A 56,769-nucleotide genomic window follows, 5' to 3' on the forward strand; every position below is an offset into this window, starting at 1 on the left:
GCCGATGGCGGCGCTGTACGGTTCGGACGCGATCGGCGGCGTCATCAACATCATCACCAAGATCCCGACCAAAGATTGGCGCGGCACGGTGTCGGCCGAGTACCGCACCATCGCCAGCGGCGACCAGGGCGAGCAGTACCGCCTCGGCGCCTCGGCGGCAGGCGCCCTCAACGACGTGCTCAGCCTGTCGATTTCCGCCGAGGACTATGACCGCAAGCCGTGGTACAGCACCAGCGCGGCCGACCCCACCCGTCCGCCGCGACTGGAACAGAAGCAGTCGCAGAACCTGGTGTCCACGCTGACGTGGAAACTGTCGGAAACCCAGAGCCTGGATATCGACTTTGGCCACAACAAGGACCAGCGCCCGCTGGGCCTGTACTACTACGCCTACAATCCGACGTGGAACTTCACGTCCAAGGATTTCCGCGCCCAGACCATCACCCGCAACACCTACGGCGTGACCCACAAGGCGCTGTGGGGCTGGGGCAGCACCACGGCCTACCTGAGCCACGAAGACGCCAAGGTCGACGACTTCAACAGCCGCTACAACAAGCCGCAGCAGCGTGTGCTGAAGGAAAACAATACCTACGCCAAGGTCTATGGCTCCACCGAGTTCGGCAGCCATGCGCTGACGGCCGGCGTCGATCTGCGCCGCCAGGTCGTCAAGGATCCCTTGTCCTACCTGAAGACCGGCCAGTCGACCACCAACACCTCGGCGCTGTTCGTGGAAGATGAAATCACGCTGACCAAACAGCTGAGCCTGACGCTGGCCGGGCGCGTCGACCATACCGACTTCGGCCATCACTTCACGCCCAAGTCCTACCTGGTCTACCAGGCGACGCCGGAGTGGACCGTCAAGGGCGGCGTGAACCAGGCCTTCAAGGCGCCGGACGCGTATCAGCTGGTCAAGGACTACAGCATCATCAGCTGCGGCGGCGGCTGCTACCTGAACGGCAACCCCAACCTGACGCCGGAAAAGAGCACCAACTACGAGCTCGGCGCCGAGTTCCACCGCAAGGGCTTGAACGCCAGCGCGGTCGTGTTCAGGAACGACGTCAAGGACCTCATCGTTGCGCTGTACCATCCGGCCGGCCCGTCGCGCAGCTGGGCCAACGTGGCCAAGGCCAAGACCAGCGGCGTCGAGCTGCAGGCGGACGCCGTTCTCAATGCGGACTTCTCGGTCAGCGCCAACTACACCCACCTGAACGCCGACTACACCGATGAAAACGGCAAGGACACCAAGCTGGACAACCGTCCCCGCCAGATGGCCAGCGTCGGCCTGAATTGGAACGCCGCCCCGTGGCTGCAATCGTCGCTGACCGCGCACTACACCGGCGAGCAGTCCTATCAGGGCGCGATGCTGCCTGGCTACACCCGGGTCGATTTGTCGGCCTCGGCCAAGGCCAGCCGCAACATCACGCTGCGTTTCGGCGCGAAGAACCTGACCGACGTCAACCTGGAGAGCAAGGACAAGAACTTCGCGACGTTCGAGCTGGGCCGCAACTACTATGTCAGCGCAGCGTATGCGTTCTAAGCCATGCTGATGCCGCTGCTGGCGTTGCTGCTGACGTCGGCGGCCTGCGTGCTGCTGTACCTGAGCCACCGCCACCAGGGTTGGCTGCGCCAGCCCTTGCCGGCGTGGCCGGCGCGGGCGGCCGGCGTCGGCTTGCTGTTGCTGGCGCTGGCCATCGGTCTCAGCTGCTACAGCCCGCTGACCGCGGTCTGCGCGTGGCTGATGGTGCAGATGCTGGCGTTCGGCACGCTGCCTTTTCTTTCCCTGCTCAAGCGTGGCCATGAATAAAATTTCTCCCGACTGGTGGACCAAGACCCTGGCCGGCGCCGTGCTCGGCCTGTCGCTGGCGTTCGCGCTGTCCGGCTTGCTGGCGTGGTACGGTCCCGGCGGCGTCAGCGCGCCGAACAAGACGCAAGCCGTCATGTGGAGCCTGACCGTGTTCTGGATGCCGGTGTTTGCCTTCGTCTATCTGTTCCGCACCGGCCTGCGCGCGGTGCTGTGGCTGTCCGCCGCCAACGCGCTGGCCTATGCCGCGCTGCTGCATGCACGGGGGATGTTATGAAGATCCGCAGCGATATCCTGCGCGTCTACCAGGCGCTGCATACCTGGGTTGGGATAGGCGCGGGCCTGCTGTTGTTCATCGGCTTTTTCGCCGGCGCGCTGACCATGTTCAAGCAGCCGCTGGACCGCTGGATCAGCGCGCCGGCGCACGCGCTGCCCGCCATGCCGGCGGCGCAAACCGACCAGCTGGTGCGCGAGTTGCTGGCGCAGCGGCCGGCGGCGCGCAAGGAGTTCACGCTGCATCTGCAACAGCGGGAAAACATCGCGGCGCCGGTCAGCTGGAGCGAAGGCGAGGGCGGCCGCGAGATCGACCTGTCCGCCAAGCGCTGGCACGCGACACTGGATCCGTCCGGCCGACTGCTGGCGCAGCAGGAACTGCCCTCGCTGCTGGCGGAGCTGATCGACATGTTGCACCGGACCGGCGGCATCCCCGGCAAGCTGGGCGACGAGTATGCGGGGGCCTATCTGATGGGCATCGCCGGCATCATGTATTTCCTGGCGCTGGTGTCGGGCGTGATCCTGTTGCTGCCGACGCTGGTGAAGGACTTCTTTGCGCTGCGGCCGGGCAAGAACCGCAAGCGCTTCTGGCTCGATGCGCACAACATCGTCGGCATCGCCAGCCTGCCGTACCACATCGTCATCAGCGTGACGGTGATCGTGTTTGCTTTCCACGACCAGTTCTATGGCGGCATCGCCCAGGTGGTGTACGGCGAACAGCCGATGTTCGCGCGCCGCGCCGCCGACGCCGCACCGCACGCCATCGGCGAGCTGCAAGCGGCCAGCGCGCTGGTCGAGACGGTGCGGCGCGCGGCGCCGGAGTTCGAGGTGACCGAGTTGCTGTACATGGGCCTGGAAACGCCGCAGCCGATAGTGCGGGCGGCGGTGGCCAGCCCGCGTTACCTGGTGCGCGGGGCGGAGACCGGTTTCGTGATGATCCATCCCTACAGCGGCAAGGTGGTCGACACCAGCATGTTGCCGAGCAAGGGCGACACCTGGAGCGATGTGGTGGCGCCGATGTTCGCGCTGCACTTCGGCAGTTACGGCGGCAGTTTGATGCGCTGGGTGTATTTCCTGTTCGGCGTCAGCGGCGCGTTCCTGTTCTACTCGGGCAATCTGCTGTGGGTGGAGAAGCGGCGCAAGAACCAACTGCGCAACGGTCCGGTGCCGCGGCAGTCGCGCACCACGCGGGTGATGGCGGCGGCGACCGTGGGCGTGTGCCTGGGGTCGATCGCGGGCGTGTGCTTCAGCATGGTCGCCGGCAAGTGGCTGTTCGCGGCGGCGGCCAATATCAACTCGGCCTATCTGGCGGTGTACTACGGCGTGTTCCTGGCGGCGCTGGGCTGGGCGTTCTGGCGCGGCGCGGCGCGCGCGGCGGTGCAGCTGCTGGCCTTGTGCGCGCTGGGTGCGTCGGCGATTCCGTTGACGTCGCTGGCGGCGTGGCTGCTGCCGTCATTGGGCTGGTGGGCGCACGGCAGTCTGGCGGCCATCGGCGTTGATGTGACGGCGTTGGTGTTTGCGCTGTTGTTTGCGTATGCGGCGCGGCTGACTGCGCGCCGCGCTGTTCATGGGCCGATGGACAGTGTGTGGGCGAAGCAGGCGTAGAGAATTTCAAATAGCAGCCGAGCCGTCATTCCCGCGCAGGCGGGAATCTATACTGAGCGTCCGCAGATGTTCAACATGGGTTCCCGCCTGCGCGGGAACGACGCAGCCTAATCTCCGCTCATGGCTTGTCGTTGCCTCTCCATGAACTCTTGCAGCGTATCGATGCCGCGCAGTTGCAGGATGGTGTTGCGCACGGCCGCTTCCAGCAGCACCGCGATGTTGCGGCCGGCCGCCACCGGGATCACCACCTTGCGGATCGGCAGGCCCAGCACGTCCTCGGTCGGGAACTGGAACGGCAGGCGCTCCACTTCCTCGTCGGCCGCGCCGCGCCGCACCAGGTGCACGATCAGTTTCAAGCGCATCTTGCGGCGCACCGCGGTCTCGCCGAAGATGGCCTTGATGTCCAGCAGCCCCAGCCCGCGCACTTCGAGCAGGTTTTGCAGCAGCGCCGGGCAGCGGCCTTCGATCATGTTCGGCGCGATGCGCGAAAACTCCACCGCGTCATCGGCCACCAGGCCGTGCGAACGCGAAATCAACTCCAGGCCCAACTCGCTCTTGCCCAGGCCGGAATCGCCGGTGATCAGCACGCCAACGCCCAGCACGTCCATGAACACGCCGTGCATGATGATGCGCTGCGCCAGCTTCTTCGACAGGTAGACGCGCAGGAAGTCGATCACCTGCGCGGCCGGCAGCGGCGTGGAAAACAGCGGAATGTTTTTCTCGTCGCAGATGGCGAGGATGTCGGGCGGCGTTTCCAGCCCCTGGGCGATGATCAGCGCCGGCGGGCCGCCGGCGATCAGCTCGCCGATGACGTGGGCGCGCGTCAGCGACTTCAGGCGCTGGTAGTAGTTGATTTCCTGGTGCCCGAAGACCTGGATGCGGCCCGGGTGGATGGTGTTCAGGTGGCCGACCTGGTCGGCGGCCGAGGCGACGTCGCCGGAGATCAGGCGTTCGCCGCCGGGGAAGCCGGCGAACCAGCCTAGCTGCAAACTTTCGCGATTGTCGTCGTAGAGGCGTTGTATCGTCAGCGGAGTTTGCAGCATGGGTCGTCTTTACATGAGGATGAACTGAAGCTTAGTTTAACCTATTGTATGACGACCAAGAAATCTCAACCCGCCGCCTGCAGGCTCGGCATCCAGTTGATGATGCGCGAGTGCACCGATTTCGGATCCGCGTCCGTGCTCAGCGCGGTGCGGAAGGCGTCGTCGGAGAACATCTCGGCGATCTCGGACAGGATCTCCAGATGCTGCTGGGTGACGTGGTCCGGGATCAGCAGGAAGAACAGCAGGTTGACCGGCTTGCCGTCCGGCGACTCGAACGGGATCGGTTCGGCCAGGCGCACAAAGGCCGCCAGCGGCGATTTCAGGCTTTTCATGCCCTTGATGCGGCCATGCGGGACGGCGACGCCATGCCCCAGTCCGGTCGAACCCAGGCGCTCGCGCGCGAACAGGTTGTCCGACACGGTGGAGCGGGCGATGCCGCAGTTGTTCTCGAAGATCAGGCCGGCTTGCTCGAAAGCGCGCTTCTTGCTGGAGACTTCCAGATCCAACAGCACGTTTTCCAGTGAAAGTATTTTGCTCAGGTTATTCATAACGCGACATAGAATGTTGCAACGCACAAAGGTGGCATGCGAGCAGAATTATAGGCTTGTTTCTGCGCCATGTAACAGGAAATCGCTCGCGCCCGTTGTTACGGTTGTGTTGGCCAGCCGGCGCGCGGGCTGGATAGCTGTGCTGCAAAGAAAGGAATCGCTATTTCTGAGTAGAAATCACGGAAAACGCCGGTTTTTCGCCAGGGTCTGGGGCGAATTTCCGATTATTTGTGCGTTTTCAGGCCGGTGGGGCCGTATGGCGCGCGGTGCTCAACAACCGCGCGCCATCTGCATATCATACGCCTGATTTTTCCGGTTTGATTGGAAAAAGCGCCAGATTCATTGACGTGCGCCACGAAGATTGGGCGGCTTTTGAGCGGTGCTGAAGTTGCTGCGCCAGGGATTGATGTCCAGCCCGCCGCGCCGGGTGTAGCGGGCGTACACCGATAATTGCTGAGGCTGGCACTCGCGCAGGATGTCGGTGAAGATGCGCTCGACGCATTGCTCGTGGAACTCGTTGTGCTCGCGGAAACCGATCAGGTAGCGCAGCAGGCTTTCCTGGTCGATCTGCGGACCGGAATAATGGATCTGCACGCTGGCCCAGTCCGGCTGTCCGGTGACCAGGCAGTTCGACTTGAGCAGGTGCGAGATCAGTTTTTCCTCCACCGGCTCCTCGTCCAGCGCCGCCTTGAGCAGCTCCGGCGCCGGGTGGTAGTGGTCGACCTCGATGTCGAGGCGGTCCAGCAGCAGGCCGTCGAGCTCGCCCATTTCCACCATGCCGAATTCCTCCGGCTGGGTCAGCGAGATGTGCACGGTGGCGCCGAAGCCGTTCGACAGGTCCTGTTGCAGCAGGTTCTTCAGCGCGACCACGCTGTCGAGGCGGGTCTGGTTGAAGGAGTTCAGGTACAGCTTGAAGGACTTCGATTCGATGATGTTAGGCGTATCGGCCGGCACGGTGATGCGGGCGATCGCCACCTGCGGCTTGCCGCGCGCGTTCAGCCACGAGATTTCGTAGGCGTTCCAGATGTCGACGCCGAAGAAGGGCAGGGTGCCGGTCAGGCCCAGTTCGTCGCGCTTGCCCTGGCGCGCTATCGGAAACAGCAGTTCCGGTGCGTAGTCGGTGCGGTAGGCTGAGGTTTTTCCCAGTGGGGACAAGTCGACGGTATTGGTCATGGCGGTGTGTGGTGTTTCAGTGAAGGACGGCATGGTAGCGCAAACCATGCCGTCGTGCTGCGGTTAGCCCAGGAACAGCTTGTACACCGGGTTGGCGCTCTCATCCCAGTAGCGGTAGCCCAGCGTGGTCAGGAATTGCGCGAACTGGTCCATTTCCTCGGCCGGCACTTGCAGGCCGATCAGGATGCGGCCGACGTCGCCGCCCTGGCTGCGGTAGTGGCACAGCGAGATGTTCCAGTTCGGCGCCATCGAGTTCAGGAAGCGCATCAGCGCGCCCGGACGCTCGGGGAATTCGAAACGATACAGCAACTCGTCCTTGGCCAGCGCGCTCTTGCCGCCCACCAGATGGCGGATGTGGGCCTTGGCCAGCTCGTCGTGGGTCAGGTCCAGCGTCCTGAACTCGTTCTGTTCGAAGATGCGGGCCAGCGTGCCCGATTCGCTGCGGTCGGCGATCTGCACGCCGCAGAACACATGGGCCTCGTCCTGGTCGCTGATGCGGTAGTTGAACTCGGTGACGTTGCGCGGGCCGACCAGCGCGCAGAAGCGCTTGAAGCTGCCGCGCTGCTCCGGCAGCGTGACGGCGAACACCGCCTCGCGCGCTTCGCCCAGCTCGGCGCGCTCGGCGACGAAGCGCAGGCGGTCGAAGTTCATATTGGCGCCGCTGGCGATGGTGATCAGCGTTTCGTTCCGGATCGGGTCCTTGCTCAGCGCGGCGCGCTCGACATAGGCCTTGGCGCCGGCCACGGCCAGCGCGCCGGACGGTTCCAGGATCGAGCGGGTGTCGCTGAACACGTCCTTGATGGCGGCGCTGATGGCGTCGGTATCGACCAGGATGATGTCGTCCACGTACTGCTGCACCAGGCGGAAGGTTTCCTCGCCGGCCAGGCGCACCGCGGTGCCGTCGGCGAACAGGCCGACGTCGGACAGCGTGACGCGCTCGCCGGCCTTGACGCTGCGCGCCATGGCGTCGGAATCGAGGCTTTGCACGCCGATGATCTTGATGTCCGGGCGGATCTGTTTCACGTACGCGGCGATGCCGGAGATCAGGCCGCCGCCGCCGATCGGCACGAAGATCGCGTGGATCGGGCCGGAATGCTGGCGCAGGATTTCCATGCCGATGGTGCCCTGGCCGGCGATCACGTCGGGATCGTCGAACGGGTGGACGAAGGTCAGCTTCTGTTCCTGTTCCAGCAACAGCGCGTGGTTGTAGGCGTCGGTATAGGATTCGCCGTGCAGCACCACCTCGACATCGGCGCCGCCGCGCGCCTTGACCGCCTCCACCTTGACCTGCGGGGTGGTGGTCGGCATCACGATGACCGCGCGGCAACCCATGCGCGCCGCCGACAGCGCCACGCCCTGGGCGTGGTTGCCGGCCGAAGCGCAGATCACGCCGCGCTTGCGCTGGGCGTCGCTGAGGTGGGCCATCTTGTTGTAGGCGCCACGAATCTTGAAGCTGAACACGCTCTGCATGTCCTCGCGCTTGAAATAAATTCGGTTCTCGAAGCGCTGCGACAGCGTCGGCGCGAGTTCCAGCGGGGTTTCAGTAGCGACGTCGTAGACGCGCGCGGTCAGGATTTTCTTCAGATAGTCGATAGTCATGGTTTGCAAACATAGTGATTCCGGGGCTCTGGGGGTCAAGTCTGACATTCGGACACGAGCTCTACCGTAGCGTGCGCTACGGTAGAGCTCGTGTCCGAATGTCAGACTTGACCCCCAGGGTGCTTTGCTTATTCAGTGCTAACTATCCGGCGTGTGACCGGGTGAAGCAGGGGCGCGGGCCGCGCGCGGATGGGAGCGCGGCCCTACTGTTCAATCATGCGGTGTGCGACTCATTATAATGGACACCTTTCCTTCCGCTCAAAGAAACCGATGATCGAATCTGCAATCGCCTGGCTGCTGCACGTGCTGGCGGCGCCGGAAGTGGGCCTGACCTCGGTCTTTATCATCAGCTTGATCTCCGCCACCTTGGTGCCGCTGGGCTCGGAACCGGCGGTGTTCGCCGTCATCAAGGCCAATCCGGCCCTGTTCTGGAGCGTCATCGCCGTCGCCACCGTCGGCAATACGCTGGGCGGCGCGGTCGATTACTGGATCGGCTACCAGGCCAAGCAGACTTTCTCCAAGGAACGCAAGAGCCGCTGGTTCCACTGGCTGGAACGCTACGGCGCCAAGACCATGCTGCTGGCCTGGCTGCCCGGCGTCGGCGATCCGCTGTGCACCCTGGGCGGCTGGCTCAAGCTGCCTTTCTGGCCCAGCATCGCCTATATGGCGGTGGGGAAAATGCTGCGCTACCTGACCATGACCACGCTGCTGTTGTACGTGCCGGACGGGGTTTGGCACAGGATAGGCCAATTGCTCGGCTAATTTGGTGCAAGCTATCATATTGCCATAAGCATCCAGGCGTGAATTTCGTTCAGTTTTATATCGGATATTTATCCGTTATTGCCAATAAAAGCCGGAATTTGCAAATTTTTGGTGGGTTGTTGCAACCCGGATAGCCCCTCGACTGCCAAGGGGTGTTCCGGCGTGGTGCGCCGCAATACGCTAGAATGACCCTCCCGGGTTCAGTCTACAAGTCCAATCTCACAATGAATGCCCCTGCACAAATCCAAGCTTTGCTGGCGGAAACGCCCCACGGTCCCGAAGCCACGCGCCTTCGTGAAATTCCTTATAACTACACGTCGTTTTCCGATCGCGAGATCGTCATCCGGCTGCTGGGCGAGGAGTCGTGGAGCTTGCTGGATGCCTTGCGCGGCGCCCGCCAGACCGGCCGCTCGGCGCGCATGCTGTACGAGGTCCTGGGCGATATCTGGGCCGTCCGCCGCAATCCGTATCTGCAGGACGACATGCTGGACAACCCGAAGCGCCGCCAGGAACTGATCGATGCGCTGCATCACCGCCTGGCCGAGGTGGACAAGCGCCGCCTGACGGTCGACGACAGCAGCGACGAAGGCGCGCGCGAACGCAGCGCCAATGTCGCCAAGCTGCTGCGCGCGGCCGGCAAGGCGGTGGCCGACTTCGGCGAGGAATTCAAGCAAGTCTACGATCTGCGCAAGCGCACCAACAAGGTGCTGGGCCGCTACACCGACAAGCACAACATCTGCTTCGACGGCATGAAGCGCATCTCGCACGTGACCGACGCCACCGACTGGCGCGTCGAGTATCCGTTCGTGGTGCTGACCCCGGACACCGAGGAAGAAATGGCCGGCCTGGTCAAGGGCTGTATCGAGCTGGGGCTGACCATCATCCCGCGCGGCGGCGGTACCGGCTACACCGGCGGCGCGATTCCGCTGACGCCGATGTCGGCCGTCATCAATACCGAGAAGCTGCTCAACATGGGCGCGGTGGAAATGAAGGTGCTGCCCGGCCTGGACCGCGAATACGCGACCATCTACACCGGCGCCGGCGTCATCACCCACAAGGTTTCCGAAGCGGCCGAGAAGGCCGGCTTCGTGTTCGCGGTCGATCCGACCTCGGCCCACGCCTCCTGCATCGGCGGCAATATCGCGATGAACGCGGGCGGCAAGAAGGCCGTGCTGTGGGGCACGGCGCTGGACAACCTGGCCTCGTGGCGCATGGTCGACCCGAACGGCGACTGGCTGGAAGTGACCCGCCTCGACCACAACCTGTCGAAGATCCACGATGCGCCGCTGGCCCGCTTCAAGCTGGAGTGGACCCATCCGACCGCGCGCGGCGAATCGAAAGGCGAGCCGTTCAAGACCGAGCTGCTGGAGATCGAAGGCCGCAAGTTCCGCAAGGAAGGCCTGGGCAAGGACGTCACCGACAAATTCCTGTCCGGCCTGCCGGGCATCCAGAAAGAGGGTTGCGACGGCCTGATCACGTCGAGCCGCTGGATCCTGCACAAGATGCCGAAGTTCGCCCGCACCGTCTGCCTGGAGTTCTTCGGCCAGGCGCGCGACGCGATCCCGTCCATCGTCGAAATCAAGGATTACCTGGACGGCTTGCCGGCCAAGGGCGAGCAGTTCAGCACCTTGCGCCTGGCCGGCCTGGAGCACCTGGACGAGCGCTACCTGCGCGCGGTCGGCTACGCCACCAAGTCCAAACGCGGCGTGCTGCCGAAGATGGCGCTGTTCGGCGACATCGTCGGCGACGATGAAAACGCGGTCGCCCTGGCCGCGTCGGAAGTGGTGCGCATCGCCAATACCCGCGTGGGCGAGGGCTTCGTCGCCGTCAGCCCGGAAGCGCGCAAGAAATTCTGGCTGGACCGCGCCCGCACCGCCGCCATCGCCAAGCACACCAACGCCTTCAAGATCAACGAAGACGTGGTGATCCCGCTCAACCGCATGGGCGAGTACACCGACGGCATCGAGCGCATCAACATCGAACTGTCGATCAAGAACAAGCTGCAGCTGGCCGATGAATTGCAGCAGTTCTTCGCCGCCGGCAATCTGCCGATCGGCAAGAGCGACGACGCCGACGACGCCGTCGGCGACGAGGAAATGCTGGGCGACCGCGAACAGCAGGCGCAAGCGCTGCTGACCCAGGTGGTGGCGCGCTGGAGCTTCCTGCTGGCCGAGCTCGACAAGCCGCTGACCGCCGTCGCCGCGCAACTGGCCGAACTGGGCCTGGAGCGCCTGCTGCCGGTGTTCGACGAGCGCCTGAAGACCCAGCCGGACGCGACCTTGTTCGACGTGGTGCAGGACCGCACCATCCGCGTCACCTGGAAGCAGGAAATCCGCGCCCAGCTGCGCCAGATCTTCAACGGCGCCGCCTACAAGCTGATCCTCGAGGAAGCGACCGCGATCCACCAGCGCGTGCTGCGCGGCCGCGTGTTCGTGGCGCTGCACATGCACGCCGGCGACGGCAATGTGCACACCAACCTGCCGGTCAACTCGGATCACTACGAGATGCTGCAACTGGCGCACCAGGCCGTCGCCCGCATCATGAAGCTGGCCCGTTCGCTCAACGGCGTGATTTCGGGCGAGCACGGCATCGGTATCACCAAGCTGGAGTTCCTGACCGAAGAGGAAATCGGCCCGTTCCGCGACTACAAGCTGCGGGTCGACCCGGAAGGCCGCTTCAACAAGGGCAAGCTGCTGAACCTGGCCGGCATGGAAGCCGATTTGTCTAACGCCTACACGCCGTCGTTCGGCCTGATGGGCCACGAATCGCTGATCATGCAGCAGAGCGATATCGGCGAGATCGCCAACAGCGTCAAGGACTGCCTGCGTTGCGGCAAGTGCAAGCCGGTGTGCTCGACCCACGTGCCGCGCGCCAACCTGCTGTACTCGCCGCGCGACAAGATCCTGGCGACCTCGTCGCTGATCGAAGCCTTCCTGTACGAAGAGCAGACCCGCCGCGGCATTTCGATCAAGCACTGGGAAGAATTCGAGGACGTGGCCGACCACTGCACGATCTGCCATAAGTGCGTCACGCCCTGTCCGGTCAACATCGACTTCGGCGACGTGTCGATGAACATGCGCAACCTGCTGCGCAAGATGGACAAGAAGAGCTTCAATCCCGGCAAGTCGGCGGCGATGTTCTTCCTCAACGCCACCGATCCGGCCACCATCAACGCCACCCGCGCGGCGATGGTCGGCATCGGCTACAAGGCCCAGCGCCTGGGCAACGACTTGCTGAAGAAATTCGCCAAGAAGCAGACCAAGGCGCCGCCGCCGAGCGTGGGCAAGCCTAAGGTGCGCGAGCAGGTGATCCACTTCATCAACAAGAAGATGCCGGGCGGCCTGCCGAAGAAAACCGCGCGCGCCCTGCTGGACATCGAGGACGACAAGGTCATTCCTATCATCCGCAACCCCAAGGCCACCAACGCCGATACGGAAGCGGTGTTCTACTTCCCGGGCTGCGGCTCGGAGCGCCTGTTCTCGCAGGTGGGCCTGGCGACGCAGGCGATGCTGTGGGAAGTGGGCGTGCAGACCGTGCTGCCGCCGGGCTATCTGTGCTGCGGTTATCCGCAGCGCGGCTCGGGCGAGTACGACAAGGCCGAGAAGATGATGACCGATAACCGCGTGCTGTTCCACCGCATGGCGAACACGCTCAACTACCTGGACATCAAGACCGTGCTGGTCTCGTGCGGCACCTGCTACGACCAATTGGCGACCTACGAGTTCGACAAGATCTTCCCGGGCTGCCGCATCATGGACATCCATGAGTATTTGATGGAGAAGCAGGTCCGGCTGGAAGGCGTCACCGGCACGCGCTATATGTACCATGAGCCTTGCCACACGCCGATGAAGATGCAGGAGGCGACCAAGACCGTCAACACGCTGATCCAGACGCACGACAACGTCAAGATCGAGAAGAACGACCGCTGCTGCGGCGATTCGGGCACGCTGATGATCGCGCGTCCCGACATCTCGACGCAGGTGCGCTTCCGCAAGGAAGAGGAAGTCATCAAGGGCGCGGACAAGCTGCGCGCCGACGGCTTCGAGGGCGAAGTCAAGATCCTGACCAGTTGCCCGGCCTGCCTGGGCGGCGTGTCGCGCTACGGCGAGGACGCCGGCACCACGGCCGACTATATCGTGGTCGAGATCGCCAAGCACCTGCTGGGCGAGAACTGGATGGCCGACTACGTCAAGCGCGCCAACGACGGCGGCATCGAACGGGTGCTGGTGTAATGGCCTGCGACCTGTGCGCCTTGCTGGCGGCGCCCGCCGCCGGCGCGGTGGTCTGGAGCGACCGCCAGCTGGCGGTGGTCGCCGTGGACGAGCCCGAATATCCGGGCTTCACGCGCGTGGTGTGGCATGCCCACGTCAAGGAAATGACGGATCTGTCGCCGGCTGAACGCAGCCGCGTGATGGACGTGGTGTGGGCGGTTGAGTCCGCGCAACGCGCGGTGATGGCGCCTGAAAAGATCAACCTGGCCAGCTTTGGTAATATGACGCCTCATGTGCACTGGCATGTGATTCCGCGTTATGCGGACGATGTGCATTTCCCGAATCCGACCTGGGCGGTTGCGCAGCGCGCGTCGGCGCCGGAAATACTGGCCGCGCGCCGCGCGCTGCTGCCGGCCCTGCACGCCGCGATCATCGAACGTTTGAAAGACTCCATATGAGCAAGCAACCCACCGGACTGACCGTCCACAACAAGTCCAAGTTGCTGGACGTCGAATTCGACGACGGCGCCTCGTTCTCGATTCCGTTCGAGCTGCTGCGCGTGTATTCGCCGTCTGCCGAGGTCAAGGGGCACGGGGAAGGGCAGGAGGTGCTACAGGTGGGCAAGCGCGAAGTGGGCATCGCGGCGATGGACCCGGTCGGTAACTACGCGGTGCAGCCGACCTTCACCGACGGCCACAACACGGGCCTGTACACCTGGGATTACCTGTACAAGCTGGGCAATGAAAAAGACGCCTTGTGGGCCAACTACATGGATCGCCTGCACGCGTCCGGCTTCGAAGGCGACAGCGGCCGGGAAACCGGCGTCACGCTGACCGGCCCGGGCTCGAAAAACCACACAGGCTGCGGCCATAAGCACTAAGTGCGTCAGCGCGTGACGTGCTCACGCAGCACATAGGCGAAGATGGCCCGTACATGCAGAGGTAGCTGGCGCAGTGCTTCTACATCGATGGATGGCTCCGGGTCAGGGAGGTGTGGAGTCGAAGGCAGTTGCCAGGCTTCTCCCACATCCTTGTACGGCGACATCTCTGCTCGTCGTTTGCGTTCGGCCCTGTCGCGTGCAATTTCTTCATGCAATGCGTCAATCTCGGCCCGCGAATGTTCGTCGAGTTCTGGAATCTCCAAGTCCGGAGGAATTTCCACGTCATATATTTTCATAGCGATTCTCCATCAGTTCAAAGGGCGTTACCAACTCGGGAAGATGCAGTCTTTGTGCGTGGATCAGTACCCTCAGAAGCCGGAGTTGTCTGGCGTTCGCGATGTCCCGGCAATTCCATGTGAGAAGAATCTCACTCCGGTTTTGCGCTGCGCAAGCAATGTGTTCGGCGCATTTCATCGCTCTTGCGTTTAGACCGCCGCCGCAGATTAAAAGTTCGGCAACGCCTTCCGTCCGCGCACCGTCTGGCAGGCGGGGAAGAAATTCAATCATTCTCATGCGGCGTGCCATGTTGAGTGGATCGCCATGCTTTATCTCTGCGATGACATACCCGGAAACATACGTTCTACTTGCATCGCAACGGGTATCCCACCAAAGCTGAGTCAGCTGTTGGCAGGCGCGGGTGATCGGGTTGGGACTCGGCGGATCGGTCAGGTGCAAAATGACGGAGGTGTCGAGATAGACGGTTGGCGGCATGGCTGGACCTCGGGTGGTTCTGGCCAGATTAGCCCGTCCGTATGGCCACGGTTTCGGCTATATCAAACGGACGCGCCTTCATTTCATCAAGTTGTCACAGCACCGTGGGATAGTTGGCGGTTTCGCTTGATGGGAGTTGGCATGAAGGATGTTTGCAAGGTGTTGATGCTGGCCGTGGCCTTGATCGCCGCGCCTTTGGGCGCCCAGGAATACTTCGGCGATGCGCGGCCCGACGCGCCCGAGCTGGCGGCGCGTGGATCGTTGCCGGTCGGCGTGCGCACGCTGCTGGCCGAGCATGCGGACCAGCTCGACATCCTGCGCTACAGCGACGCCGCGCCGAACCCGCGCTACAGCCGCAAGCTGACGCTGGAAGTCTGGTACCCGGCCCAACTCCAGCCCGGCCAAAAAGAACATACGGTTTATATCGATGTGCTCGGCTCCGGCCCGAATGATGCTGCCCGTCCCAACACCCAATTCACCTTCAACGGCCGCGCCGCGCGCAATGCGGTGCCGCAGGCTCCGGCCGCCAGCGCGCCGGCCGGCGGCTATCCGCTGGTGATCGTCTCGCACGGCTATCCCGGCTCGCGCCTGCAGATGAGCTACCTGACCGAGAACCTCGCCTCCAAAGGCTACATCGTGGTGGCGATCGACCATCCCGAATCGACCCGCGCCGACAAGGCCGGCTTCGCCAGCACCTTGCTGAACCGCGCGCAGGACGATTTGTTCGTGCTGCAAACCGTGGCCGCCTGGGGCCAGCCGGGCAGCGGGCATTTCCTGTCCGGCCTGGTCGACGCCGACAACACCGCGCTGGTCGGCTACTCGATGGGCGGCTATGGCGCGCTCAACACCGTCGGCGCCGGCGTCGGCCCGGTGGCGGTGGCCTACGTCCCGGGCGGCAAGCTGGCGGTCAACCAGCAGGGCAACGCGCAATATGAAGAACGGCGCGATCCGCGCATCAAGGCGGTGGTGGCGTTTGCGCCGTGGGGCGGCGCGCACCAGGTGTGGGAGCCGGCCGGCCTGGCCGGCGTGCGCACGCCGATGCTGTTCGTCAGCGGCGACCAGGACGACGTGGCCGGCTACCAGGACGGCGTGCTGCGCCTGTTCCAGGGCGCCATCCACGCCGACCGCTACCTGTTGACCTACGTCGGCGGCCGCCACAATTCCGCGCCGAATCCGCCGTCGCCGGCCATGCTGGCCAACTTCGACGACTTCATGTCCTACTCCGAGCCGGTGTGGGACAGCCGCCGCATCAACAACATCAACCAGCATTTCGTCACGGCCTTCCTCGGCATCCACCTCAAGCGGCAGCCCCTGCAGCCTTATCTGGAGCTGCCGCCGCTGGGCGCGGACGGCACCATCAAGCCCGATCCCGCCCCGTGGAAGGGGTTTCGCCCGCGCACCGCGCTGGGACTGGAGTGGCGCCACCTGAATGCGCAGTAGGGTCTTGTATAATGCAGGCAAACTAACAGGCCTGCCCAACATGACCAATACCACTCACTTCGGTTACAAAACCGTCGCGGAAGACGACAAAGTCCGCGAAGTCGCCAAGGTTTTCCATTCTGTCGCCGCCAAGTACGACATCATGAACGACGTCATGTCGGCCGGCCTGCATCGCCTGTGGAAGACCTTCACCATCGCCAATGCGGCCGTGCGCCCCGGTTTCAAGTGCCTGGACATCGCCGGCGGCACCGGCGACCTGGCCAAGGTATTCGCCAAACAGGCCGGCCCGACCGGCGAGGTCTGGCTCACCGATATCAACGAGTCGATGCTGCGCGTCGGCCGCGACCGCCTCTTGAATCGCGGCCTGTTGACCCCCACATTGCTGTGTGACGCCGAAAAACTGCCGTTCCCGGACAATTATTTCGACCGCGTCAGCGTCGCCTTCGGCCTGCGCAACATGACCCACAAGGACCAGGCGCTGGCGGAAATGCGCCGCGTGCTCAAGCCGGGCGGCAAGCTGCTGGTGCTGGAATTCTCGAAAGTGGCCGAGCCCTTGCAGAAACCTTACGATTTCTATTCGTTCAAGATCCTGCCGTGGATGGGCCAGAAGATCGCCAACGACGCCGAAAGCTACCGCTATCTGGCCGAGTCGATTCGCATGCACCCGGACCAGGAAACGCTGAAGACCATGATGGAAGAGGCGGGCCTGGAACGGGTAACGTATTACAACCTGACGGCAGGTGTGGCCGCTTTACACACCGGTATCAAACTGTAGTCAAACTGTAGTGATAGGAATGCCATGAATATCAAGAAAATCCTGCTCGGCGCCGTGCTGGCCGTTTCCGCACTGTCGATGCTGGGCGAGGCGCTGGCCCGTCCAATGGGCGGCGGCCGTTCGGTCGGACGCCAGTCGCAAAGCGTCAACCGCATGCCGCCGGCCGCCGCGCCGGCGCCCACCGCGCCGCGCCAGGCCGCTCCTGCGCCGGCCGCTCCGCCTGCCGCCATCCCGCCGAAACCGGCCAGCCCATGGAAGGGTATCCTGGGCGGCGCACTGCTGGGCCTGGGCATCGGCGCACTGTTCTCGCACTTCGGCCTGGGCGGCGCCATGGGCGGCATGTTCGGCTCGCTGCTGATGCTGGCGCTGCTGGCCGGCGTGGTGTTCTTCGTGATCCGCATGATCCGCAACCGTGCGCAGCCTGCGGCGGCGGCCCCGGTCGCATTTGGCGGCAATCACGGCGGCAACAATGTGTACGGGATGCCGCCATCCAGCGGCACGCCGGAGATCGGTTCGCGCTTGCAGTCCGAGCCAATGCAGCAGGCCGCCGCGCCGGTCGCCCACACGCCGTGGGGCGTGCCGGCCGACTTCGACGCGCCGTCCTTCCTGCGCGTGGCCAAGAGCAACTTCATCCGCCTGCAAGCGGCCTGGGACAAGGGCGATTCGGCCGATATCCGCGAATTCACCACCCCCGAGGTGTTTGCCGAGCTGAAGATGCAGATCAGCGAGCGCGGCGCGCAGAAGGACTACACCGACGTCGTCACCATCGAGGCCGAGCTGCTGGGCATCGAAACCAGCGCCAGCGATTACCTCGCCAGCGTCAAGTTCACCGGCACCATCAAGCCGGCGCCGGATGCGCTGGCCGAGCCGTTCAACGAGGTGTGGAACCTGTCCAAGCCGGTTTCCGGCGCGTCTGGCTGGCTGCTGGCTGGTATTCAACAGCTCGCGTAATTGCCGTAATTTCGCGGCAAGCTGGTAAGATCAAGACCGCCCGTATTTCCGGGCGGTTTTGTTTTGCGGTTTTTGTTTTCATGGTTAGCGTATGACACCACCGAATTTCTCCGCCGCGGCGCCGGCCAGCGCCGCCATCAATCACTTGCTGGCGCAGGAGCCGTGGGCGCGCAAGGAGTTGCAGCGCCACGCCGGCAAGATCGCCGCCATCGACACCGGTGCGGTCGTGCTGCGCCTGCGCGTGACGGCCGACGGCATGCTGGAAGCCGCGCCGCCGGAAGAGCCGGCGCGCGTCACCATCCGCGTCAAGCTGTCCGACCTGCCGCTGATCGCGCAGAACCGCGAGCGCGCTTTCTCCTACGTGCAGATCGAGGGCGACGCCGAGTTCGCCAACGCCATCTCCAACCTCAGCAAGTCGCTGCGCTGGGAAGCCGAGTACGACCTGGAAAAAGTGGTGGGCCCGATCGCCGCCGTGCGCATGGTGTCCGGCGCCCGCGCCGCGTTTGAGGCGATCAAAAACGGCCACCTGAAGCTGGCCGAAAACGTCGCCGAATTCCTGCTCGATGAAAAACCTGTGCTGATCCGTCCGCAAACGGTGGAAGCCTTCTCGGCCGACGTGGTGCGCCTGCGCGACGACGTCGAACGCGCCGCCAAGCGCCTGGCCAAACTGGAACAGAAACTGGACGCCAAATGATGTTGAAATTTTTACGCCTGCTGAAGATCCTGCGGGTGTCGGTGCAATACGGCCTCGACGAAATCGCCATCTCCGGCCTGAAAAAACCCCGCATCGCCAAGCTGATCGACACCGTGTTCTTCTGGCGCGACCTGTCGGCGCCGCGCGGCGTGCGGCTGCGCATGGCGCTGGAAGACCTGGGCCCGATCTTCGTCAAGTTCGGCCAGGTGCTGTCGACCCGGCGCGACCTGATCCCGGCCGACCTGGTCGAGGAACTGTCGCACCTGCAGGACCGCGTGCCGCCGTTCGATTCCGACCTGGCCATCGCGCAGATCCGCAAGTCGCTGGGCGCCCATCCCGACCAGCTGTTCGCCAGCTTCGAGCGCACGCCGGTGGCGTCGGCCTCGATCGCGCAGGTGCACTTCGCCACGCTCAAGGACGGCAAGCAGGTGGCGGTCAAGGTGCTGCGTCCGGGCATGAAGAAGTCGATCGACGAGGACGTGGCGCTGATGCACATCGCGGCCGAATGGATAGGCCGCATCTGGGCCGACAGCAAGCGCCTGAAGCCGAAGGAAGTGGTCGCCGAGTTCGACAAATACCTGCACGACGAGCTGGACCTGATGCGCGAGGCGGCCAACGCCAGCCAGCTGCGCCGCAACTTCGCCGATTCCAAGCTGCTGCTGGTGCCGGAGATGCACTGGGACTACTGCTCCAACAGCGTGATCGTGATGGAGCGCATGCACGGCATCCCGGTGTCGCAGATCGACCGCCTGGAAGCGGCCGGCGTCGACCTGAAAAAACTGTCCAGCGACGGCGTCGAGATCTTCTTCACGCAGGTGTTCCGCGACGGTTTCTTCCACGCCGATATGCATCCGGGGAATATCCTGGTGTCGATCGACCCGGCCACCTTCGGCCGCTACATCGCGCTCGACTTCGGCATCGTCGGCACCTTGAACGACTTCGACAAGGATTACCTGTCGCAGAACTTCCTGGCCTTCTTCCGCCGCGACTACAAGCGCGTGGCCGAGGCCCACATCGAGTCCGGCTGGGCGCCCAAGGAGACCCGGGTCGACGAGCTGGAGTCCGCCGTGCGCGCCTGCTGCGAGCCGATCTTCGACCGCCCGCTGAAGGACATCTCCTTCGGCCAGATCCTGCTGCGCCTGTTCCAGACCTCGCGCCGCTTCAACGTCGAAGTGCAGCCGCAGCTGGTGCTGCTGCAAAAGACGCTGCTCAACATCGAAGGCCTGGGCCGCCAGCTCGACCCCGACCTGGACTTGTGGAAGACCGCCAAGCCCTACCTGGAAAACTGGATGGCCGAGCAGGTCGGCTGGCAGGGCATGTGGCAGCGCCTGAAGGCGGAAGCGCCGCGCTACACCCACATCCTGCCGCAACTGCCGCGCCTGCTGCACCGGGCGCTGGAGCAGGGCGGCGAGAAGCCGGCCGATAACACCGAGCTGATCAAGGTGCTGATCCACGAACAGCAGCGCACCAACCGTTTGCTGAGCCTGGTGATCTACTTCGCCGGCGCGTTCGGCATCGGCGTCGCCGGCTACCAGCTGTACCTGCGCTGGCATCACTTGATCTGACCATGGTGGACTTTGCACAACGCGATCCGAGCTCGCCGGCGTTCTGGGACGAGCGCTTCGAGCGCCAGTTCACGCCCTGGGACCGGGGCGGCGTGCCGCAGGCCCTGCGCGACTTCGCCGTCGCCAGCGCGCCGCTGACCACGCTGATACCGGGCTGCGGCTCGGCCTACGAGCTGGCCTTCCTGGCCGAAGCGGGCTGGGACGCGGTGGCCATCGATTTCTCGCCGGCCGCGGTGGCGGCGGGCAAGGCGGCGGTCGGACCGCACGCGGCGCGCGTGGTCGAGGCGGATTTCTTCACCTGGCAGCCGCAGCGGCCCTTGCAGCTGATCTACGAACGCGCCTTCCTGTGCGCCCTGCCGCGCGCGCTGCGGCCGCAGGTGGCGGCGCGCTGGGCGGCCTTGCTGGCGCCGGGGGCGCTGCTGGCCGGCTATTTCTTCTTCGACGACGTTCCCAAGGGCCCGCCGTTCGGCATCACGCGCGCCGAGCTGGAGGCCTTGCTGGCGGCCGACTTCGAGTGCGTCGCCGACGCCGCCGTCAGCGATTCCATCCCGGTGTTCGAGGGCAAGGAGCGCTGGATGGCCTGGCGCCGCCGCCCTTAACCTTAGGAAACAGACAGGACGCCGGCAAAAAGCTTTATAATTCAGGGTTTTGATGATTTTTGCGGAGTAATAGATGCCGATCTACGCTTACCGCTGCGAGGCGTGTGGTTTTGCCAAGGATGTCTTGCAGAAGATTTCCGACCCGCAGCTGACTGTTTGCCTGTCGTGTGGCAAAGAAACGTTTAAGAAACAATTGACCGCCGCCGGCTTCCAATTGAAGGGTTCCGGCTGGTATGTGACCGATTTCCGTGGCGGCACGCCGCCGGCGACCGGCACCGCGACCGGACCGGCTGCGCCTGCCCCGACGGACACGCCGGCGGCCGCGCCTGCCGCGCCCGCGTCCGGCACGAAGTCGGACTGAGCACGGACCGAAGCCCACCGCAGCACCACCCACTCTAAGAGTAATCGATGCGTAAATATTTCATTACCGGCTTGCTGATCCTGGTGCCCCTGGCGATTACCGCCTGGGTGCTGAACCTGGTCATCAGCACCATGGACCAGTCCCTGCTGTTTGTGCCGGTGCGCTGGCAGCCGCGTACCCTGATCGGCTTCGATATTCCCGGCCTGGGCACGGTGCTGACGGTGCTGATCGTGTTCCTGACCGGCCTGCTGACCAACAACCTGGTCGGCAACTACGTGGTCAAGTTGTGGGAAAAACTGCTGACCCGCATTCCGGTCGTCAGTTCGCTGTATTCCAGCGTCAAGCAGGTGTCCGACACGCTGTTCTCGTCGTCCGGCAATGCCTTCCGCAAGGCGGTGCTGATCCCGTATCCGCACCAGAACTCGTGGACCATCGCCTTCCTGACCGGCACCCCCGGCGGCGACGTCAAGAACCACCTGGTGGGCGATTATGTCAGCGTCTACATCCCGACCACGCCGAACCCGACGTCGGGCTTTTTCCTGATGATGGCGCGCAAGGACGTGGTCGAGCTCGACATGTCCGTCGACGCGGCGCTGAAGTACATCGTTTCGATGGGTGTGGTGTCGCCGGAAGACGCGCCCCGTGCCATCGAAATCGCCAAACAATAGATTAACTGAGTAACTTAACCTGAACCGAGAAATAAACATGTCCTCAATGCGTACTCACTACTGCGGCCTCACCACTGAAGCGCTGCTTGGCCAAACTGTCAGCCTGTGCGGCTGGGTACATCGTCGCCGCGACCACGGTGGCGTGATCTTCATCGACCTGCGCGACCGCGAAGGCCTGGTGCAGATCGTGTGCAATCCGGAGCAGGCTGAAGTATTCAAGGCCGCCGAAGCCGTGCGTAACGAGTTCTGCCTGCGCGTCACCGGTGTGGTCAAGGACCGCCTGGCCGGCACCGTCAACGCCAACCTGGCGTCGGGCAAGATCGAAGTGGTCTGCTCGCAACTGGAAGTGTTGAACGCCTCCGTGGCCGTTCCATTCCAGCTGGACGACGACAACCTGTCCGAAACCACCCGCCTGACCCACCGCGTGCTGGACCTGCGTCGTCCACAGATGCAGAACAACCTGCGCCTGCGCTACAAGGTCACGATGGAAGTGCGCAAGTACCTCGACGAGCTGGGCTTCATCGACATCGAAACCCCGATGCTGACCAAGTCGACCCCGGAAGGCGCGCGCGACTACCTGGTGCCGTCGCGCGTCAACGCCGGCAACTTCTTCGCGCTGCCGCAATCGCCGCAGCTGTTCAAGCAGCTGCTGATGGTCGCCAACTTCGACCGTTACTACCAGATCACCAAGTGCTTCCGCGACGAAGACTTGCGCGCCGACCGCCAGCCTGAATTCACCCAGATCGACTGCGAGACCTCGTTCCTGACCGAACAGGAAATCCGCGACCTGTTCGAAGACATGATCCGCAAGGTGTTCCGCAACACCATGAACGTCGAGCTGCCTAACCCGTTCCCGGTCATGGACTTCGCCGAAGCGATGGGCAAATACGGTTCGGACAAGCCGGACATGCGCGTCAAGCTGTCGTTCACCGACCTGACCGACGTCATGAAGGACGTCGACTTCAAGGTGTTCTCCGGCGCCGCCAACATGGCTAACGGCCGTGTGGTGGGCCTGCGCGTACCGAAGGGCGGCGACATGCCACGTTCGGAAATCGACGCCTACACCCAGTTCGTCGCCATCTACGGCGCGCGCGGCCTGGCTTACATCAAGGTCAACGAGAAGGCCAAGGGCCGCGACGGTCTGCAATCGCCTATCGTCAAGAACCTGCACGACGCCGCCCTGGCCCAGATCCTGGAACTGACCGGCGCCGAAGACGGCGACCTGATCTTCTTCGGTGCCGACAAGGCCAAGGTGGTCAACGATGCGATCGGCGCGCTGCGCGTCAAGATCGGCCATTCGGAATTCGGCAAGAAGGCCGGCCTGTTTGACGACGTCTGGGCGCCGCTGTGGGTGATCGACTTCCCGATGTTCGAATACGACGAGGAAGCCGACCGCTGGACCGCGACCCACCATCCGTTCACGGCGCCGAAAGACGGCCATGAAGACTGGCTGGAAACCAATCCGGGCGCCTGCATCGCCAAGGCCTACGACATGGTCCTGAACGGTTGGGAACTGGGCGGCGGTTCGATCCGTATCCACCGCGAGGAAGTACAGTCGAAAGTGTTCCGCGCGCTGAAGATCGACGCCGACGAAGCCCGCCTGAAGTTCGGCTTCCTGCTCGACGCGCTGCAATACGGCGCGCCGCCGCATGGCGGCCTGGCGTTCGGCCTGGACCGTATCGTGACGCTGATGACCAAGTCCGATTCGATCCGCGACGTGATCGCCTTCCCGAAAACCCAGCGCGCCCAGTGCCTGCTGACCCAGGCGCCGTCGGAAGTGGACGAGAAGCAGTTGAAAGAACTGCATATCCGTCTGCGCGCGGCCGAGCCAAAAGTGGCTGGCTAATATTGCAATGGAAAGGGCGCTTCGGCGCCTTTTCTTTTAACCGAACCATGAAGCCTTACAAGATTCCCGAGTCGGTGCTGGTGGTGATCCACACGGCCGACCTGCAAGTGCTGCTGATCGAACGCGCCGACCGGCCCGGTTACTGGCAATCGGTGACCGGTTCGCTGGACGCGCTCGACGAGCCCTTGCTGGACACCGCGCGCCGCGAACTGTTCGAGGAAACCGGCATCGTCGCCGACGGCGAGACCATCGTGCTGCGCGACTGGCGGCTGTCCAATATCTACACGATCTACCCGGTGTGGCGCCATCGCTACGCACCCGGCGTGACGGAAAATACCGAGCACGTCTTCAGCGTCGAAGTCCCGCGCGACATCGCCATCAAGCTGGCCCCGCGCGAGCACCTGAACCACGTCTGGCTGCCCTACCTGGAAGCGGCCGACAAATGCTTCTCCTCCTCCAACGCCGAAGCCGTGCTTCAACTCCCGCAACAGATCCGCTAGCTTGTGTCGCCTCAAGTTGCGGCTAGCTGTCGCGACGCATACTCGGAAATCCGTATCGATTTCTGGAGCATGTCATGCCAGTGCTGTTGCGGCTCAAGGGCTACCGGTTTTTCTTCTATAGCGGCGAATCAGGCGAGCCTCCGCATGTGCATGTCAGCAAAGCCCGGAAGACTGCAAAGTTCTGGATCGAGAGCGCTACGGTGGTGCAGAATTCGCATTTCACACCGCTTGAATTGCGCGAGATTGCGCGTATTATTTCTGACTATCGCTTGGATTTTCTGAGGAAATGGAATGACTACTTTGACCATACCTGATGAGCGAATCAAACACGCGTCCGTCGATGCCACGCACTTGACGGTAGACCTGATGGATGGCCGTCGCATCAGCACCCCCTTGGCTTGGTATCCTCGTTTGGCCGGTGCGACCCAGGTGCAACTGGAGCAATGGGAAATCATCGGCGATGGCGAGGGCCTACATTGGGATCAGTTCGATGAAGACCTCAGTCTGGAAGGCATGTTGAAGGGCTGGCCGGCCGTTGGTTACCGGACCAAGCTTAAGCCATAGCCTTGCGGTATGTGTGGCGGCGTACGCCCAGATCCCGGACTCAGGGTTAGAATAGATGGATGAAAATCCGAGTCGCGACCTACAACATCCACAAGGGCGTATCCGCCATCCGCAGCGAGCCGCGGGTGCTGGCGCTCAAGCAGGCGATCGGCCTGTTCGACGCCGATGTGGTTTTTTTGCAAGAGGTACAGGGCAAGCATGACTTGAACGCCGCCAAGTACGGCGCCGAACACTTCGGCCACAAGCACTGGCCGGCCGCGGCGCAGCACGAATATTTCGCCGGCGAGTCGCGCCACGCCCACGCCGCCTACGGCATGAACGCGATCTACGACCACGGCCATCACGGCAACGCGCTGCTGAGCGCCTTCCCGATCGCCAACCAGGCCAACCACGACGTCTCCGACCACGCCTACGAACAGCGCGGCATCCTGCATTGCGTGCTGAACACGCCGCACGGCACGGTGCACTGTTATGTGGTGCACCTGGGCCTGTTCGAGGCGGGCCGCCGCCGCCAGACCCAGGCGCTGATCTCGGCCGTGCGCGCCTCCGCGCCCGACGGCGAGCCGGTCATCATCGCCGGCGATTTCAACGACTGGCGCAACACCCTCGGCAGCGAACTGCGCAACGCGCTCGGCGTGGTCGAGGCCTTCGACCAGATCGGCTCCAACTCCGCGCTCGACGAGATCGTGCGCACGCTGCGCCGCAAGTCCAGCATCAGTCCGGGCGTCAATCCGGCGCGCACCTTCCCGGCGGCGCTGCCGTTCTTCCGGCTCGACCGCATCTACGTGCGCGGCTTCAAGGTGGAGGCGGCCGAGGTGATGCACGGCAGCCTGTGGGCCAAGCTGTCCGACCACGCGCCCATCGTCGCCAGCCTGACGCTGGGCTGAGCTATTTGCGGCCCAGGGTCGCGCTGTCGAGCTTGACGGCTATGTCTTGCCGGCTGGTTGCAATTAATTTAAGACTTGTTTCCTTGGGCGCGCCTTATTTCGGAACTCAAGGGTAGAATCCTGCTATGCGCACAGTAAATTTTATCGCCGATAACGAAGTCACCTTGCTCCACACGGGCACCGATTTCTTTCCGGCGCTGATAGCCGCGATCGACGCCGCCCGCTACGAAGTGTATTTCGAGACCTATATCTTTGCCGGCGACGCCACCGGCAGCGCGGTGCTGGCGGCGCTGAGCGGCGCCGCCCGGCGCGGCGTGCAGGTGCGCATGATCACCGACTGGTGGGGCACCGGCCGGCGCCAGGTCAACAGCATGCATGCGCGGCTGGTCGAGGCCGGCGTTGAACACCGCATCTTCAATCCCTGGTTCAAGCGCGGCGTCACCCGCACCCACCGCAAGATCTGCGTGGTCGACCGCGAGCTCGCCTTTGTCGGCGGCATCAACATCAACGACGATATGTACTGCGACTACAACCACGCGATCAGCCTGTCGGCGCCGCGCTGGGATTTCGCGGTGCAGGTGCGCGGGCCGCTGGTGGCGGCCATCCAGCTGGAGGCGCTGACCCAGTGGCGCCGCCTGGGCAAGCTGGGCATCATCAAGCGGATCGGCCTGTTCCGCGACATGCGCAAGGTGAACAAGATCGCCCGCCAAAACATGGTGGAGGCCGGCTTTGTGGTGCGCGACAACCTCCGCAACCGCAGGACGATACAGCGCGCCTACATGCACGCGCTGGGGCGCGCGCGCAAGAGCGTGCTGCTGGCCAATCCGTATTTCGCGCCGGGCGCCAGGTTCCGCCATGCGCTGGCGGCGGCCGCCCAGCGCGGGGTCGAGGTCACGCTGCTGATCGGCGTCGGCGAGATCTGGCTGCAGGACGCGGTCGCGCATTCCTTCTACCCGAAGCTGCTTGCGGCCGGCGTCAAAGTGGTGGAATATCACAAGACCCAGTTGCACGCCAAGGTGGCGGTGATCGACGACGACTGGGCGACTGTGGGGTCGAGCAATGTGGACGGCTTGAGCCTGTTTTTAAACCAGGAAGCGAATGTGGTGATCAGGGATGCGGTCTTCGCGCAAAACCTGCGCCGGCACATCGAGGCCGCCATCGCCGAAGGCGTGGTGGTCAACTACGCCGACTTCGAGCATGTCGGCCGCTTCCGCCGCATCGGCTACGAGATCGCGTTTTTCGCGTATAAGTTGGTGATGCGGATCTTCGCAGTGGGGAAATACGCTTGAGCGATAGTGTCAGACTGGATAAATGGCTGTGGGCCGCGCGCTTCTTCAAAACCCGCTCGCTGGCCACCGAGGCGGTCGACAGCGGCAAGGTCAGGCTCGACGGCGACAAGGTCAAGCCGGCGCGCGCGGTGCGCGTCGGCGACACGCTGGACATCGACAACGGCTCCGACCGCTGGGAGGTCGACGTGATGAATCTGTCCGACGTGCGGGCGGCCGCGCCCATCGCCCGCAACCTGTACGAGGAAACCGACGCCAGCGTCGCGCGCCGCGCCACCGTGGCCGAACAGCGCAAGATGTTCCGCGAACCGAGCGCGGATTTCAAAGGCCGGCCGACCAAGCGCGACCGCCGTCAACTGGGCAAGGCCAGCGACTACGATTAGCCGTCCGCCTGCGCCGGCCGCGCCTGCAGGCGCGCCAGGCACAGCACGCACAGCAGCGCGAACACGGCGCCGCTGAGCAGGGTCAGCCGGTAGTCGTGGCCGGACAGGTCGAGCACCGGCCCCTGCACGCCGCTGACCAGGATATTGCCCAGCACGACCATCAAGTCCTTGGTCGAGTTGTACTGCACGAACCGGGCCCTGGGAAACAACGCCATCGGCATCGACGCCGCCGCCGTGAACCAGGCGCCGGACACCACCACATGCGCCAGATAAAACCACGGGAAGGCGGCCGCGTTGCCCAGGCTCAGGTAGCCGAGCGCGGCGGCGCAGCAGTACAGCGCCATGACGCGGCTCGACACGCGCAGCGCGCCGTAGTGGTCGACCAGCCAGCCGATGCCGAAGGCGGACACGATGGAGACGGCGTAGCCATACGCCGTCAGCGTGCCCAGCGTCGCCTTCGGAATGCCGGACAGGTGGGCGTAGTACTGGTAAAACGTGTTGAACGGACTGAAGGTGACGCTGGCCAGCATGAAGGTCGCCACCGCCCACAGGAAGGGGCGATGGGCGAAGCAGGCCAGCACGTGGGCGCGCGGCACGGCCAGCGCGCGCCAGCCGCCGGGACGCTGGCCGCCGGCGTCCGCGCCGCAGGCCGGCTCCTCGACCATCAGGCACACCAGCAGCAGCGCCAGGCCGAACACCAGGCCGATGGCGACCAGGATCTCGCCCAGGTACTGGTCGGTCAGCGCGAACACCCAGCTGTTGAAGGCGATGCCGACGCCCAGCCCGACGATGCGGAAGGCGGCGTAGAAGCGCCCCAGCAGCCCCTGCGGCACGACATCGTTGACCAGGCCGGTGAACAGCGACACGGCGCTGATGCCGGCGCATTCGAAGATGGTCCAGAACAGGCTGAAGGCGGCCAGGTTGCACAGCCGGCGCCCCGGCGACAGCGCGCCGAGCGCGGCGTCGGCCAGCGCGCCCAGCGCCGGCGAGCAAGCCAGGCCCAGCATGGCGGCGCAGCCGACCGGCGCCACCACCAGCAAGAACGGCCGCCGCCGGCCCCAGCGGCTGCGCAGCCGGTCCGAATGGTAGCCGAGCAAGGGCACCAGCAGCACGCTCAGCAGGGCGGGCACGGTCGACATCAGCAGCGAGGTGGTGGTGTCGGAGGCGCCGTTGCGGCGCAGCAGTTCCAGTCCGCTGGGCAGCGCGGCCCGTTCGCGGATCGAGATCGCCAGGTCGCCCACCAACAGCCAGAACAGCACCGCCAGCAAGCCGGCCGAGGCGTAGCCCCAGGCGGCGCGTTTGCCGCCGACGCGCGGACCGGCCACGGCGCCGTCGCCGTCCATCAGTCCGGCCGGCGCAGCGGCCCGGTGGAGCTGCGCAGCACCAGGCGCATCGGGAAGCCGATGCGTTTGGCTTGCTTCTCGCCGCCCTCGATCAGCGCCAGCAGTTCGCCGACGGCGCGCGTCGCCATGTCGGCGTTGGGCTGGCGCATCGTGGTCAGCGGCGGGTGGACGAAGCTGGAGGTCGAGATATCGTCGAAGCCGATCACCGAGATATCGTCCGGCACCTTCAGGCCGCGGCTGTGGATGGCGTCGATCGCGCCGAATCCGGTCTCGTCGTTGGCGGCGAAGATCGCCGTCGGCGGCACGGCCAGCGACAGCAGTTGTTCGGCGGCGGCATGGCCGCCCGTCTGCGAGAAGTTGCCGTCCACCGCCAGCGCCGGATCGGGCTTCACGCCGGCCGCCAGCAGCGCGTCGTTGTAGCCCTTCAGGCGTTCGGCGCCCTGGCCGGTGCCGGCCGTGCCGCCGATGAAGGCGATGCGGCGGTGGCCCAGCGACAGCAGGTGCTCGACCGCGGTGCGGGCGCCGCTGCGGTTTTCCACCACCACCACCGGCAGGTTCATCGGGCGCGCCTCGAAGCCGACGAACACGCAGGGCAAGCTCTGGCGCTCGACCACGTCGAGGTAGCCGTCGGCCGCGTTCGGCAGCAGCAGCACCAGGCCGGCGCACAACTGGCTCAGCATGGCGCAGGTTTCCGTGCGGCTGGGCAGGTCGAAGCGCTCGGCGTTGAACAGCAGGATGTCGTAACCCTGGCGCCGCGCCTCGTCGCTGATGGCCTTGGTGATTTCATGCAGCACCAGCGAGCCGTAGTGGTTGACGAACACGCCGATCAATTTGCTTTTGTCGCCGCGCATGCGGCGCGCCAGCATGTCGGGCGTGTAGTTCAGCTGCGCGGCCGCCGCCAGCACGCGCGTGCGCGCCGCCTCGGACACGTAGCCGTTGCCCCGGATTGCGCGCGAGGCGGTGATCGGCGAGACCCCGGCGATTTTCGCGACTTCACTGAGTTTGCTTGCTTTTGCCATGTGGTCACGATACCACATTCGACCGGAAAACTGCATATTTGCCAGTCTCTGCGGAAAAATTAAGTTGTACGATGAGTTCGATGGGTGGTAACGTGACCACATGCGGGTGCCAAAAAATCAGGCAGCAGCGCGGCACGCTTTTCGGGAGACACCGGCGTGGCGTGAAAAAAAACTACATAGTGAACTTTTAGATTGTTGCATACAACAACGGGGGAAATAATGCGTAAAAAACTACTCGCTACTCTGCTGCCGCTGGCGCTGGCGGCGGCCTACGGGGCGGACGCCGCCGCGCAGAATGTGGCGGCACCGGCCGCACCTGCCGCTCCGGCGGAGGGCGCGGCCGAGCCGGTCACGGTGGTGGTCACCGGCTTCCGCTCCAGCCTGCAAAAAGCCTTGAACCTGAAACAGCAGGCGATCGGCGTGCGCGATTCCATCGTGGCCGAAGACATCGGCAAATTCCCTGAGGCGAATATCGCCGAATCGCTGCAGCGGGTGCCCGGCATCATCCTCAACCGCGACGAAAGCTCGGGCGAAGGCCAGCGCATCTCGATCCGCGGCCTGCCGACCGAATACTCGGTGACCACGCTCAACGGCGCACCGGTCAACACCACCTCCACCAGCACCATCGGCAGCGCGGCGCGCGGCTTCAACTACGACGTGTTCGCGTCGGAACTGTTTGGCCGGGTCGACTTCTACAAGTCGCCGCTGGCCGAACTCAGCGAAGGCGGCCTGGGCGGCGTGGTCGACCTGCAAACCCCGCGTCCGTTCGACAATCCCAAGCGCACCATCCGCTATGCGCTGACCGAGTCGTACAACACCATGTCCAAGCACGCCGACCCGATGGGCTTCGCGCTGTTTTCCAACACCTGGGGCCACTGGGGCTTCCTGGCCGGCGTGTCGCATTCGTCCAGCACCAACAACCGCTCCGGCTTCGAGGCGACCGGCGGCTACAACAGTTCGGCGCGCGGCAGCCAGAGTCCGGTCAAGGGCAACTTCGCGATGCAGCTCGACTATGACGACCCGCGCGCCAACCTCGGTGGCTACAGCCGCAGCCAGATCGACAACGCGCTGCTGCCGCGCATCTACCGCTTCTACGGCTCGGCCAACGAGCGCACCCGCGACGGCCTGGTGTCGTCGCTGCAATACAAGACCGCCGACCTGAACCTGAGCCTGGACGTGCTGGGCTCCAGGCTGACCAACAGCCGCGACGAGATGTACATGGGCCTGCTGATCCGCAACAGCAAGACCACCAACCGCGCCGCGCCGGCCGGGCAGAACGGCCACAGCGGCCTGGTGCCGCTGAACGTGCACATCGATCCGGGCTCGAATCTGCTGACCGGCACTTTCGGCAACACCTCGTACAGCAGCGGCGTCACCTACAGCGAAGACGAAACCAAGTTCGGCTATGCCGCGCTGAACGGCCGTTGGGCCGCCAGCGACAAGCTGGTGCTGACCGGCCAGTTGAGCGGCAACAACAGCAACGCCGTCAGCTACCAGGACACCTTGTCGGGCCAGATCTTCGGCGTCGACTCCAGCATCGACTACGGTTCCGACCACGTCTATCCATCGCTGTCGTCCACCGCCAGCTACACCGACCTGAACAACTACCAGGGCTTCGGCGTCGGCACCACCTGGACCCGGGAAACCGACAAGGGCAAGCAGGGCCGGCTGGTGGCGGACTGGGACTACAAGCTGCCCGGCGACTGGAGCGGCCACCTGAAGACCGGCCTGGTGTATGTGGAAACCACCAAGGGCATCGCCAAGCGCAACGGCACCAGCGCCGCCACCGCCAAGCTCAACGGACTGGGCAACGCCGGCATGCGCGGCCTGATGACCACCACGCTGCCGGTCGACAACCTGGACATGGGCGCCGGCTGGCCGCACGCCTGGGGCACGTTCACCCGCGCGTCCACCTTCTCGACCTTCGATCCGCTGGCCTACAACTCGGAAGCGACCTTCACGCCGGCGCAAAGCTTCGGCGCGACGGAAAAAGTCTCGACCGGTTTCATCCAGTCCGACTTCAAGGGCATGGTCGGCGGCCACGAGCTGCGCTTCAACGCCGGCGTACGCTACTCGCGCACCGAAACCGGCATCGACAACTTCAAGCAGCAGGGCGCCAGCCTGGTCTACGCTTCCAACCACGAGCAAGGCACCTACAGCAATGTGCTGCCGGCCTTCAGTGCGGCACTGGACCTGACCGACAGCCTGATGTGGCGCGCCTCGTGGGGCAAGACCGTGAGCCGGGCCTCGCTGTCGATCATCGCCGCGCAGACCGTCATCCCGAATCCGTTCGACAACTCGGCCACCGCCGGCAACGCCAGCCTGAAGCCGCAGCAGTCGAAGAACCTGGACACCAGCCTGGAGTGGTACTTCCAGCCAGGCAGCCTGCTGTCGGGCGCCGTGTTCCAGAAGAAGCTGACCGACGCCACCGTGGCCAACACCAGCAACACCACCTTCGGCGCGCTGGGCTTGCCGGACACGGCGCTGGGCGCGATCTTCCAGGATGCCAACGGCCGCGTCGACCCGAGCCTGCCGATGACCTTGCGCAGCTTCACCAACGCCGGCGAGCAGACGCTGAAGGGCTACGAGCTGTCCTACCAGCAGGCGTTCACCTTCCTGCCGGAACCGTTCAAGGGCCTGGGCGCGCTGGCCAGCTACACCCACATCGATCCGTTCAACAGCGCCAAGTGGATCACCAACGCCGGCCAGGAGATCGCGGTCAACTCGGTGCCCAAGTACGCCTACAGCACCACCGTCTACTATGAACGGGGACCGTTGGCGCTGCGCATGTCCTACAACTACAAGGGCCGCTCGCTGCATCCTGACAATCCGCGCAACCTCGGCGACGACTTGATCCGCTGGCGCGCGGGACGCGGCTACCTGGACGCCAACATCAGCTACAAGATCAACGAGCAGCTGGAGTTGCGCATCGACGGCATGAACCTGTCCAACACGCTGGCCTTCGACTACTTCGAGGACGCCAGCGGCCAGTACGGCAGCGGCAAGAAAACGCGGATGGACTACGCCAAGTACGACGGCCGCAGCGTCAAGGTTGGTCTGCGTGGCAAGTTCTAAGTCTCTGTTGCTGCTGCTGGCCTGCGTGGCCTGCGCGGCGCGGGCCGGCGCCGCCGGTCCCGCGCGCGTGGTCGACGTCGCGCCGGGCTGGGCCAACAATTCGGTCAACGCCGTGGTGTTCCGCAAGAACTCGCTGGTGTCGGATGGCGATATGCAGTACATCGCCTTCTACGACCGCGATGCGGCCGTGGTGCTGGGCAAGCGCAAGCTGGGCGGCAAGCGCTGGACCTTGCGCCGCACGCCGTATCGCGGCAACGCGGCCGATGCGCACAACAGCATCAGCATCATGGTCGACGGCGCCCACTATCTGCACCTGGCGTGGGACGTGCACAACCAGCGCCTGCGCTATGCGCGCGGCACCCGGCCGGGCGGGCTGGAGCTGACGGCGGAAATGGCGATGCTGGGGCGCGACGAGGAGTCGGCCAGCTATCCGGAGTTCTTCCGTTGCCCGGACGGCGGCCTGCTGTTTCTCTACCGCGATGGCGGCTCCGGCCACGGCAATCTGGTGATGAATCGCTACGACGTGGCGAGCGCCAGCTGGACCCGGCTGCACAGCAAGCTGATCGGCGGGGAAGGGCGACGCAGCGCCTACTGGCAGGCGTTCGTCGACCGCGCCGGCACCATCCACCTGTCGTGGGTGTGGCGCGAATCGCCGGACGTGGCCAGCAACCACGACATGGCCTACGCCCGCTCGCGCGACGGCGGCCTGACGTGGGAACGCAGCGGCGGCGAGCGCTACACGTTGCCGATCACGGCCGACAGCGCCGAGTACGCAGCGCGCATTCCGCAGAACAGCGAGTTGATCAACCAGACCTCGATGGCGGCCGGGGCCGACGGCCAGCCGGTGATCGCCAGCTACTGGCGCGCGGCCGGCTCGGCGGTGCCGCAGTACCACTTGCTGTACCGCGACGGCGGCGCGTGGCGGCAGCTGGACCTGGATTTCCGCCGCACGCCGTTTTCGCTGAGCGGCCTGGGCACCAAGGCGATACCGGTGTCGCGGCCGCAGATCATGGTGGATCGTCATAGTGCCCTGCTGGTGTTCCGCGACGCCGAGCGCGGCGACAAGGTTTCGGTGGCCAGCATCGCCGATCTGCGCCGGCCGCGCTGGACCGTGCGCGACCTGGGCACGGCGCCGGTGGGCGCGTGGGAGCCGTCGTTCGATACCGAACTGTGGCGGCGTCGCGGCGAGCTGCACCTGTTCGTGCAGGACGTGCGGCAGCTGGACGGCGAGGGCGCGTCCGCCGGCGCGTCGTCGCCGGTGCAAGTGTGGCAGTGGAAGCCTTGATGTGGTTGACAGAGCACTCCAGACCGGGTCCCCTTCATGGTTCCCGGGTGTTTATGCCGAAGGCGGCCCGCCTGCGCCTTCGGCCCTTTTTTCCAACGGTCCCATGAACTTAAAAAAATACGCGCAAGGATTTTTGCTGTTGCTGGCGTTTGCTGCGGGCGGCTGCGCCACGCGGCCAGTCGACAACGCGGCCATCGGCGGCAGCCGGGCGGAAGTGATCGCCATCATCGACCAGGTCAACGGCCACTGGCAGCGCAGCACGCCGGCGCAGCAATGGGCGTTCTGGCATGTGGCGGCCTACCAGACGGGGAATATGGCGGCCTACCAGGTCACCCACAACGAGGACTACCGGCGCTATGCCGAAACCTGGGCCGCGCACAACCAGTGGATGGGCGCGCGCTCGCCTGACAAAAGCCGCTGGCAGCTGAGCTATGGCGAAACCGACGAGCACGTGCTGTTCGGCGACTGGCAGATCTGCTTTCAGACCTATGCCGACCTGTACCAGCTGGAGCGGGACCCGCGCAAGATCGCCCGCGCCCGCGAAGTGATGGAATACCAGATGAGCACGCCGCGCGACGATTACTGGTGGTGGTCCGACGGCCTGTACATGGCGATGCCGGTGATGACCAAGCTGTACAAGATCACCGGCGACCGTAGCTACCTTGACAAGCTGCACCAGTACTTCGAGTACGCCAACCGCATCATGTACGACCCGGCCGAGCGGCTGTACTACCGCGACGCCAAGTACGTCTATCCGGCGCACGCCAGCGTCAACGGCAGGAAGGACTTCTGGTCGCGCGGCGACGGCTGGGTGTTCGCCGCGCTGGCGCGCGTGCTGGACGAGCTGCCGGCCGACGATCCGCACCGCGCGCAATACGTGGCCCGCTTCAAGGACATGGCGCAGGCGCTCAAACGCGCCCAGCAACCGGAAGGCTACTGGACCCGCAGCCTGCTCGATCCGCGGCACGCGCCGGGGCCGGAGACCAGCGGCACCGCCTTCTTCACCTACGGCTACCTGTGGGGCATCAACCATGGCGTGCTGGCGCGCGACGAATTCCTGCCGGTGGTGCGCAAGAGCTGGCACTACCTGAGCAAGGTGGCCCTGCAGGCGGACGGCCGGGTCGGCTATGTCCAGCCGATCGGCGACCGCGCGATACCGGGGCAGGTGGTGGACCAGGATTCCACCGCCGATTTCGGCGTCGGCGCCTTCCTGCTGGCGTCGGCGGAACTGGTACGCTTACTCGATCAACAATAAGGGGACAAGATGGAACGTCGTAACTTTATGCAGGCGGTGCTGGCCGGCTCGGCCGCCACCGGTTTGATGGGCAGCGGCGCCGTCGCCGCAGCCACCAGCGCGCCTGCCGCCGGCGGCGAGCGCGCCTACATGGCCGGCCTGCTGCACAAGATGGCCGAGCCGGTGCTGTCGAATATGGCGCAAGGCAAGCTGAAGAAGAATTTCCCGCTTGAGCTCAGCCCCACCTGGGACGGCCGCGACCAGGGCGTGACCTATCTGGAATGCTTCGGCCGCCTGATCGCCGGCGCCGCGCCGTGGCTGGCGCTGCCGGAAGACGGCACGGCAGAGGGCAAGACCCGCAAGCGCCTGCAACAGCTGGCGCTGCAAAGCTACGCCAACTCGGTCGATCCGAAGAACCCGGACTACCTGTTGTGGAAGGGCCCGGAGCAGGCGCTGGTCGATTCGGCCTATTTCACCAACGCCCTGATGCGGGCGCCGAAAGCCTTGTGGGAACCGCTCGACAGCGTGACCAAGCAGCGCATCGTCGCCGAGATCAAGAGCTTGCGCCGGGTCGATCCGCCGTACACCAACTGGCTGTTGTTCGCCGCCATGAACGAGGCGTGGCTGATGTCGATCGGCGAGCAATACGACCAGATGCGCATCAGCCTGGCGGTGCGCAAGATCAACGAGTGGTATGCCGGCGACGGCTGGATCAAGGATGGCGACGCCTTCCACTTCGACTACTACAATTCCTACGTGATCTACCCGATGCTGGTGGAGATCCTGGAAGTGCTGGCGCGGGCCAGGACACCTTTCTGGGGCGGCAATTCGGAAGAGCTGCTGGCGCAGGCCGTCAAGCGCATGCAGCGCTACAGCGAGCACCTGGAGCGCTTCATTTCGCCGAGCGGCACCTATCCGCCCATCGGCCGGTCGCTGACCTATCGCACCGCCGTATTCCAGCCGCTGGGCCTGCTGGCCTGGCGCAAGCAGTTGCCGGCCAGCCTGCCGGCCGGGCAGGTGAGGGCGGCGCTGCACGCGGCGCACCAGGTCGTGTGGTCGGAGCCCAGCAACTTCACCCGCGATAGCTTCCTCACCATCGGCTTCGTCGGCCATCATCCGGAGCTGGGCGACTGGTATTCCAACAACGGCAGCATGTACATCGCGTCCGCAGGATTCCTGTCGCTGGGCTTGCCGCAGGACGATCCCTACTGGACCGCGCCGGCGCAGGACTGGACCCAGAAACTGGCCTACTCGGGCCGCCAGTTTCCCAAGGATTATCCGGTCAAATACTGAGCTGCGGCCACCGTTGTCCAGCCATCCCACACCCCTGCCATAGCGCCACGCTGTTGCCGAAAGTTGTTCCTCTCGGCAACAGCGCTGTTGCGTCGCGATAATAGAACGCCACCTCTAACGGTACTGTTTGACTTTTACCCCTCGCTGGATAATAGTACGAGCGTTCGCAATTCTTTTCACACGGAGTAAATTCAAGTGGAGCAGAATACTCTTTTCTCCACATGAATGTTACCTTGGGAAGCAATCTTATTAATACCTCAACTAAATTTATGCGTAAAGGCGAACTGACACGCGCGGCAATCCTGGATGTGGCGCTGGATTTGGCCAGCCGGGATGGCCTTGAAGGCCTGACCATTGGATTGCTCGCGGACAAGATGAACATGAGCAAGTCGGGCGTGTTCGCGCACTTTGGTTCACGTGAAGATTTGCAGTTGGAAGTACTGAAGCTGTACCACCATCGTTTCGAGCAGGAAGTGTTCTTCCCCAGCGTCAAAGAGCCGCGCGGCATCCAGCGGCTCAAGTCGATGTTTGCGCGCTGGGTCAAGCGCGTCAGCGTGGAAGTGGCCTCGGGCTGCATCTATATCAGCGGCGCGGTGGAGTATGACGACCGTCCAGGTCCGATCCGCGAAGAGTTGATGGCGATGGTCGGCGCCTGGCAGGGCGCGCTGCTGCGCTGCGTGAAGCAGTGCGTCGAATGCGGCGACCTCAAGGCAGACACCGACCCGCAGCAGCTGGTGTACGAGATGTACGGCCTGATCCTGGCACTGCACCACGATGCGCGCTTCCTGCGCATCCCGGGCAGCCTGGGCCGGGCCGGCACCGGCTTCGAGCGCTTGATCGAAACCTACCGTAATCCGCAAACGCCGTCCGCGGTGGTGGCGCAGCAATAACGTAAAAAACACATTTCACATCGTAGTCATTACAAAAGTCATCAGGAGAAAATCATGGGTCAATACGTCGCGCCAATCCGGGATATGCAATTCGTTCTGCACGAATTCCTGAAAGTGGAAGAAGAACTGAAGTCGCTGCCGGATTACGCTGAAGTCGATGCCGACATCATCAACCAGGTACTGGAAGAAGGCGGCAAATTCACCGCCGAAGTGCTGTTCCCGCTGAATCACTCGGGCGACCGCGAAGGCTGCAAGCACGACGCAGCGACCCACACCGTGACCACGCCTAAAGGCTTCAAGGAAGCGTACCAGCAGTACGTTGACGCGGGCTGGGGCGCGCTGGCCTGCGATCCGCAATACGGCGGCCAGGGCCTGCCGGTTGTGCTGAACAATTCGTTCTATGAAATGCTGAACTCGGCCAACCAGGCCTGGACCATGTACCCGGGCCTGTCGCACGGCGCCTACGAGTGCCTGAAAGAACACGGCACCGACCACCAGAAGGAAGTCTACCTGCCCAAGCTGGTCTCCGGCGAATGGACCGGCACCATGTGCCTGACCGAACCGCACTGCGGCACCGACCTGGGCATGCTGCGCTCGAAAGCGCTGCCGCAGGAAGACGGCTCGTGGCTGATCACCGGCAACAAGATCTTCATCTCGGCCGGCGAGCACGACATGGCCGAGAACATCCTGCACCTGGTGCTGGCCCGCGTGCCGGACGCACCGGAAGGCTCGAAAGGCATTTCGCTGTTCCTGGTGCCTAAGTTCCTGCCGAAATCAGACGGCACGGTCGGCGAACGCAACCCGATCACCTGCGGCGCCATCGAAGAAAAGATGGGCATCCACGGCAACTCGACCTGCCAGATGAACCTGGACGGCGCCCGTGGCTGGATCATCGGCCAGCCGAACAAAGGCCTGAACGCCATGTTCGTGTTCATGAACGCGGCCCGCCTGGGCGTGGGCATGCAGTCGCTGGGCCTGACCGAGATCGCGTACCAGAACGCGCTGATCTACGCAAAGGACCGCATCCAGATGCGTTCGCTGTCGGGCGTGAAGAATCCGGAAATGCCGGCCGACCCGATCATCGTCCACCCGGACGTGCGCCGCATGCTGTTGACCGGCAAGGCCTACGCCGAAGGCGCGCGCGCCTTCACCTCGTACGTGGCGCTGCAGATCGACCGCGAACTGCACCACCCTGACGCAGAAGTGCGCAAGGAAGCCGCCGACGAAGTCGCGCTGCTGACCCCGATCATCAAGGCCTTCATCACCGACAACGCCTGGATCGCCACTTCGGAAGCGATGCAAGTGTTCGGCGGCCACGGCTACATCTCCGAATGGGGCATGGAGCAGTACGTGCGCGACGCCCGTATCAACCTGATCTACGAAGGCACCAACACCATCCAGTCGCTGGACCTGCTGGGCCGTAAGATCCTGGGCGACAACGGCGCCAAGCTGCGCAAGTTCGGCGAGAAGATCAAAGCCTTCGTGGAAGACAACGGCACCGACGAAGCGATGAGCGAATTCGTCACCCCGCTGGGCGACCTGGGCGACAAGGTCACCAAGCTGACCATGGAAATCGGCATGAAAGCCTTCCAGAACCCGGACGAAGTCGGCGCGGCATGCGTACCTTACCTGCGCGTGGTCGGCCACATGGTGTACAGCTACTTCTTCGCACAGATGGCGAAAATCGCCCTGGCCAAAGAAGACAGCGGCGACAATTTCTACAAAGCCAAGCTGGCCACGGCGCGCTTCTACTTCGCTCGCCTGCAGCCAGAAACTGCAACCTTGATTCGCCAGGCACGTTCGGGCTCCGCCAACCTGATGGCACTCGACGCCGACCTGTTCTAAGAACTTAAAGGAAACGACATGACCAATTTCATCGTTAAAAAAGTAGCCGTGCTGGGCGCCGGCGTGATGGGCGCGCAAATCGCCGCTCATTGCGTCAACGCCAAAGTGCCAGTCGTACTGTTCGACTTGCCTGCCAAGGAAGGTGCCAAGAACGGCATCGTGCTGCGCGCCATCGAGAACCTGAAAAAGCTGTCGCCTGCACCACTGGGCAACAAGGACCACGCTGCGCTGATCGAAGTAGCCAACTACGAAGACGACCTGGCCAAGCTGGCCGAGTGCGACCTGATCATCGAAGCCATCGCCGAGCGCATGGACTGGAAGCACGACCTGTACAAGAAGGTCGCTCCGCACATCGCCGCCAACGCGATCTTCGCCTCGAACACCTCGGGCCTGTCGATCACTAAGCTGTCCGAAGGCTTCGACGCCGACCTGAAATCGCGCTACTGCGGCGTGCACTTCTTCAACCCGCCGCGCTATATGCACCTGGTCGAGATCATCCCGACCGAGTTCACCAAGCCGGAAATTTCCGACCAGCTGGAAGGCTTCCTGACCACCACCCTGGGCAAGGGCGTGGTTCGCGCCAAGGATACGCCTAACTTCATCGCCAACCGCGTCGGCGTGTTCGGCATCCTGGCGATCGTGCACGAAGCCGAGAAATTCGGCCTGTCGGTGGACGTGGTCGATGACCTGACCGGCGCCAAGCTGGGCCGCGCCAAGTCGGGCACCTTCCGCACCGCGGACGTGGTCGGCCTGGACACCATGGGCCATGTGATCAAGACCATGCAGGACTACCTGCCGAACGATCCGTTCGCCGCCGTCTACAAGACCCCGGCCGTGCTGGCTGGCCTGGTGGAAAAAGGCGCGCTGGGCCAGAAATCCGGCGCCGGCTTCTACAAAAAAGTTGGCAAGGAAATCCAACGCCTGGACTTCGCCACCGGCGAATACGTCACCGGCGGCGGCAAGGCTGCCGACATCGTTGCCCGCATCCTGAAGGAAAAAGATCCGGTCAAGAAGATGAAGGCCCTGCGCGAATCGACCAACCCACAAGGCCAGTTCCTGTGGGCGATCTTCCGCGACGCTTTCCACTACATCGCGATCCACCTGGACACCGTGGCCGACAACGCGCGCGACATCGACTTCGCCATGCGCTGGGGCTTCGGCTGGAACGTCGGCCCGTTCGAAACGTGGCAGGCAGCCGGCTGGTCGCAAGTGGCCACCTGGGTCAAGGAAGACATCGACGCCGGCCACGCACTGTGCAACGCACCGCTGCCGGCCTGGGTGTTCGAAGGTCCGGTCGCTGAAAAAGGCGGCGTCCACACCGCTGAAGGTTCGTGGTCCGCAGTATCGAAATCGTTCGTGCCGCGCTCGTCGCTGGCCGTCTACGACCGTCAGGCCTTCCGCGCACCGGTACTGGGTTCGGGCGCCATCGACGGCCGCACCGCCGGCACCACCGTGCATGAAGACGACGACGTGCGTCTGTGGCACTCGGGCGACGACGTGCTGGTGATCTCGCTGAAGACCAAGATGCACGTGATCAGCCCGGGCGTCATCGCCGGCTTCCGCAAGGCACTGGCCGAAGCGGAGAAGAACTTCAAGGGCCTGGTGATCTGGAGCGCGGACGCGGCCGACGGCGGCGCGTTCTCGGCCGGCGCCGACCTGCAATCGGCACTGCCTGCGTTCATGCAGGGCGGCGCGAAAGCAGTCGACCCTATCATCCGTGAACTGCAAGACACCTTCATGGCGATGAAATACTCGAACGTGCCGGTGGTGGCCGCTGTGGCTGGCCTGGCGCTGGGCGGCGGTTGCGAAATGGCGCTGCACGCGTCGAAGCGCGTGGCCTCGATCGAATCGTACATCGGCCTGGTGGAAGTGGGCGTAGGCCTGATCCCTGCGGGCGGCGGCTTGAAAGAAGCGGCAGTGCGCGCGTTCAAGGAAGCCAAGGGCACCGACATCCTGCAATTCCTGAAAACCGGTTTCACCAACGCCGCTACCGCCAACGTGTCGAAGTCGGCACTGGAAGCGCAGGCCATGGGCTACCTGAAAGAAGACGACGTGATCGTGTTCAACCCTTACGAGCTGCTGCACGTGGCCAAGGTGGAAGCGCGCGCCATGTTCGACAAGGGCTATCGTCCGCCGCTGAAGACCCCGGTGCAGGTGACCGGTCGCTACGGCTGGGGCACCATCAAGGCCCAGCTGGTCAATATGCGCGACGGCGGCTTCATCTCCGCCCACGACTTCAAGCTGGGCGAGATGATCGCCGAGATCGTGTCGGGCGGCGATATCGACCAGGGTTCGTTCGTGAGCGAGCAGTGGTTCCTGGACATGGAGCGTAAAGCCTTCCTGGAACTGCTGAACCATCCGAAGACCCAGGAACGCATCATGGGCATGATGCAGACCGGTAAGCCAGTCCGCAATTAATCGGTATGTCGATCCTGAAACTGGTATTCAAAGTTCTACTGCGCGTGAGGCCAAGCATGGTGTATGACCGTATCAGGCAACAAATGATGGACACCTTGCCCTTCGTGCGTTTGCTGGGGATCAGGATCGACGAGATCGGCAGCGGCACTTCGAAAGTGTCGATGCCGGAGGACCCGAAGCTCAATAACCACCTGGGCACGCAGCACGCCGGGGCCTTGTTCACGCTGGCCGAAACGGCTTCCGGCGCGGCCATGGCTGGCGGCTTCGCGGAGCTGATCCTGGGCTTGCGCCCGGTCGCCAAGGAATCGCGCATCCAGTACCAGAAAGTAGCCAAGGGCGCCACCCGCGCCGAAGGCCGCGTCCCTGGCGACCTGGCCGCGCTGAAGGCCGAGCTGAAAGAGCAGGGCAAGGTGGCGTTCCCGGTGGAAGTCGACATCTTCGACGCCGCCGGCACGCTGGCCGCACAGGTTCAAGTGGATTGGTATTTATCCGAGAAGCGGGCGTAATCGTCCCGCTAAGTCTTCGATCAAAAATTTTCGAAAGAACAAAATGAGCAAACAAATTCAAGACGCATACATCGTCTCTGCCACCCGCACCCCGATCGGCAAGGCGCCGCGCGGCATGTTCAACAAGACCCGCCCGGACGACCTGCTGGTGCGCGTGCTGCAATCGGCCCTGGCGCAAGTGCCTGGCCTGGATCCATCGCTGATCACCGACGCCATCATCGGCTGCTCGTTCCCGGAAGCGGAACAGGGCTTCAACATCGCCCGTCAAGCGGTGCTGCTGGCCGGCCTGCCTAAGACCATCGGCGGCGTCACGGTCAACCGCTACTGCGCATCGGGCATCACCGCGCTGGCCATGGCCGCCGACCGCATCCGCGTGGGCGAAGCCGATGCGATGATCGCCGGCGGCGTCGAGTCGATGTCGATGGTGCCGATGATGGGCCACCACCCATCGATGAACCTGAACATGTTCACCGACGACAACGTCGGCATGGCCTACGGCATGGGCCTGACCGCTGAAAAAGTGGCGACCCAATGGAAAATCTCGCGCGAAGCGCAGGACGCGTTCGCCGTCGAATCGCACCGCCGCGCCATCGCAGCGCAGCAGGCCGGTTTCTTCAAGGACGAGACCACCCCGGTCGAGATCATCACCCGCACGCCTGACCTGGCGACCGGCGAGATCAAGATCAAGACCCGCACCGTCGACACCGACGAAGGCGCACGCGCCGATTCGACCGTGGAATCGCTGGGCAAGCTGAAGCCTGTGTTCGCCGCCAAGGGTTCGGTCACCGCCGCCAACTCGTCGCAGATGTCCGACGGCGCCGGCGCGCTGCTGGTCGTGTCGGAGAAATTCCTGCGCGAGCACAACCTGACCCCGCTGGCCAAGTTCTCGTCGTTCGCCGTCAAGGGCGTACCACCGGAAATCATGGGCATCGGTCCTAAATTCGCGATTCCAGATGCGTGCAAAGCCGCCGGCATCACCCAGGATCAACTGGACTGGATCGAACTGAACGAAGCGTTTGCGGCACAGGCACTGGCCGTCATCGGCGACCTGGGCCTGGATCCGGCCAAGGTCAACCCAATGGGCGGCGCGATCGCCCTGGGCCACCCGCTGGGCGCAACCGGCGCGATCCGCGCCGCGACCGTGGTGCACGCACTGCGCCGCAACAACCTGAAATACGGCATGGTCACCATGTGCGTCGGCGCGGGCATGGGCGCGGCTGGTATTATCGAACGCGTGTAAGCTAAGCACGGAATCATAAAGAAGGGCGCTGCGGTTCAACCACGGCGCCCTTTAATCATTTGGAGATCACATGGATATTTTGAGCAGCAAGACCGACGGCGTGCTGACGCTGGAATTCAACCGCCCTGAGCGCAAGAACGCGATCACCTCGGCGATGTACCAGAGCATGGCCGACGCCATCAACGAAGCGGAGCAGGACGCCGCCGTGCGCGCCATCCTGATCGTCGGCAAGCCGGAGATCTTCACCGCCGGCAACGACCTGGAAGACTTCATGAAGTCCGCGCGTCCGGCCGACGGTTCGGGCATCGAAGAGCGTTCGGTCTACAAATTCATGATGGCGCTGAGCGGTTCGACCAAGCCGGTGGTGGCGGCGGTGGCCGGCGCGGCGGTCGGCATCGGCACCACGCTGCTGATGCATTGCGACCTGGTCTACGCGGCCGACAACGCCAAGTTCTCGATGCCGTTCGTGCAGCTGGGCCTGTGCCCCGAGTTCGCATCGAGCATCCTGCTGACGCAGATCGCCGGCTACCCGCGCGCCGCCGAAAAGCTGATGCTGGGCGAAGCCTTCCTGGCGCAGGAAGCGTTGGAGATGGGTCTGGTATCGAAGATCGTGCCGGCCGCCGAGCTGCGCGCCTTTGCCGAAGGCCAGGCCGCCAAGCTGGTGGCGCTGCCGGCCAGCTCGATCCGCGCCACCAAGCAGCTGATGAAGGCCGCCCGCAAAGGCCCGGTGACGGAAGCCATCGCCGCCGAAAACAAATTCTTCGGCGCCATGCTGGCCGCCCCGGAAGCCAAGGAAGCCTTCACCGCCTTCTTTGAAAAGCGCAAGCCGGACTTCAGCAAGTTCAACTGATTTTCGGATAACTGCGGGGGGGGCGGTGACACCCCTCGGCAGTTGTCGCATCAGTTTGATTTACCAGGCAGGGCGTAGCTGCAAACGAATGACGACAGTTCGGTCTCTCCCCCGATGACCATAATCCTCACTCGTATCTGAGCTGTTTGCGCCACGTGCAAAAAGGGCTTTCACCAATATTGCTCCCTTTGCCGACGCTTCCAAGCTTGTCGCGACGTTCTTGGCGCGCGCAGCGGACAGCATAAGATTTCCATCTCTGCTGCCTGGATTTGGCCTGCAGCCCGCAATGACGATCGATTCCCGAATTTGGTTGAAATACACGCAAGGCGAGGTTTGAACAGCCAGCGCCTTGCCGCAATTGGGATATTTCGACTTTGGCTTTGAGGCATAGCCACTTACTGTTGCATCGAAATGTACATGATTTTTAGCCGCGTACTGCGCCACTTCAGCGGAAACTGAAGACAGCTCGCTTGTGATGTCAGCGCTGCACTGATCATCCTTAAATAATTTTTCAGTGTTGAAGCTGAAAACGTAATCCCGACCATCCATCAGGCAGCCGATATTCTTATTGCTAAATTCAGCACTCGAACAAAGCGACTCCCTTTTTTCCGGTACCGAAGCCGGAGGGATATTGATGACAGGCGCCACCGTATTGCTGGGGCTAAAGGTGTTGACATTGCTGATGCGGACGTTGGCGGTCAGGACAGCGAATGCCTGACTGACTGCTTGCGCCGAAGAGGACACTGTAACGTGGTTCGCGATGGCATTTGCGCGCGTTGAAGTCTGGTCTTGTTCCAGTCCGCTTACCAGCAGGGACGGTGTCGCGCGTGCCGCATCGTCGATGACTCTTGCTGTGGCTGTCTCTGCCAACTGTACTACGGTCGCTTCATCAACCGGTTCCATTGCAGGGACGATAATCGACGGAGTTGTGTCCTCGGGTTTGATGCGTGCCTTTACTTTGGCGTCCATCTTTTGAGTGAGGAGAAATTGCCGAGCCGCCCATTCGTTGGCGACATACACGCCGAGCGGTGAGGGGCTGGGAATTTTTGTCGTGTCCGGCGGGACATGATCGGCATCTTCGCCGCTATCCGTCATCAATGCATAAGACTTCACGACCGGACTCGATTGCAAGACCACCGTCGAAGCGCCATCAGTCGGCTGTGTCCCGGGTAAGCGCTTTTCTGGCGAGGTGGGATTTTTTGAATTGTCCTTGATGTCGGTGATAAACATGGTATCGACCAGTTCCGTCAACATTGAAAACTGAGTTTCTCGTTGCAGATTGTCGCAAGCTGCGCGCCGCATTTCCCACATAAACTCTTGAACCAACTTGTCGATGTCCGGTTTGATTTCTTGGTTTTTTTTGAGCGCCTCAAGCCTGGCTCGATAAACGTCACCGATTTTTTTCTTGGCGCCGTTAACTGCGCCTTGTATGTTCGGACCAAATGCAAGGTAGCCTATGCTGACAGCGCCGTAGCCCTGCTGGTCCAGCTTGTTGATCACGGCGTCGGCAGGGCGCAGGGCGCGGTGCAGCAGCTCCAGACTGTGTCGTGCGCTGTGGCTCACGATTTGGTTGCGCAGGTCATCGCTGATGGCGATGCGATAGTCGCCAGCAAGGAGGCGCTCAAATTGTTCAAGTTGAGCCCGGAAATTTGAATCCCATGCCGCCAGTTCTGTCATGGCGTCCTGGCTGAAGAGATTTCTGTTGTCTTCCAGCTTGGTACGTAGAGCGGTCAGGGCGTCCCGTAGATTTTTGAGTAAAAGTCCGGCTTCGGATTTGTTGAGTTCAATGAGCTCTTTTGCTGTCGGGGCGAAGTCATGCGCCGCACGTCCTTTTTGAAAGGTGCACAGGAGTTCCTCTTCCTTGGCTGCTACCGCAGTCTTCAGCATTTTGAGACGGTTGGCCACAGCATCGTAGGCGCATTTGATTTCCTCAACGGCAGCCGCGGTTTCAGGCTTTAGTTCCGGCGAAGGGAAACCCAGACCTTCGTATTTGGCTTTGATCTGCCGATATGCGCACAGAGGCAGTAAGCCATCCGTATCGATCAATGTGCAGGACCCGATGTTCCCCAAGTGAGCGGTCAAGCTATTGCTTGGGTGTGATGCGGTTGGCGGGAGAGGATCTTCAAGTACCTGCCTGCACTGCTCGGACACGTCAACACGCTGCTGTATGGAATCGCTCAGGCCGGCACATCCTGTCAACAGCCCAATCGTAATCATTGACCACATGGAAGCATATCTGAGCATGATCCTCTCCTTTCGGCAAGACGCAGTTCAGCGGGCCTGTCCCGCCGCAGAAAAATAATCAGGACCGGACCGCTACTCGAACAGATGTTGTTCGTTCCACGCGGTTCCGTGCGCCGGCTTGTCATGGTAGCGGCCTTCAGCAACCGCGACGCCTTCATAGACCTGCGAGCCCGGTATCTGGGGATTCCAGAATTCCTGGTCCGACACCAGGCTCTTGACGATGAACTCGGCGCGTAACGGCGGAATTTCAACTTTCACATTCGGGAAGTAGGTGGCGCCGCTTGGGCTTTTCCACGCCGGGCTCAATGGTGTAACGAGCGCATCGTGCGAGAACCTCGATACACCATCCAGGCCCAGCACCGTGACATTGGCCTTGACCGTTTGATTCTCGATGATCTTGACGTCCGGGCCGGTGAAGACGGAAAGACATGTGCCGTCGTTCAGCGTAATGTCCTGCAATATCCATCGGAAGGACTTTCCAGGCCAAGCACCGTACTCATGGTCCATCCACGTTGTTCCATGCACCTTCATGGCGTTGTCATTGATGGCTATCCTGCCGCTCGCCTCCAGCTTGGGAAACGAGTAGTAGAAGTTATGGCGCTCAAGCGGCGTTTTCCCCTCCGGGTCGACCACCGGGGATCGACCGTCGCCAAACACCTGTAGCGCCGGAAGCTTGGCCACGAAGTTGAGGTCGAAGTCTATCTTGGTATTGAAGGTCGCATCCTTGAACTGGGCTTTGACGTTCATGGAGAGTGGCGTTTTATCTGCGCTCATGGCGATCGATCCCGACTGGCCAGCCGGACCGACGTTGACGGCCCACGGTTTCGACGTGTCTGCCTGCGCCCAATTATCGTTCCAGGGAAATCCATTCACGGTTTGATAGTGACGTTTTTCCTGCACGTCGGTGAGCATGATGTAGGCCAGCAGGAAGTGCGGGTCCGCCCCCTTCGGCGCAAAACCGGCCGCATTGATTTCAAATCCGAATACGCGTTCTTCATGGCGCAGGGTGCCGATATGCCACCACCACTCCGCGTGGACCGGGACGTTGCCCACATGGTGACGGTATTGGTCCGCAGGCAAATGGATATATGATTCGCTAGTCATGATGATTCATTCCTCTCTTCGGTGTGTCGCAGAAAAGTCGATGGAAAATCCAATGCAGCGATCGATTGTATTGCTATTTTTTTATCCAATACTCTCGAATAAACACAATTCAGGATCAGGATGAAATTCAAGACAGTTTTGGCGGCGTTGTTGTTGGCTGGGCAGGCGTGGGCCGGGGTGGCGGTCCAGCCGGATGACGCGCGACTGCGGTACACCGGACGCATCGACTTTGCCGACCGCGCACGGCCCAAGCTGTCGTGGCCCGGCACCAGCATTGAAGGCAACTTCAGCGGCGCCAGCCTGGCGGTCAAGCTGGACGACCAGCACGGCAAGAACTTCTTCAACGTCTTCATCGATGGCGACCTGGCCAGGCCGGTGGTCATCGAAGCCGTGCAGGGCGGCAAGACTTACGCGGTGGCCGGCGGCCTGGGGCCGGGTGCGCACCGCTTCCTGATCACCAAGCGCACCGAGGGCGAGGAGGGCGGCACGCTGTTCCAGGGACTGGAGCTGGCCGATGGCGGCAAGCTGCTGCCGCCGCCGGCGCGCAAGCGGCGCCGCATCGAGTTCTTCGGCGATTCCATCACCACCGGCATGGGCAACGAGTCGCCGGACGACGGGCCGGACCATCTGCTGAAGGACAAGAACAACTTCATGGCCTATTCGTCGATCACGGCGCGGGCGCTGGACGCGGAGGCGCACATCATTTCGCAAAGCGGCATCGGCGTGATGATCAGCTGGTTCCCTTTCACCATGCCGGATTTCTACGACCAGCTGAGCGCGGTCGGCAACAACGACAGCCGGTGGGACTTCGGTTCGTGGACGCCGGATGTGGTGGTCGTCAACCTGTTCCAGAACGACCGCTGGCTGATCGACCGCGAGCAGCGCCTGTCGCCGGCGCCGGACGACGCGCAACGGGTGCAGGCCTACCGCACTTTCGTGCGGAAGCTACGCGCGCGCTATCCCAAGGCTTACATCGTGTGCGCGCTGGGCAGCATGGATGCGGTGCAGCAGGGTTCCAAGTGGCCCGGCCATGTGCGCGCGGCGGTGGACCAGATGCGGCAAGGCGGCGACCGGCGGATCGACACCATCGTGTTCCCGTGGACCGGTTTCGGCGGCCATCCGCGCGTCAGGCAGCACCAGGCCAACGCGGCGCAGCTGACGGCCTTGATCCGCCGGAAACTGGGGTGGTGAGCGCAGGTATCGTGATGCCAGTGTCGCGCCCGCGAGACGCTCGGACTTGCACCAAGGCGAGCTGATGCTATTCTGTTCCTCCTGTCCTATCAATTCAAAGGAGTAGCGATGAAAGCTCTTGCGATTGCGCTGGCCTGCATGGCCTGCGCCGGCGCAGCACTGGCCGACAACGTGGCGCTGAACGGCGCCGTCACCTTGACCGGTAGCGGCTTCGGCAACAGCGACGGCTGGGGCGGCGGCGCGCTGGCGGCCGCGTCCACGGTCACCGACGGCGTCTACCTGCCGATCGGCACCCAATGGAATAGCGGCACCGTGTTCTGGACCGGCGACGTCGGCGCCGACACGCTCATGGTCACGCTGAACCAGGCCGCCCTGGTCAGCCAGCTCAAGCTGCAGGGCGACAACGACAACAACTATCTGATCCAGTATCGCGACACCGCCAACGTCTGGCACGACGCCGCCGTGATCGCGCCGAACCGCTCCTGGGGGCAGGACAACGGCAGCGTGACGCTGTTCGTGCCGGTGGCGGCCACCGCCTTCATGATTTCCGGCGCCACCGGCGCCGGCGACAACCATTTCTCCGTGTCGGAATTCGAAGCCGTCGGCAGCGTGATCCCGGTGCCCGAGCCGGCAAGCTACGCGATGCTGGGTGCCGGCCTGGCCATGCTGGGCCTGATGGCGCGCCGCCGGCAGCGGCGTTCCTGAGCGTCTACCTTCCGGCACATGCGCGTCCATGAGGACGTCTCCAGAATGCAGGCTGGTTCAGTGTCGAACCGCCTCATTCAGGAGACCTCATGGACAAGTCAGGCTGCACTCTTATTCTCGCCGCGCTGGCCGCGCTGCTCGGCGGCTGCGGTAGCGGCGGTAGCGCACCGGTAGCGGCGGCGCCGCCGATCTCGGCCCCCCTCACGCCCACCGCGCCCACCGGCGTGACCGACACCTCCGGCGCGCGCGGCGCCTTGCTGCTCAATCCGCCACCGTTGGAACAGTCGCTCGACCCCGCCGGCCTGACGCAGGCGCTGGGCCGGCTCGGCACGGCGGGCGCGCAAATCCTCAGCGTCGCCGGCCAGCCCAAGTGCAGCATCGATTTCCACCACTTCGAGTACAGCACCGTCGGCGCGGCCGGCGAAACCACCACCGCCTCCGGCTCGCTGATGGTGCCCAACGGCACAGATCCAGCTTGCAGCGGCAAGCGCCCGCTGCTGATGTACGGCCACGGCAGTTCGGCGCTGCGCAACGTCCGCCTGGGCACGCTGACGCCCGGCGCGCCGTATGCCGAAACCAGCGCCACCGCGGCCGCGCTGTACGCGGCGCAGGGCTACATCGTGATCGCGCCCAACTATGCCGGCTACGACAGCTCGACCCTGAACTACCACCCGCACCAGGTGGCCGAGCAGCAGGCCAAGGACATGATCGACGCGCTGACTGCCGCCCGCAAGGCCTACCCCAAGCTGCCGCACCCGGTGCAGGAAAATGGCAAGCTGTTCCTGACCGGGCATTCCGAGGGCGGCTATGTGATGATGGCCACCCACCGCGCCCTGCAGGCGGCCGGCGTCAGCGTCACGGCGGCGGCGCCGATGAACGGCCGCTACGCCGAGAGCGCCAGCTACGAAGCCACGCTCGGCTCGGCGGAAGGGCGGCGCGGCCTGAGCCAGCTCTACGGTATCGCCATGCTGGAGTTCCCGCTGCAGTTCACCGCCTGGCAGAAGGCCTACGGCAATCTGTATGCGTCGCCGAGCGAGCTGTACCAGCCCGGCTACGCGGCGTCGATGGAGACGCTGGCGCCGACCCTGGTGCCGGTCGCCACCCTGATCGCGAACGGCAAGCTGCCGCCGCATCTGCTGGCCAACGACTTGCCGGGCTACGCCGGCCTGCCGGCGGTCGAACAGGCGGCGTATGGCGCGCCGGCGCAAAGCCTGCTCAAATCGTCCTATGTGGCGGCGCTGCTGGACGATATCGCCGCCCATCCGTGCCCGGCGACGTCGGCCATCGCGCCGCTGGACTGCGCCTCCCGCCATCCGATGCGCAACGCCTGGTTCAAGAACGACCTGCGCACCTGGGTGCCGACCGCGCCGGTGTTGATGTGCGGCGGCCATGGCGACACCAAGGTGCCGTTCGCCAACGCCACGCTGACGCAGGCCTACTTCAGCGCCCACGGCGTCGGCGCCGGCCTGGTGACGGTGCTCGATCTCGACACGCCGGTGCTGGCCGGCGATCCCTACGCCGGCGCCAAGAATTTGTTTGCGGAGGCCAGGCGGCTGGTGGTCGCCGCCAACGGCAATCCCGCCGACCCGGCCTACTACCACGGCTACATGGCCTTCGCCGGCTGCAACGTGGCGGCGCGCGATTTCTTCAAGGCCTACCATTAGGCTGCTTCATCCACGAACCATCCGATTCAGGAGACTCCATGTACAAGTCAGGCCCCACTCTTTGTCTTTCCGTGCTGGTCGCCGCGTTGCTCGCGGCGCTGGGCGGCTGCGGCAGCGGCGGTAGCACGCCGGTCGCGGTCACCCCGGCGCCGGTGACGCCGACTCCGCCCACCGGCGTGGCCGACACCTCCGGCGCGCGCGGCGCGCTGCTGTTCAACCCGCCACCGCTGACGCAATCGATAGAACCCGCCGGCCTGGTGCAGGCGCTCGGCCGGCTCGGCCGGACGGGGACGCAAATCCTGGCCGCCGCCGGCCAGCCCAGGTGCAGCATCGATTTCCACCAGTTCGAATACAGCACCGTCGGCGCCGGCGGCGAAACCACCACCGCGTCCGGTTCGCTGATGGTGCCGAACGGCAGCGATCCCGCCTGCAGCGGCAAGCGCCCGGTGCTGATGTACGGCCACGGCAGCTCCTTGCAGCGCAACATCCGCATGGGCGACCTGGCGCCCGACGCGCCGTATGCCGAAACCAGCGCCGCCGCCGCCGCGCTGTACGCGGCCCAGGGCTATATCGTGATCGCGCCCAACTACGCCGGCTATGGCAGCTCGAGCTTGAGCTACCACCCGCACCACGTGGCCGAGCAGAACGGCAAGGACATGATCGACGCGCTGACCGCCGCCCGCAAGGCCTTCGCCAAGCTGCCGCACCCGGTGACCGACAGCGGCAAGCTGTTCCTGACGGGCTATTCGGAAGGCGGCTATGTGACCATGGCCACGCAGCGCGCGATGCAGGCGGCCGGCATCAGCGTCACGGCGGCGGCGCCGCTGAGCGGCAACTACGCCGAGAGCGTCTCCTACGAAAACAGCCTCGGTTCGCCGGACTTGCTGCGCGGGCTGGCCCAGGTCGGCGCCAGCTCCATGCTCGACCTCACGCTGCAGTTCACCGCCTGGCAGAAGGCCTACGGCGATCTGTACGCGGCGCCGAGCGAGCTGTACCAACCCGGCTACGCGGCCAGCATGGAGACGCTGGCGCCGACGCTGTTGCCGATCAAGCAGCTGATCGCCACCGGCAAGCTGCCGCCGCACCTGCTGGCCAATGACATGCCGGGCTACGCCGGCCTGCCGGCCGCCGAGCAGGCCGCGTACGGCACGCCGGAAACGAGCTTGCTCAAGTCGGCCTACCTGACGGCGCTGCTGAACGACATCGTCAGCCATCCGTGCCCGGTGACCTCGTCCATCGCGCCGCTCGATTGCGCCCACGCGCATCCGATGCGCGCCGCCTGGTTCAAGAACGATTTGCGCACCTGGGTGCCGAGCACGCCGCTGCTGATGTGCGGCGGCAAGGGCGATGGCGTGGTGCCGTTCAATAACGCCACGCTGACGCAGGCCTACTTCAACGCCCACGGCGTCGGCGCCGGCCTGGTGACGGTGCTCGATCTCGACACGCCGGTGCTGGCCGGCGATCCCTACGCCGGCGCCAAGAACCAGTTTGCGGAAGCCCGGCGGCTGGTGATCGCCGCCAACGGCAATCCGGCCGACCCGAATATCTACCACGACTTCCTGGCCTTCACCGGCTGCAACGTGGCGGCGCGCGATTTCTTCAAGGCTTACCAGTAGGCGGCGCCGGCCCTCAGTCGTACAGCGTGCCGATCGCCAGCGGCGCGCTGAGGGTCTCGATCTTGCCGCGCAGCGGCCAGTCGGCAAAGCGGTACAGCGCCACCTTGTAGATGCCCATCGAACTGCCTTCGAACGGGTGGGCGTCGACCAGCGGCAAGGCGCCGCCGGGGCCGTCGGTCTGGATGCGCACCTCCGGCGCGGCGCCGGCCGGATAGACGAATTTGATGCCCAGGCACTGCTTGCCGCTGAGGCGCATGCGGTAGCCCGATTCGCGCTGCGCGCCGATCAGCTGCTCGCAGGCGGCGCGCAGTTCGGCCAGGTCGTACACGCCGTCGGCGTGTGCGCGGATCGAGTAGCGGCCGCTGAAGTGGTAGTAGCCTTTCTGCCGGTTCAGGCGCAGCACGGCGTCGTCCTGGTAGGCTTGCTTGAGCATCGGCAGTTCGGCGCGGCCGAGGGCGTCGACCGCGATGGTGGTGTCGGTTTTCTCGCCCACCAGGCGCAGGCTCAGGCCGTCGAGCGGGGTGGCCGGGTCGAGCGGGCGGATCTGCATGTGGGCCTGGATCAGCGGCCGGCTGCGGGTGTAGTAGGCGAAGAAGGCGGCCGCCTTGTAGGCGTGGCGGTAGCTGTTCCATTCCGAATCGCGCTCGGCGTTGATGAGCACCTGCGGATCCGCGCCGGCATAGGCGGCCAGCGGCAGCAGGGCGGCGATGCATAACGGCAGTGTTTTCATCGGTGGGCGCGGACGCGAGTTCAGGGACTGCCGATTCTAGGTCAAAGCGCGGCCGCGCGCTCGTCGGCGAGCGTCCGCGTGGGGGAAATGCCACATGACTTCCGGCACTGTTGTTGCCCGGTGGCCTCGCGTATCATGGCCCGACTCATGCTCCCGCCAGGAACCCCATGTTGCATCGCTTCAAGAACAATCTTATCGGCATCATCGGCTTGCTGGGCTGCGTGGTCGGCGGCGCGCTCGACACCATCCATTTCCGCTTCCAGGGCGTCAAGACCGATGTGCCGCTGGGCCAGCTGGCGCTGTGGAGCGCCAGCTGGTTCACGCCGGCGCCGTCGGCGATCCGCGCCGGCACCGACCGCAATGAGTTGACCATGCTGTTGTTCATCAGCGCCTACGTGGCGCTGATGGTGCTGTTCGGGCTGTTGTTCTGGCTGCGCACCAGCGGCAGCGCCGCCGCCGCGCGGCGGCCGGCCTGGCGGGGCCGGGCGATGCTGGCGGCGCAAATGGCGATCGCGCTCGCTTATCCGCATTCCATGCTGTACCTGGTGGCCGCCGAACTGGGCCTGGTGCTGGCGCTGCGCAGCGGGCTGCGCTGGCTGGCGCTGCAAGTGCTGCTGCTGGTGCTGCTGGAGCTGGCGCCGCTGCCCGGCAACGAAGCCACCCGCAGCGACGGCCGGGTGCGCGAACTGCTGCTGGACCTGGGCACGATGGCGCTGTGGCAAGGCATCGCCTTCGGCATCGGCCACATGGCGGCGGTCGAGCGGCGCGGCCGCATCGAACTGGCGGCCGCCAACGGCGAGCTGCGCGCCACCCAGCTGCTGCTGGCCGACACGGTGCGCTCGGCCGAACGGCTGCGCATCGCGCGCGACCTGCACGACATCGTCGGCCACCACCTGACCGCGCTCAATCTGCACCTGGACCTGGCGCTGCGGCAGGCGGGCGCGACGGCGCCGCCGGCGCTGGCCACCGCGCGCGAACTGGCGCAGGGCTTGCTGGCCGAGGTCAGGGTGGTGGTCGGCAGCGAACGCGGCACGCAGCGCATCGATCTGCGCGAGGCGCTGGCGGCCTTGTGCGCCGGGATTCCGCAGCCGCGCATCGCGCTGCGCTTCGCGCCGGGGCTGGAGATCGCTTCGCCGGCCGTGGCCCACACCTTGTTCTGCTGCGTGCAGGAAGCGATCAGCAATGCCGTGCGGCACGCCGCCGCCGGCCAGCTGGACATCGAGCTGGCGCGCGCCGACGACGGCGTGTCGGTGCTGCTGCGGATCGAGGACGACGGCGCCGGCAGCCGCGCCACGGCCGAGGGCAACGGCTTGCGCGGCATGCGCGAGCGGCTGGCGCTGCTGGGCGGCGAGCTCAAGGCCGGCAACCGGCCGCGGCGCGGCTTTGGCATGGAAATCGTGCTGCCGGCCGGCGCGGGGGCGGCATGACGGCGGCCATCCGGGTGATGCTGGTGGACGACCAGATGCTGGTGCGCAGCGGCATCTGCGGCCTGCTGGCGCTGACGCCCGACATCCGCGTGGTGGCCGAGGCGGCCGACGGCGCCGGCGCGCTGGCGCTGGCCACGGCGGCCAGGCCGGACGTGCTGCTGCTCGACATCCGCATGCCGCAGCTGTCGGGCATCGCGCTGTTGCAGCAGTCGGCCGCGCTGTTGCCGCCGACCATACTGCTGACCACCTTCGACGACGACCAGGCGCTGCTGGAGGGCATGCGCGCCGGCGCCCGCGGCTTCCTGCTCAAGGACATCTCGCTGGAGCGGCTGGCCGACGGCATCCGCGCGGTGGCGGCCGGCGCCACGGTGTTCCGGCCGGGATTGACCGAACGCACCCGCGGCGCCTACGAGAGCAGCGCCGGCGCGGCGCCGCCGCAGGACGCCGGCGAGCGCCTGACCGCGCGCGAAACCGAAGTGCTGGCGCTGATGGCGGCCGGCTTCAACAACGGCGAGATCGCCGCCGCGCTGGGGCCGAGCGAGGGCACGATCAAGAATCATGTGTCGAGCATCCTGGCCAAGCTGGGCGTGCGCGACCGGGTGCGCGCGGTGCTGCGCGGACTGGAACTGGGGCATATCTGATGACGAGAAAACTAACGCTGGCGCTGCCGGCGCTGCTGGCGCTGCTGGCCTGCGGCGCCGCGCAGGCCGGCCCGACCCGCATGATGATGCCGGACGATACGCTGGACATGTACTTCGGCCTGGCGCTGAACGACCTGGTGCACGATAACGGCGGCGACCGCCGCATCACCGCCTTGCCGACGCTGTGGGTGCAGTGGAGCAGCGGCGCCTTCCTCGACCTGAACAGCGAGGACGGGCTGGGACTGGGCTGGCATTGGTCGGACGATCCGGGGCTGGCGTACGGCCCGCTGCTGCGCTTCAGCTCCAAGCAGCAGCGCCGCGACACGCCGGGCGGGCGCGGCGGCCTGGCCACCGAGGCCGGCCTGTTCGCCAGTTATCGCGTGGCGCACAACATCGGCGCCGGCGCGCGCGCCATGGCCGGCAGCGGCGGCAGCGGCCTGGGACTGCGGGCCAACCTGTGGCTCGAGGCGTCGACGCCGCTGGCGGCGCACCATACGCTGTCGCTGGGGGCCGGCGTGCTGCTGGCCAACCGGCGCTATCTGCAGGAATATTTCGGCGTGAGCGCGCAGCAGGCCGCGGTCGAGGCCAACCCGCTGTATGCGCCGCGCCAGGGCGTGCTGAGCATGTATCTGCAACCGTCCTGGGGCTGGCAGATCGGCAACAAGTACACGCTGGACACCTGGCTGCGCGTGAGCCGGCTAGGCGGGCCGGCCGCCGCCAGTCCGCTGGTGGGCCGGCGCAACCGGGCCACCGTCAGCACCGCGCTGAGCTACCACTACTGAGCTGGGCGCCGGCCGGGATTCAGGATTCGCCGTAGCGGCCGCGGATTTCCGCCAGCACGCCCTGCTTTTCCAGCCGCTCGATGGCGGCGTTCAGCAGGTCGAGGTCGGCCTGGGTGGTGCTGCTCCTGTTGAGCATCAGATGCACCGGCGCCCGCAGCACGGTGAACGGCAGCGGCGCGATGGCGATGCCCTGTTCCCGGGCTTCGTGCCGCAGGGCGGCGCTGTCGCCGAGGATCAGGTCGGCGCGTCCGGCGTCCAGCATGCGCAGGCCTTGCGCGAAGTTGCGGAAGGTGCTCAGCTGGCCGGCCTGCTGCAACACCGGCTGTACGCGCGCATAGGCGGCGCCGTACCAGCCCACCTTGGGCGCCAGCAGCGCCATTTTTTTGCCGGCCAGCGCGTCGACGCTGCGCAGGTTCCGGTAGCGCGGCAGGTTGGCGGCGCGGGTGAAGATGCTCACCGATTCGTAGCGGTAGGCCAGGCTGAAG

At 64.4% G+C, this 56,769-nt stretch carries 52 protein-coding genes (2 of these 52 cut by a window edge); 40 read left to right on the plus strand and 12 right to left on the minus strand.

The genetic code is table 11. The features are described 5' to 3' along the window. The 4 genes in view from AC1RMD_RS23005 to AC1RMD_RS23020 are tightly spaced (at most 3 nt apart) and all read left to right on the plus strand, a layout consistent with a single transcriptional unit that may run on beyond the window. Positions 1-1,534, plus strand: partial view of a TonB-dependent receptor domain-containing protein gene (locus AC1RMD_RS23005; protein WP_492929729.1) — the 3' portion only. 425 nt of this gene lie to the left of the window's left edge; the window shows 1,534 of its 1,959 coding nt (coding positions 426-1,959); its start codon lies off the left edge, out of view; its stop codon occupies positions 1,532-1,534. Between the two features lie 3 nt (positions 1,535-1,537). Beyond that, positions 1,538-1,801 (plus strand): hypothetical protein, encoded by a 264-nt coding sequence (locus AC1RMD_RS23010; protein ID WP_492929731.1) that lies wholly within the window; start codon positions 1,538-1,540, stop codon positions 1,799-1,801. Then, entirely contained in the window at positions 1,794-2,075 is a 282-nt protein-coding gene (locus AC1RMD_RS23015) for a hypothetical protein (protein WP_492929733.1), read from the plus strand. Before AC1RMD_RS23010 ends, AC1RMD_RS23015 begins: the two co-directional genes overlap by 8 nt. Next, positions 2,072-3,676 carry a PepSY-associated TM helix domain-containing protein gene (locus AC1RMD_RS23020; protein WP_492929735.1) on the plus strand — a complete coding sequence of 535 codons (1,605 nt, stop codon included), beginning with the start codon at positions 2,072-2,074 and terminating at the stop codon, positions 3,674-3,676. Before AC1RMD_RS23015 ends, AC1RMD_RS23020 begins: the two co-directional genes overlap by 4 nt. Positions 3,677-3,783: 107 nt before the next feature. On the opposite strand, the gene hprK is transcribed toward AC1RMD_RS23020, so the two are convergent. From hprK to ilvA, 4 genes are all read right to left on the minus strand, one after another. After that, positions 3,784-4,719 carry an HPr(Ser) kinase/phosphatase gene (gene hprK, locus AC1RMD_RS23025; RefSeq protein WP_008444515.1) on the minus strand — a complete coding sequence of 312 codons (936 nt, stop codon included), beginning with the start codon at positions 4,717-4,719 and terminating at the stop codon, positions 3,784-3,786. Positions 4,720-4,784: 65 nt separating this feature from the next. Further along, on the minus strand, positions 4,785-5,267 hold the full coding sequence (locus AC1RMD_RS23030; protein ID WP_020704458.1) for a PTS sugar transporter subunit IIA: 483 nt from the start codon (positions 5,265-5,267) through the stop codon (positions 4,785-4,787). Positions 5,268-5,606: 339 nt separating this feature from the next. After that, the gene (gene queF / locus AC1RMD_RS23035; RefSeq protein WP_492929738.1) at positions 5,607-6,440 is read right to left on the minus strand and encodes an NADPH-dependent 7-cyano-7-deazaguanine reductase QueF; all 834 of its coding nucleotides are present in this window, start codon (positions 6,438-6,440) and stop codon (positions 5,607-5,609) included. A gap of 63 nt (positions 6,441-6,503) precedes the next feature. Further along, positions 6,504-8,039: a threonine ammonia-lyase, biosynthetic gene (gene ilvA / locus AC1RMD_RS23040; protein WP_492929740.1), complete on the minus strand. Its 1,536-nt coding sequence runs from the start codon at positions 8,037-8,039 to the stop codon at positions 6,504-6,506. A 270-nt stretch (positions 8,040-8,309) separates the two neighbouring features. On the opposite strand from ilvA, the gene AC1RMD_RS23045 reads away from it, so the two are divergent. The 4 genes from AC1RMD_RS23045 (at position 8,310) to AC1RMD_RS23060 (ending at position 13,892) form a co-directional block, all read left to right on the plus strand. Then, positions 8,310-8,801 carry a YqaA family protein gene (locus AC1RMD_RS23045; RefSeq protein ID WP_492929742.1) on the plus strand — a complete coding sequence of 164 codons (492 nt, stop codon included), beginning with the start codon at positions 8,310-8,312 and terminating at the stop codon, positions 8,799-8,801. Between the two features lie 224 nt (positions 8,802-9,025). After that, positions 9,026-13,033: a DUF3683 domain-containing protein gene (locus tag AC1RMD_RS23050; RefSeq protein WP_492929744.1), complete on the plus strand. Its 4,008-nt coding sequence runs from the start codon at positions 9,026-9,028 to the stop codon at positions 13,031-13,033. After that, positions 13,033-13,470, plus strand: a complete 438-nt coding sequence (locus AC1RMD_RS23055) for an HIT family protein (protein WP_492929746.1) — start codon at positions 13,033-13,035, stop codon at positions 13,468-13,470. The genes AC1RMD_RS23050 and AC1RMD_RS23055 overlap by 1 nt, the downstream gene beginning before the upstream one ends. Then, entirely contained in the window at positions 13,467-13,892 is a 426-nt protein-coding gene (locus tag AC1RMD_RS23060) for a gamma-butyrobetaine hydroxylase family protein (protein WP_492929748.1), read from the plus strand. The genes AC1RMD_RS23055 and AC1RMD_RS23060 overlap by 4 nt, the downstream gene beginning before the upstream one ends. 5 nt (positions 13,893-13,897) lie before the next feature. Here the strand turns inward: AC1RMD_RS23060 and AC1RMD_RS23065 are convergent, their stop codons facing one another. Both AC1RMD_RS23065 and AC1RMD_RS23070 read right to left on the minus strand, forming a co-directional pair. Further along, the gene (locus AC1RMD_RS23065; protein WP_492929750.1) at positions 13,898-14,188 is read right to left on the minus strand and encodes a hypothetical protein; all 291 of its coding nucleotides are present in this window, start codon (positions 14,186-14,188) and stop codon (positions 13,898-13,900) included. Then, positions 14,175-14,663, minus strand: a complete 489-nt coding sequence (locus tag AC1RMD_RS23070; RefSeq protein ID WP_492929752.1) for a PIN domain-containing protein — start codon at positions 14,661-14,663, stop codon at positions 14,175-14,177. Before AC1RMD_RS23070 ends, AC1RMD_RS23065 begins: the two co-directional genes overlap by 14 nt. Positions 14,664-14,804: 141 nt before the next feature. Here AC1RMD_RS23070 and AC1RMD_RS23075 point away from each other — a divergent pair, with 141 nt between their 5' ends. From AC1RMD_RS23075 to AC1RMD_RS23145, 15 genes are all read left to right on the plus strand, one after another. Continuing rightward, positions 14,805-16,103, plus strand: coding sequence for an alpha/beta hydrolase family protein (locus tag AC1RMD_RS23075; protein ID WP_492929754.1), 1,299 nt, complete (start codon positions 14,805-14,807; stop codon positions 16,101-16,103). A gap of 40 nt (positions 16,104-16,143) precedes the next feature. Then, the gene (ubiE, locus tag AC1RMD_RS23080) at positions 16,144-16,878 is read left to right on the plus strand and encodes a bifunctional demethylmenaquinone methyltransferase/2-methoxy-6-polyprenyl-1,4-benzoquinol methylase UbiE (protein WP_116992725.1); all 735 of its coding nucleotides are present in this window, start codon (positions 16,144-16,146) and stop codon (positions 16,876-16,878) included. A 24-nt stretch (positions 16,879-16,902) separates the two neighbouring features. After that, a complete protein-coding gene (locus AC1RMD_RS23085) occupies positions 16,903-17,829 on the plus strand; it encodes a Tim44 domain-containing protein (RefSeq protein WP_492929756.1) in 927 nt (308 codons plus the stop codon). Between the two features lie 91 nt (positions 17,830-17,920). Further along, positions 17,921-18,523 (plus strand): ubiquinone biosynthesis accessory factor UbiJ, encoded by a 603-nt coding sequence (locus AC1RMD_RS23090; protein ID WP_492929758.1) that lies wholly within the window; start codon positions 17,921-17,923, stop codon positions 18,521-18,523. Beyond that, on the plus strand, positions 18,520-20,088 hold the full coding sequence (gene ubiB / locus AC1RMD_RS23095) for a ubiquinone biosynthesis regulatory protein kinase UbiB (protein ID WP_492929760.1): 1,569 nt from the start codon (positions 18,520-18,522) through the stop codon (positions 20,086-20,088). The genes AC1RMD_RS23090 and ubiB overlap by 4 nt, the downstream gene beginning before the upstream one ends. 2 nt (positions 20,089-20,090) lie before the next feature. Then, positions 20,091-20,687, plus strand: coding sequence for a methyltransferase domain-containing protein (locus tag AC1RMD_RS23100; protein ID WP_492929762.1), 597 nt, complete (start codon positions 20,091-20,093; stop codon positions 20,685-20,687). Positions 20,688-20,760: 73 nt separating this feature from the next. After that, positions 20,761-21,048 carry an FmdB family zinc ribbon protein gene (locus AC1RMD_RS23105; RefSeq protein WP_492929764.1) on the plus strand — a complete coding sequence of 96 codons (288 nt, stop codon included), beginning with the start codon at positions 20,761-20,763 and terminating at the stop codon, positions 21,046-21,048. 47 nt (positions 21,049-21,095) lie between these two features. Next, complete coding sequence (locus tag AC1RMD_RS23110; RefSeq protein WP_492929766.1) at positions 21,096-21,716, plus strand: DUF502 domain-containing protein; 621 nt, start codon at positions 21,096-21,098, stop codon at positions 21,714-21,716. Between the two features lie 46 nt (positions 21,717-21,762). After that, positions 21,763-23,562, plus strand: a complete 1,800-nt coding sequence (aspS, locus tag AC1RMD_RS23115) for an aspartate--tRNA ligase (RefSeq protein WP_492929860.1) — start codon at positions 21,763-21,765, stop codon at positions 23,560-23,562. 47 nt (positions 23,563-23,609) lie between these two features. Further along, positions 23,610-24,062, plus strand: a complete 453-nt coding sequence (nudB, locus tag AC1RMD_RS23120) for a dihydroneopterin triphosphate diphosphatase (protein ID WP_492929768.1) — start codon at positions 23,610-23,612, stop codon at positions 24,060-24,062. A 74-nt stretch (positions 24,063-24,136) separates the two neighbouring features. Then, positions 24,137-24,376: a DUF4160 domain-containing protein gene (locus AC1RMD_RS23125; RefSeq protein ID WP_492929770.1), complete on the plus strand. Its 240-nt coding sequence runs from the start codon at positions 24,137-24,139 to the stop codon at positions 24,374-24,376. Next, positions 24,354-24,626, plus strand: coding sequence for a DUF2442 domain-containing protein (locus tag AC1RMD_RS23130; protein WP_492929772.1), 273 nt, complete (start codon positions 24,354-24,356; stop codon positions 24,624-24,626). The genes AC1RMD_RS23125 and AC1RMD_RS23130 overlap by 23 nt, the downstream gene beginning before the upstream one ends. A 59-nt stretch (positions 24,627-24,685) precedes the next feature. After that, complete coding sequence (locus AC1RMD_RS23135) at positions 24,686-25,513, plus strand: endonuclease/exonuclease/phosphatase family protein (RefSeq protein ID WP_492929774.1); 828 nt, start codon at positions 24,686-24,688, stop codon at positions 25,511-25,513. 125 nt (positions 25,514-25,638) lie between these two features. Beyond that, on the plus strand, positions 25,639-26,802 hold the full coding sequence (gene clsB, locus AC1RMD_RS23140; protein WP_492929776.1) for a cardiolipin synthase ClsB: 1,164 nt from the start codon (positions 25,639-25,641) through the stop codon (positions 26,800-26,802). After that, complete coding sequence (locus AC1RMD_RS23145; RefSeq protein ID WP_492929778.1) at positions 26,799-27,182, plus strand: RNA-binding S4 domain-containing protein; 384 nt, start codon at positions 26,799-26,801, stop codon at positions 27,180-27,182. The genes clsB and AC1RMD_RS23145 overlap by 4 nt, the downstream gene beginning before the upstream one ends. On the opposite strand, the gene AC1RMD_RS23150 is transcribed toward AC1RMD_RS23145, so the two are convergent. Together AC1RMD_RS23150 and AC1RMD_RS23155 are read right to left on the minus strand one after the other, a co-directional pair. Further along, the gene (locus tag AC1RMD_RS23150) at positions 27,179-28,525 is read right to left on the minus strand and encodes an MFS transporter (RefSeq protein WP_492929780.1); all 1,347 of its coding nucleotides are present in this window, start codon (positions 28,523-28,525) and stop codon (positions 27,179-27,181) included. The genes AC1RMD_RS23145 and AC1RMD_RS23150 overlap by 4 nt on opposite strands. Continuing rightward, a complete protein-coding gene (locus tag AC1RMD_RS23155; protein ID WP_492929782.1) occupies positions 28,525-29,544 on the minus strand; it encodes a LacI family DNA-binding transcriptional regulator in 1,020 nt (339 codons plus the stop codon). The genes AC1RMD_RS23150 and AC1RMD_RS23155 overlap by 1 nt, the downstream gene beginning before the upstream one ends. A 219-nt stretch (positions 29,545-29,763) precedes the next feature. On the opposite strand from AC1RMD_RS23155, the gene AC1RMD_RS23160 reads away from it, so the two are divergent. The 10 genes from AC1RMD_RS23160 to AC1RMD_RS23205 all read left to right on the plus strand — a co-directional run bounded on the left by AC1RMD_RS23160 (position 29,764) and on the right by AC1RMD_RS23205 (position 44,180). Beyond that, positions 29,764-32,619, plus strand: coding sequence for a TonB-dependent receptor (locus AC1RMD_RS23160; RefSeq protein WP_492929784.1), 2,856 nt, complete (start codon positions 29,764-29,766; stop codon positions 32,617-32,619). Beyond that, complete coding sequence (locus AC1RMD_RS23165; protein WP_492929786.1) at positions 32,606-33,904, plus strand: BNR repeat-containing protein; 1,299 nt, start codon at positions 32,606-32,608, stop codon at positions 33,902-33,904. The genes AC1RMD_RS23160 and AC1RMD_RS23165 overlap by 14 nt, the downstream gene beginning before the upstream one ends. 103 nt (positions 33,905-34,007) lie before the next feature. After that, a complete protein-coding gene (locus AC1RMD_RS23170) occupies positions 34,008-35,159 on the plus strand; it encodes a glycoside hydrolase family 88/105 protein (RefSeq protein WP_492929788.1) in 1,152 nt (383 codons plus the stop codon). Positions 35,160-35,168: 9 nt separating this feature from the next. Next, positions 35,169-36,431 carry a DUF2264 domain-containing protein gene (locus AC1RMD_RS23175; RefSeq protein ID WP_492929790.1) on the plus strand — a complete coding sequence of 421 codons (1,263 nt, stop codon included), beginning with the start codon at positions 35,169-35,171 and terminating at the stop codon, positions 36,429-36,431. A gap of 269 nt (positions 36,432-36,700) precedes the next feature. After that, on the plus strand, positions 36,701-37,321 hold the full coding sequence (locus AC1RMD_RS23180; RefSeq protein ID WP_020704481.1) for a TetR/AcrR family transcriptional regulator: 621 nt from the start codon (positions 36,701-36,703) through the stop codon (positions 37,319-37,321). A gap of 54 nt (positions 37,322-37,375) precedes the next feature. Further along, positions 37,376-39,166, plus strand: a complete 1,791-nt coding sequence (locus AC1RMD_RS23185; RefSeq protein WP_492929792.1) for an acyl-CoA dehydrogenase C-terminal domain-containing protein — start codon at positions 37,376-37,378, stop codon at positions 39,164-39,166. A gap of 18 nt (positions 39,167-39,184) precedes the next feature. Next, entirely contained in the window at positions 39,185-41,584 is a 2,400-nt protein-coding gene (locus tag AC1RMD_RS23190) for a 3-hydroxyacyl-CoA dehydrogenase/enoyl-CoA hydratase family protein (protein ID WP_492929794.1), read from the plus strand. 56 nt (positions 41,585-41,640) lie between these two features. Further along, complete coding sequence (locus AC1RMD_RS23195; RefSeq protein ID WP_492929796.1) at positions 41,641-42,090, plus strand: PaaI family thioesterase; 450 nt, start codon at positions 41,641-41,643, stop codon at positions 42,088-42,090. Positions 42,091-42,133: 43 nt separating this feature from the next. Then, entirely contained in the window at positions 42,134-43,330 is a 1,197-nt protein-coding gene (locus tag AC1RMD_RS23200; protein WP_492929798.1) for an acetyl-CoA C-acyltransferase, read from the plus strand. Between the two features lie 70 nt (positions 43,331-43,400). Then, complete coding sequence (locus AC1RMD_RS23205) at positions 43,401-44,180, plus strand: enoyl-CoA hydratase (RefSeq protein WP_492929800.1); 780 nt, start codon at positions 43,401-43,403, stop codon at positions 44,178-44,180. 60 nt (positions 44,181-44,240) lie between these two features. Here the strand turns inward: AC1RMD_RS23205 and AC1RMD_RS23210 are convergent, their stop codons facing one another. Beyond that, on the minus strand, positions 44,241-46,424 hold the full coding sequence (locus AC1RMD_RS23210) for a hypothetical protein (protein WP_492929802.1): 2,184 nt from the start codon (positions 46,422-46,424) through the stop codon (positions 44,241-44,243). A 72-nt stretch (positions 46,425-46,496) separates the two neighbouring features. After that, positions 46,497-47,528 (minus strand): lipocalin-like domain-containing protein, encoded by a 1,032-nt coding sequence (locus AC1RMD_RS23215; protein WP_492929804.1) that lies wholly within the window; start codon positions 47,526-47,528, stop codon positions 46,497-46,499. 120 nt (positions 47,529-47,648) lie between these two features. Between AC1RMD_RS23215 and AC1RMD_RS23220 the strand changes: the two genes are divergently transcribed. The 4 genes from AC1RMD_RS23220 (at position 47,649) to AC1RMD_RS23235 (ending at position 52,704) form a co-directional block, all read left to right on the plus strand. After that, the gene (locus AC1RMD_RS23220) at positions 47,649-48,719 is read left to right on the plus strand and encodes an SGNH/GDSL hydrolase family protein (protein ID WP_492929806.1); all 1,071 of its coding nucleotides are present in this window, start codon (positions 47,649-47,651) and stop codon (positions 48,717-48,719) included. Positions 48,720-48,827: 108 nt separating this feature from the next. Next, on the plus strand, positions 48,828-49,424 hold the full coding sequence (locus AC1RMD_RS23225; RefSeq protein ID WP_492929808.1) for a PEP-CTERM sorting domain-containing protein: 597 nt from the start codon (positions 48,828-48,830) through the stop codon (positions 49,422-49,424). Positions 49,425-49,513: 89 nt separating this feature from the next. Next, positions 49,514-51,088, plus strand: coding sequence for an alpha/beta hydrolase family protein (locus AC1RMD_RS23230; RefSeq protein WP_492929810.1), 1,575 nt, complete (start codon positions 49,514-49,516; stop codon positions 51,086-51,088). A gap of 38 nt (positions 51,089-51,126) precedes the next feature. Beyond that, positions 51,127-52,704, plus strand: a complete 1,578-nt coding sequence (locus AC1RMD_RS23235; RefSeq protein WP_492929812.1) for an alpha/beta hydrolase family protein — start codon at positions 51,127-51,129, stop codon at positions 52,702-52,704. Between the two features lie 13 nt (positions 52,705-52,717). Here AC1RMD_RS23235 and AC1RMD_RS23240 read toward each other — a convergent pair whose 3' ends face one another. Further along, positions 52,718-53,434 (minus strand): hypothetical protein, encoded by a 717-nt coding sequence (locus AC1RMD_RS23240; RefSeq protein ID WP_492929814.1) that lies wholly within the window; start codon positions 53,432-53,434, stop codon positions 52,718-52,720. 167 nt (positions 53,435-53,601) lie between these two features. On the opposite strand from AC1RMD_RS23240, the gene AC1RMD_RS23245 reads away from it, so the two are divergent. Genes AC1RMD_RS23245 through AC1RMD_RS23255 form a run of 3 tightly spaced genes read left to right on the plus strand, consistent with a single transcriptional unit; the run spans position 53,602 to position 56,284 of the window. Next, positions 53,602-54,861, plus strand: a complete 1,260-nt coding sequence (locus AC1RMD_RS23245; protein ID WP_492929816.1) for a sensor histidine kinase — start codon at positions 53,602-53,604, stop codon at positions 54,859-54,861. Next, on the plus strand, positions 54,858-55,502 hold the full coding sequence (locus tag AC1RMD_RS23250) for a response regulator (RefSeq protein WP_492929818.1): 645 nt from the start codon (positions 54,858-54,860) through the stop codon (positions 55,500-55,502). Before AC1RMD_RS23245 ends, AC1RMD_RS23250 begins: the two co-directional genes overlap by 4 nt. After that, the gene (locus tag AC1RMD_RS23255; protein WP_492929820.1) at positions 55,502-56,284 is read left to right on the plus strand and encodes a MipA/OmpV family protein; all 783 of its coding nucleotides are present in this window, start codon (positions 55,502-55,504) and stop codon (positions 56,282-56,284) included. The genes AC1RMD_RS23250 and AC1RMD_RS23255 overlap by 1 nt, the downstream gene beginning before the upstream one ends. Before the next feature lie 19 nt (positions 56,285-56,303). On the opposite strand, the gene AC1RMD_RS23260 is transcribed toward AC1RMD_RS23255, so the two are convergent. After that, a protein-coding gene (locus AC1RMD_RS23260) for a substrate-binding periplasmic protein (RefSeq protein ID WP_492929822.1) crosses the window boundary here: on the minus strand, positions 56,304-56,769 show its 3' portion. Its footprint extends 278 nt past the window's final position; only the last 466 of its 744 coding nucleotides appear in the window; the start codon falls outside the window, past its right edge; its stop codon occupies positions 56,304-56,306.

The organism is Duganella sp. GW822-FHT06D06 (assembly GCF_058799615.1).

Coding starts and splice junctions, on each gene's coding strand:
- AC1RMD_RS23010 (WP_492929731.1), top strand. CDS start 1,538: ATGCTGATGCCGCTGCTGGCGTTGCTGCTGACGTCGGCGGCCTGCGTG.
- AC1RMD_RS23015 (WP_492929733.1), top strand. CDS start 1,794: ATGAATAAAATTTCTCCCGACTGGTGGACCAAGACCCTGGCCGGCGCC.
- AC1RMD_RS23020 (WP_492929735.1), top strand. CDS start 2,072: ATGAAGATCCGCAGCGATATCCTGCGCGTCTACCAGGCGCTGCATACC.
- hprK (WP_008444515.1), bottom strand. CDS start 4,719: ATGCTGCAAACTCCGCTGACGATACAACGCCTCTACGACGACAATCGC.
- AC1RMD_RS23030 (WP_020704458.1), bottom strand. CDS start 5,267: ATGAATAACCTGAGCAAAATACTTTCACTGGAAAACGTGCTGTTGGAT.
- queF (WP_492929738.1), bottom strand. CDS start 6,440: ATGACCAATACCGTCGACTTGTCCCCACTGGGAAAAACCTCAGCCTAC.
- ilvA (WP_492929740.1), bottom strand. CDS start 8,039: ATGACTATCGACTATCTGAAGAAAATCCTGACCGCGCGCGTCTACGAC.
- AC1RMD_RS23045 (WP_492929742.1), top strand. CDS start 8,310: ATGATCGAATCTGCAATCGCCTGGCTGCTGCACGTGCTGGCGGCGCCG.
- AC1RMD_RS23050 (WP_492929744.1), top strand. CDS start 9,026: ATGAATGCCCCTGCACAAATCCAAGCTTTGCTGGCGGAAACGCCCCAC.
- AC1RMD_RS23055 (WP_492929746.1), top strand. CDS start 13,033: ATGGCCTGCGACCTGTGCGCCTTGCTGGCGGCGCCCGCCGCCGGCGCG.
- AC1RMD_RS23060 (WP_492929748.1), top strand. CDS start 13,467: ATGAGCAAGCAACCCACCGGACTGACCGTCCACAACAAGTCCAAGTTG.
- AC1RMD_RS23065 (WP_492929750.1), bottom strand. CDS start 14,188: ATGAAAATATATGACGTGGAAATTCCTCCGGACTTGGAGATTCCAGAA.
- AC1RMD_RS23070 (WP_492929752.1), bottom strand. CDS start 14,663: ATGCCGCCAACCGTCTATCTCGACACCTCCGTCATTTTGCACCTGACC.
- AC1RMD_RS23075 (WP_492929754.1), top strand. CDS start 14,805: ATGAAGGATGTTTGCAAGGTGTTGATGCTGGCCGTGGCCTTGATCGCC.
- ubiE (WP_116992725.1), top strand. CDS start 16,144: ATGACCAATACCACTCACTTCGGTTACAAAACCGTCGCGGAAGACGAC.
- AC1RMD_RS23085 (WP_492929756.1), top strand. CDS start 16,903: ATGAATATCAAGAAAATCCTGCTCGGCGCCGTGCTGGCCGTTTCCGCA.
- AC1RMD_RS23090 (WP_492929758.1), top strand. CDS start 17,921: ATGACACCACCGAATTTCTCCGCCGCGGCGCCGGCCAGCGCCGCCATC.
- ubiB (WP_492929760.1), top strand. CDS start 18,520: ATGATGTTGAAATTTTTACGCCTGCTGAAGATCCTGCGGGTGTCGGTG.
- AC1RMD_RS23100 (WP_492929762.1), top strand. CDS start 20,091: ATGGTGGACTTTGCACAACGCGATCCGAGCTCGCCGGCGTTCTGGGAC.
- AC1RMD_RS23105 (WP_492929764.1), top strand. CDS start 20,761: ATGCCGATCTACGCTTACCGCTGCGAGGCGTGTGGTTTTGCCAAGGAT.
- AC1RMD_RS23110 (WP_492929766.1), top strand. CDS start 21,096: ATGCGTAAATATTTCATTACCGGCTTGCTGATCCTGGTGCCCCTGGCG.
- aspS (WP_492929860.1), top strand. CDS start 21,763: ATGCGTACTCACTACTGCGGCCTCACCACTGAAGCGCTGCTTGGCCAA.
- nudB (WP_492929768.1), top strand. CDS start 23,610: ATGAAGCCTTACAAGATTCCCGAGTCGGTGCTGGTGGTGATCCACACG.
- AC1RMD_RS23125 (WP_492929770.1), top strand. CDS start 24,137: ATGCCAGTGCTGTTGCGGCTCAAGGGCTACCGGTTTTTCTTCTATAGC.
- AC1RMD_RS23130 (WP_492929772.1), top strand. CDS start 24,354: ATGACTACTTTGACCATACCTGATGAGCGAATCAAACACGCGTCCGTC.
- AC1RMD_RS23135 (WP_492929774.1), top strand. CDS start 24,686: ATGAAAATCCGAGTCGCGACCTACAACATCCACAAGGGCGTATCCGCC.
- clsB (WP_492929776.1), top strand. CDS start 25,639: ATGCGCACAGTAAATTTTATCGCCGATAACGAAGTCACCTTGCTCCAC.
- AC1RMD_RS23150 (WP_492929780.1), bottom strand. CDS start 28,525: ATGGACGGCGACGGCGCCGTGGCCGGTCCGCGCGTCGGCGGCAAACGC.
- AC1RMD_RS23155 (WP_492929782.1), bottom strand. CDS start 29,544: ATGGCAAAAGCAAGCAAACTCAGTGAAGTCGCGAAAATCGCCGGGGTC.
- AC1RMD_RS23160 (WP_492929784.1), top strand. CDS start 29,764: ATGCGTAAAAAACTACTCGCTACTCTGCTGCCGCTGGCGCTGGCGGCG.
- AC1RMD_RS23170 (WP_492929788.1), top strand. CDS start 34,008: ATGAACTTAAAAAAATACGCGCAAGGATTTTTGCTGTTGCTGGCGTTT.
- AC1RMD_RS23175 (WP_492929790.1), top strand. CDS start 35,169: ATGGAACGTCGTAACTTTATGCAGGCGGTGCTGGCCGGCTCGGCCGCC.
- AC1RMD_RS23180 (WP_020704481.1), top strand. CDS start 36,701: ATGCGTAAAGGCGAACTGACACGCGCGGCAATCCTGGATGTGGCGCTG.
- AC1RMD_RS23185 (WP_492929792.1), top strand. CDS start 37,376: ATGGGTCAATACGTCGCGCCAATCCGGGATATGCAATTCGTTCTGCAC.
- AC1RMD_RS23190 (WP_492929794.1), top strand. CDS start 39,185: ATGACCAATTTCATCGTTAAAAAAGTAGCCGTGCTGGGCGCCGGCGTG.
- AC1RMD_RS23195 (WP_492929796.1), top strand. CDS start 41,641: ATGGTGTATGACCGTATCAGGCAACAAATGATGGACACCTTGCCCTTC.
- AC1RMD_RS23200 (WP_492929798.1), top strand. CDS start 42,134: ATGAGCAAACAAATTCAAGACGCATACATCGTCTCTGCCACCCGCACC.
- AC1RMD_RS23205 (WP_492929800.1), top strand. CDS start 43,401: ATGGATATTTTGAGCAGCAAGACCGACGGCGTGCTGACGCTGGAATTC.
- AC1RMD_RS23210 (WP_492929802.1), bottom strand. CDS start 46,424: ATGCTCAGATATGCTTCCATGTGGTCAATGATTACGATTGGGCTGTTG.
- AC1RMD_RS23215 (WP_492929804.1), bottom strand. CDS start 47,528: ATGACTAGCGAATCATATATCCATTTGCCTGCGGACCAATACCGTCAC.
- AC1RMD_RS23220 (WP_492929806.1), top strand. CDS start 47,649: ATGAAATTCAAGACAGTTTTGGCGGCGTTGTTGTTGGCTGGGCAGGCG.
- AC1RMD_RS23225 (WP_492929808.1), top strand. CDS start 48,828: ATGAAAGCTCTTGCGATTGCGCTGGCCTGCATGGCCTGCGCCGGCGCA.
- AC1RMD_RS23230 (WP_492929810.1), top strand. CDS start 49,514: ATGGACAAGTCAGGCTGCACTCTTATTCTCGCCGCGCTGGCCGCGCTG.
- AC1RMD_RS23235 (WP_492929812.1), top strand. CDS start 51,127: ATGTACAAGTCAGGCCCCACTCTTTGTCTTTCCGTGCTGGTCGCCGCG.
- AC1RMD_RS23240 (WP_492929814.1), bottom strand. CDS start 53,434: ATGAAAACACTGCCGTTATGCATCGCCGCCCTGCTGCCGCTGGCCGCC.
- AC1RMD_RS23245 (WP_492929816.1), top strand. CDS start 53,602: ATGTTGCATCGCTTCAAGAACAATCTTATCGGCATCATCGGCTTGCTG.
- AC1RMD_RS23250 (WP_492929818.1), top strand. CDS start 54,858: ATGACGGCGGCCATCCGGGTGATGCTGGTGGACGACCAGATGCTGGTG.
- AC1RMD_RS23255 (WP_492929820.1), top strand. CDS start 55,502: ATGACGAGAAAACTAACGCTGGCGCTGCCGGCGCTGCTGGCGCTGCTG.